This window comes from Elusimicrobiota bacterium, from assembly GCA_041660185.1.
Classification (GTDB): domain Bacteria; phylum Elusimicrobiota; class Elusimicrobia; order 2-01-FULL-59-12; family 2-01-FULL-59-12; genus JBAZWU01.
On sequence record JBAZWU010000002.1, the window covers coordinates 115,344 to 173,014 of the forward strand.

50 protein-coding genes (2 of these 50 cut by a window edge) are annotated in these 57,671 nt (G+C 55.8%); 22 read left to right on the top strand and 28 right to left on the bottom strand.

What is annotated here, in order from left to right; all coding sequences use genetic code 11:
* The 5 genes from WC859_02890 to WC859_02910 all read left to right on the top strand — a co-directional run.
* Positions 1-379: the 3' portion of a prepilin-type N-terminal cleavage/methylation domain-containing protein gene (locus WC859_02890; GenBank protein ID MFA5975092.1), read on the top strand. Its footprint begins 113 nt before the window's first position; 379 of the gene's 492 nt are visible here — the last part of the coding sequence; its start codon lies beyond the left edge, outside the window; its stop codon occupies positions 377-379.
* Positions 379-1,785 (top strand): hypothetical protein, encoded by a 1,407-nt coding sequence (locus tag WC859_02895; protein ID MFA5975093.1) that lies wholly within the window; start codon positions 379-381, stop codon positions 1,783-1,785. The genes WC859_02890 and WC859_02895 overlap by 1 nt, the downstream gene beginning before the upstream one ends.
* Positions 1,786-1,978: 193 nt before the next feature.
* Positions 1,979-4,771 (top strand): hypothetical protein, encoded by a 2,793-nt coding sequence (locus tag WC859_02900; GenBank protein MFA5975094.1) that lies wholly within the window; start codon positions 1,979-1,981, stop codon positions 4,769-4,771.
* Between the two features lie 62 nt (positions 4,772-4,833).
* On the top strand, positions 4,834-5,313 hold the full coding sequence (locus WC859_02905) for a hypothetical protein (protein MFA5975095.1): 480 nt from the start codon (positions 4,834-4,836) through the stop codon (positions 5,311-5,313).
* 2 nt (positions 5,314-5,315) lie between these two features.
* The gene (locus WC859_02910) at positions 5,316-6,572 is read left to right on the top strand and encodes a hypothetical protein (GenBank protein ID MFA5975096.1); all 1,257 of its coding nucleotides are present in this window, start codon (positions 5,316-5,318) and stop codon (positions 6,570-6,572) included.
* Between the two features lie 2 nt (positions 6,573-6,574).
* On the opposite strand, the gene WC859_02915 is transcribed toward WC859_02910, so the two are convergent.
* Positions 6,575-7,603, bottom strand: a complete 1,029-nt coding sequence (locus WC859_02915; protein MFA5975097.1) for a transposase — start codon at positions 7,601-7,603, stop codon at positions 6,575-6,577.
* 166 nt (positions 7,604-7,769) lie between these two features.
* Here WC859_02915 and WC859_02920 point away from each other — a divergent pair, with 166 nt between their 5' ends.
* From WC859_02920 to WC859_02950, 7 genes are all read left to right on the top strand, one after another.
* Positions 7,770-9,899: a glutamine synthetase III gene (locus WC859_02920; protein MFA5975098.1), complete on the top strand. Its 2,130-nt coding sequence runs from the start codon at positions 7,770-7,772 to the stop codon at positions 9,897-9,899.
* A gap of 65 nt (positions 9,900-9,964) precedes the next feature.
* Positions 9,965-11,236 (top strand): TolC family protein, encoded by a 1,272-nt coding sequence (locus tag WC859_02925; protein ID MFA5975099.1) that lies wholly within the window; start codon positions 9,965-9,967, stop codon positions 11,234-11,236.
* Between the two features lie 43 nt (positions 11,237-11,279).
* Positions 11,280-11,582 carry a GIY-YIG nuclease family protein gene (locus WC859_02930; GenBank protein MFA5975100.1) on the top strand — a complete coding sequence of 101 codons (303 nt, stop codon included), beginning with the start codon at positions 11,280-11,282 and terminating at the stop codon, positions 11,580-11,582.
* Between the two features lie 52 nt (positions 11,583-11,634).
* Entirely contained in the window at positions 11,635-12,642 is a 1,008-nt protein-coding gene (locus tag WC859_02935; protein MFA5975101.1) for an efflux RND transporter periplasmic adaptor subunit, read from the top strand.
* Entirely contained in the window at positions 12,642-14,666 is a 2,025-nt protein-coding gene (locus WC859_02940; GenBank protein ID MFA5975102.1) for an ABC transporter permease, read from the top strand. The genes WC859_02935 and WC859_02940 overlap by 1 nt, the downstream gene beginning before the upstream one ends.
* 10 nt (positions 14,667-14,676) lie before the next feature.
* Positions 14,677-15,081 carry a tetratricopeptide repeat protein gene (locus WC859_02945; GenBank protein MFA5975103.1) on the top strand — a complete coding sequence of 135 codons (405 nt, stop codon included), beginning with the start codon at positions 14,677-14,679 and terminating at the stop codon, positions 15,079-15,081.
* Positions 15,078-15,719: a CsgG/HfaB family protein gene (locus WC859_02950; protein ID MFA5975104.1), complete on the top strand. Its 642-nt coding sequence runs from the start codon at positions 15,078-15,080 to the stop codon at positions 15,717-15,719. Before WC859_02945 ends, WC859_02950 begins: the two co-directional genes overlap by 4 nt.
* Before the next feature lie 148 nt (positions 15,720-15,867).
* Here the strand turns inward: WC859_02950 and WC859_02955 are convergent, their stop codons facing one another.
* The 12 genes from WC859_02955 to WC859_03010 form a co-directional block, all read right to left on the bottom strand.
* Positions 15,868-16,344 carry a 23S rRNA (pseudouridine(1915)-N(3))-methyltransferase RlmH gene (locus tag WC859_02955; GenBank protein MFA5975105.1) on the bottom strand — a complete coding sequence of 159 codons (477 nt, stop codon included), beginning with the start codon at positions 16,342-16,344 and terminating at the stop codon, positions 15,868-15,870.
* A 3-nt stretch (positions 16,345-16,347) separates the two neighbouring features.
* Positions 16,348-17,067, bottom strand: a complete 720-nt coding sequence (locus WC859_02960) for an SIMPL domain-containing protein (protein ID MFA5975106.1) — start codon at positions 17,065-17,067, stop codon at positions 16,348-16,350.
* Between the two features lie 336 nt (positions 17,068-17,403).
* Positions 17,404-18,207, bottom strand: a complete 804-nt coding sequence (locus WC859_02965; GenBank protein MFA5975107.1) for an RNA methyltransferase — start codon at positions 18,205-18,207, stop codon at positions 17,404-17,406.
* A gap of 106 nt (positions 18,208-18,313) precedes the next feature.
* Positions 18,314-19,795, bottom strand: coding sequence for a glutamate synthase subunit beta (locus WC859_02970; GenBank protein MFA5975108.1), 1,482 nt, complete (start codon positions 19,793-19,795; stop codon positions 18,314-18,316).
* A 1-nt stretch (position 19,796) separates the two neighbouring features.
* Positions 19,797-24,389, bottom strand: a complete 4,593-nt coding sequence (gltB, locus tag WC859_02975; protein ID MFA5975109.1) for a glutamate synthase large subunit — start codon at positions 24,387-24,389, stop codon at positions 19,797-19,799.
* A 133-nt stretch (positions 24,390-24,522) separates the two neighbouring features.
* Positions 24,523-25,743: a GAF domain-containing protein gene (locus WC859_02980; GenBank protein ID MFA5975110.1), complete on the bottom strand. Its 1,221-nt coding sequence runs from the start codon at positions 25,741-25,743 to the stop codon at positions 24,523-24,525.
* Positions 25,744-25,883: 140 nt separating this feature from the next.
* Entirely contained in the window at positions 25,884-27,281 is a 1,398-nt protein-coding gene (glnA, locus tag WC859_02985; GenBank protein MFA5975111.1) for a type I glutamate--ammonia ligase, read from the bottom strand.
* A gap of 152 nt (positions 27,282-27,433) precedes the next feature.
* The gene (locus WC859_02990) at positions 27,434-27,775 is read right to left on the bottom strand and encodes a P-II family nitrogen regulator (GenBank protein ID MFA5975112.1); all 342 of its coding nucleotides are present in this window, start codon (positions 27,773-27,775) and stop codon (positions 27,434-27,436) included.
* Between the two features lie 11 nt (positions 27,776-27,786).
* The gene (locus tag WC859_02995; GenBank protein ID MFA5975113.1) at positions 27,787-29,037 is read right to left on the bottom strand and encodes an ammonium transporter; all 1,251 of its coding nucleotides are present in this window, start codon (positions 29,035-29,037) and stop codon (positions 27,787-27,789) included.
* Positions 29,038-29,296: 259 nt separating this feature from the next.
* Positions 29,297-29,635, bottom strand: a complete 339-nt coding sequence (locus WC859_03000) for a P-II family nitrogen regulator (GenBank protein MFA5975114.1) — start codon at positions 29,633-29,635, stop codon at positions 29,297-29,299.
* Positions 29,636-29,683: 48 nt separating this feature from the next.
* Positions 29,684-31,579, bottom strand: coding sequence for an amino acid permease (locus tag WC859_03005; GenBank protein MFA5975115.1), 1,896 nt, complete (start codon positions 31,577-31,579; stop codon positions 29,684-29,686).
* 12 nt (positions 31,580-31,591) lie between these two features.
* Entirely contained in the window at positions 31,592-32,749 is a 1,158-nt protein-coding gene (locus WC859_03010) for a DUF3138 family protein (GenBank protein ID MFA5975116.1), read from the bottom strand.
* Positions 32,750-33,037: 288 nt separating this feature from the next.
* On the opposite strand from WC859_03010, the gene WC859_03015 reads away from it, so the two are divergent.
* Entirely contained in the window at positions 33,038-33,370 is a 333-nt protein-coding gene (locus tag WC859_03015) for a hypothetical protein (GenBank protein MFA5975117.1), read from the top strand.
* Here the strand turns inward: WC859_03015 and WC859_03020 are convergent.
* On the bottom strand, positions 33,367-34,581 hold the full coding sequence (locus WC859_03020) for an ATP-binding protein (protein MFA5975118.1): 1,215 nt from the start codon (positions 34,579-34,581) through the stop codon (positions 33,367-33,369). The two genes, WC859_03015 and WC859_03020, sit on opposite strands and share 4 nt — an antisense overlap.
* A 165-nt stretch (positions 34,582-34,746) precedes the next feature.
* Between WC859_03020 and leuB the strand changes: the two genes are divergently transcribed.
* The 4 genes from leuB to WC859_03040 all read left to right on the top strand — a co-directional run bounded on the left by leuB (position 34,747) and on the right by WC859_03040 (position 39,537).
* Positions 34,747-35,832 (top strand): 3-isopropylmalate dehydrogenase, encoded by a 1,086-nt coding sequence (gene leuB, locus WC859_03025; protein MFA5975119.1) that lies wholly within the window; start codon positions 34,747-34,749, stop codon positions 35,830-35,832.
* A 191-nt stretch (positions 35,833-36,023) separates the two neighbouring features.
* Positions 36,024-36,362, top strand: coding sequence for an RNA-binding protein (locus WC859_03030; GenBank protein ID MFA5975120.1), 339 nt, complete (start codon positions 36,024-36,026; stop codon positions 36,360-36,362).
* An 85-nt stretch (positions 36,363-36,447) separates the two neighbouring features.
* Positions 36,448-37,602, top strand: a complete 1,155-nt coding sequence (locus WC859_03035; GenBank protein ID MFA5975121.1) for an RNA-binding protein — start codon at positions 36,448-36,450, stop codon at positions 37,600-37,602.
* Between the two features lie 132 nt (positions 37,603-37,734).
* Positions 37,735-39,537 (top strand): hypothetical protein, encoded by a 1,803-nt coding sequence (locus WC859_03040; protein ID MFA5975122.1) that lies wholly within the window; start codon positions 37,735-37,737, stop codon positions 39,535-39,537.
* Between the two features lies 1 nt (position 39,538).
* Here WC859_03040 and WC859_03045 read toward each other — a convergent pair whose 3' ends face one another.
* Entirely contained in the window at positions 39,539-41,410 is a 1,872-nt protein-coding gene (locus WC859_03045) for a ferrous iron transporter B (GenBank protein MFA5975123.1), read from the bottom strand.
* Positions 41,411-41,417: 7 nt separating this feature from the next.
* Positions 41,418-41,657 (bottom strand): FeoA family protein, encoded by a 240-nt coding sequence (locus WC859_03050; GenBank protein ID MFA5975124.1) that lies wholly within the window; start codon positions 41,655-41,657, stop codon positions 41,418-41,420.
* Between the two features lie 291 nt (positions 41,658-41,948).
* Here WC859_03050 and WC859_03055 point away from each other — a divergent pair, with 291 nt between their 5' ends.
* A complete protein-coding gene (locus WC859_03055) occupies positions 41,949-42,518 on the top strand; it encodes an adenylate kinase (protein MFA5975125.1) in 570 nt (189 codons plus the stop codon).
* Here WC859_03055 and WC859_03060 read toward each other — a convergent pair.
* The 12 genes from WC859_03060 to WC859_03115 all read right to left on the bottom strand — a co-directional run bounded on the left by WC859_03060 (position 42,515) and on the right by WC859_03115 (position 55,082).
* Positions 42,515-42,808, bottom strand: coding sequence for a zf-HC2 domain-containing protein (locus tag WC859_03060; GenBank protein ID MFA5975126.1), 294 nt, complete (start codon positions 42,806-42,808; stop codon positions 42,515-42,517). The two genes, WC859_03055 and WC859_03060, sit on opposite strands and share 4 nt — an antisense overlap.
* Before the next feature lie 111 nt (positions 42,809-42,919).
* Positions 42,920-43,300: a hypothetical protein gene (locus tag WC859_03065; protein ID MFA5975127.1), complete on the bottom strand. Its 381-nt coding sequence runs from the start codon at positions 43,298-43,300 to the stop codon at positions 42,920-42,922.
* Positions 43,301-43,342: 42 nt separating this feature from the next.
* Positions 43,343-44,311, bottom strand: a complete 969-nt coding sequence (locus WC859_03070) for a hypothetical protein (protein MFA5975128.1) — start codon at positions 44,309-44,311, stop codon at positions 43,343-43,345.
* A gap of 148 nt (positions 44,312-44,459) precedes the next feature.
* Positions 44,460-45,077, bottom strand: coding sequence for a hypothetical protein (locus tag WC859_03075; protein ID MFA5975129.1), 618 nt, complete (start codon positions 45,075-45,077; stop codon positions 44,460-44,462).
* Between the two features lie 24 nt (positions 45,078-45,101).
* The gene (locus WC859_03080) at positions 45,102-45,335 is read right to left on the bottom strand and encodes a zf-HC2 domain-containing protein (protein ID MFA5975130.1); all 234 of its coding nucleotides are present in this window, start codon (positions 45,333-45,335) and stop codon (positions 45,102-45,104) included.
* Positions 45,332-45,898: a sigma-70 family RNA polymerase sigma factor gene (locus tag WC859_03085; GenBank protein ID MFA5975131.1), complete on the bottom strand. Its 567-nt coding sequence runs from the start codon at positions 45,896-45,898 to the stop codon at positions 45,332-45,334. The genes WC859_03080 and WC859_03085 overlap by 4 nt, the downstream gene beginning before the upstream one ends.
* 205 nt (positions 45,899-46,103) lie before the next feature.
* Positions 46,104-48,077 carry an autotransporter domain-containing protein gene (locus tag WC859_03090; GenBank protein ID MFA5975132.1) on the bottom strand — a complete coding sequence of 658 codons (1,974 nt, stop codon included), beginning with the start codon at positions 48,075-48,077 and terminating at the stop codon, positions 46,104-46,106.
* Positions 48,078-48,484: 407 nt separating this feature from the next.
* The gene (locus WC859_03095) at positions 48,485-49,510 is read right to left on the bottom strand and encodes a tetratricopeptide repeat protein (GenBank protein MFA5975133.1); all 1,026 of its coding nucleotides are present in this window, start codon (positions 49,508-49,510) and stop codon (positions 48,485-48,487) included.
* Positions 49,511-49,647: 137 nt separating this feature from the next.
* Positions 49,648-50,325: a response regulator transcription factor gene (locus WC859_03100; protein MFA5975134.1), complete on the bottom strand. Its 678-nt coding sequence runs from the start codon at positions 50,323-50,325 to the stop codon at positions 49,648-49,650.
* Positions 50,303-52,372, bottom strand: a complete 2,070-nt coding sequence (locus WC859_03105) for an ATP-binding protein (GenBank protein ID MFA5975135.1) — start codon at positions 52,370-52,372, stop codon at positions 50,303-50,305. The genes WC859_03100 and WC859_03105 overlap by 23 nt, the downstream gene beginning before the upstream one ends.
* A gap of 114 nt (positions 52,373-52,486) precedes the next feature.
* The gene (locus tag WC859_03110; protein ID MFA5975136.1) at positions 52,487-53,941 is read right to left on the bottom strand and encodes an SDR family oxidoreductase; all 1,455 of its coding nucleotides are present in this window, start codon (positions 53,939-53,941) and stop codon (positions 52,487-52,489) included.
* Between the two features lie 16 nt (positions 53,942-53,957).
* Complete coding sequence (locus tag WC859_03115) at positions 53,958-55,082, bottom strand: VIT1/CCC1 family protein (GenBank protein MFA5975137.1); 1,125 nt, start codon at positions 55,080-55,082, stop codon at positions 53,958-53,960.
* Positions 55,083-55,239: 157 nt separating this feature from the next.
* Here WC859_03115 and WC859_03120 point away from each other — a divergent pair, with 157 nt between their 5' ends.
* The 4 genes from WC859_03120 to WC859_03135 form a co-directional block, all read left to right on the top strand.
* Positions 55,240-55,713: a response regulator gene (locus tag WC859_03120; GenBank protein ID MFA5975138.1), complete on the top strand. Its 474-nt coding sequence runs from the start codon at positions 55,240-55,242 to the stop codon at positions 55,711-55,713.
* Positions 55,714-55,781: 68 nt separating this feature from the next.
* Entirely contained in the window at positions 55,782-56,228 is a 447-nt protein-coding gene (locus tag WC859_03125) for a MarR family transcriptional regulator (GenBank protein MFA5975139.1), read from the top strand.
* 45 nt (positions 56,229-56,273) lie between these two features.
* Positions 56,274-57,608: a TolC family protein gene (locus WC859_03130; protein ID MFA5975140.1), complete on the top strand. Its 1,335-nt coding sequence runs from the start codon at positions 56,274-56,276 to the stop codon at positions 57,606-57,608.
* A protein-coding gene (locus tag WC859_03135) for an efflux RND transporter periplasmic adaptor subunit (protein MFA5975141.1) crosses the window boundary here: on the top strand, positions 57,605-57,671 show its beginning. The gene runs 806 nt beyond the window's last position; 67 of the gene's 873 nt are visible here — the first part of the coding sequence; it begins with the start codon at positions 57,605-57,607; the stop codon falls past the right edge of the window. The genes WC859_03130 and WC859_03135 overlap by 4 nt, the downstream gene beginning before the upstream one ends.

The following is a 57,671-nucleotide window of genomic DNA, read 5'->3' on the forward strand; positions in this document are numbered from 1 at the left end:
TATCCTGGGACGCGCCAGACTGGAACTTCAGCGTGAAGCGCGGGGGGCCATGTACATTATCACCCGCGAACTGCGGCAGGCGCAGTCCTCAACGATCACGATCACTCAGAGCAGCGGCCAACCGTATTACTCGCAGATCAGTTTCACTAATGCTCAGGGGAAATCCGTCACCGTGGCGCAAAGCGGGAGCAATCTCACGCTGACCCTGGGGACAACCGTTTCCACCCTGACCAGAAACCTGGCCTATCTGGCCTTTACTTTCCCCAGTTCCGACGATATGACGATTGTGTCGGTATCGATGACTCTGCAGCAACAAATTTACGGAGGCGCCATTAAAGCGTTGCACATGGCCTCGGAAAAGATACGGGTGATGAACTAATGAACCTCACGAATCGCGGACAGGTGCTTCCCATGGTGTTAGGGCTGATGGCGGTGCTGGTCATTGTGGTTTTCAGTCTGGTGAGCTGGCTTCAGACCGACTCGGCACTGACGGTTAAACAACAGAAAAAAACAGATGCCGTTAACCTGGCCGAAGCCGGAATCGATCGGGGCACCTGGAAACTGCAAAGCGCCACCTCGACCTGGGCGGCGGCTGAAAGAGGAACGGTGATCGCCGGATACAATTTCGATGTCACGTATACGGATATCCCTGGCGGAAGCTACCGCATCCGGTTTGCTTCCGGGCCAGCGGATTCGCAAGTCACGATCACGGCGGAGGGACGCGATGTGGTCAACCAACAAACACGGGCGATTCAGTGCGTCCAGCTCAACCAGACCATTTACAGCGCCATGATGTCCGGCGGGAATATCACCTGGTCAAGAGGTCTAGGAGTGTTCTGGGGCCCGCTCATCGCTCAAGGAAATATTCAGCTGATGGACAACTATGTGGCGCTCTGGTACTCCCCCAGAAAATATGCCAAAGGAGCCGTGATCGGTACGGCCACTTATCCCAGAGATACAAACAATATCACCCCACCGAACACAGATAACACAGAATGGTGGTCCAACTATTCCGGAATCCCCAATGTTCCCATTCTGGATTTCGCGGCTCTGCGCTCTTCGGCCGCAGCGACCGGGACATTGAATGTCTACGGATGCCGGTCCACTCAGGGGGGGGCAGGCACCCTGGGGAGTGCCACCCGATGGGATACACGATCTTCATGTTCCTCATCAGGCAGTCACGCGACCCACTTCGGCAACCCGTGGAGCCATCCCAAATCAGCCCGGCTTAACCCGAATACAGATTATGTCTGGTATTGGGATGGCGACGTGACTCTGAGCGGAGGCAGTTCCTCCAACCAAAGCACAGGATTGCGCGGGACCGTCATCGTCCGAGGGAATCTCACCATCGACACGCCTGGAGAATACAACTATACAGCCAGCGTCCCGTCTAAAGCCTGGCAGCAACATCAAAAACTGCTCAAAACCACTTACGACACGTCCTCTTCCGGTGAATACCCGGCAGATACCGGGTATCACCAGAGTGCCAGTACATTCAACTTCGGGACAACCACCTTTTGCGTACCAGGTGCCGGCTGCGGCTGGAGAACTACCGTCGGCATCCGGGGCCTCACCTATGTCGGAGGAAACCTGACCATTCTGAAATACTTGGACTTTCACGGCGCGGTCTGGGTCAATGGATCTGTCACAGCCAGCGGAGGGACCTCTTCAACATTTTGCGGCATTTTCTACAACGACTCCTTGGAAGTTCCAACTTTGAACGTGATACTACTCCGCCAATCCTGGCAGGAAGTGCCTCCCAGCACCACCGCCTGGGTGCCATAAGCATAAAGCATCTTAAAATATAGGCCTTTTTTCACTTGCACAAGGGGACGTTGTTTAGTTTTTCACTTTTCCCGAATTGACGACGTTTTCAACAAACAACTACAAAACTCAACAACGTCCCCTACCTCCCTCTCCCTTTAAATATAGGTCTTTTTTCATCTTGTAATTTAGGGAAAACGGGGTACTATTGAATATGCCTTGTAAAATTGCGAGGGGTGATGGCTTCCTCACCCTGGAGTCGATTCTTGGAATTGTTTTGTTGACGATCGTTGCCATCGCGGCATCCATCAGCGTCATTAAAACCACCCAAGCCATTACCCATACCCGGATGGCCAAAAAGGCCGCCCTGATCAGCGAGATGGTGTTGGAACAATACAAGGCCCGTTCCTCGCAGGTCTTCAATGCATTGAACTTATACGATTATCCTCACGATAGATCGCAACCGCAGACGTTTGAAAATTCAGTCCCGGTTCAGGAATTCTTTGGCACGAATAACCTGAAGGGCGATTTCCGCATTACCTCGTCAGCCAACTACAACGCCACGATGTCCCAATGCACCGTGACGATGAAAATCTGGTGGAAAGACGCCAAGGGGATCAACTCGTCGTCATTCAGCCGGATTTTTGTCGAAACAACCCCATCCCCTCCCGGGGCGACCGTCCACGTGTATGCCAAGATTCCCTGCGACGGGCACACCGATTCCGACTACCTCATCAACCACCCCTGCCCGGGAGTGCCCGGCGTGACCGTGAGCGCGCCGTCACAAGCCAACTCCGCCAACAGCGTGAAAAGTTCCCCCACCAACGACAGCGGGTGGACAGCCTTGAGCGGGGTCTGGACAGGCGACGCCACCACGACTCAAATCCCGTTTACAGCGCAAGCGGCGACGCCGTCAGAATTCCATGTCCGGCGGAGTGACCCGAACTTCAAACAAGGTTATTACAAAGAGACTATCGACTCTTGCGGTTATGCGAGTTATAGCTTGGAAGATGCCGTGTCATCGGAAGTCAGGGAAAATAATTCGCCGATTGTCATGTTCTCCAATTACCGGCCGGCAGGAACCATCTCGGGGTACGTGCGTTACAACGGCTCAGGCTTGACCAACCAACACGTGGGAGTCCGGATCAATTATTCGGGGAGTGATACGGGCCCTGAACCTTGGATGGTATACGGGGACACCTACAGAACAGACTCCTGTGGATTTTTGACCGCATCTAACGTATCGGACGGCTATTATGAATTTAATAATGTTATACCTACGGCTACGAATGGTATTTTTCTCCGGGCTGACACGTATTATCTGCTGGGTTATGAGTCCACATTTCCCGGTACCCTCTTCGAAACCCGTTGGGAATACAACAATCTCCACCCTTCGGACCCGAATTTTGTGCCGGGTTATTTCACAGGGGGGCCGACTACTCCTGCCGCCTGGAACACGTCAGCTCAAATGCCCTCCATTACCCAGAATTTGACGATCCATAAAAAAGGAACGGTCACGATTCGCTTAATTGACAGCGCCAGCGGGAACCTTGTGTCAAATCCGAATATGCAATTGGCGGTTGCCGTGGAAGGATTTCCCTATAGCGATCTCCCGCATGGTGACTATTATCGTCTCTATTCCACCCCTGACACAAACAGCGGCACCATCTATCTGGACAATTATTTGTGGTCAGACAACATCAGCGACAACGATGCCAACAACGGATACATGCAGAACGATAACCTATTTCATAACGATCAGAAATTAGCGATCGCAGCCTGGATCCCTTATGGGGATCCCGTCTATCCAAAGGGTCTTTTTGGAGGAAATACAAACGCGCCATGGAGCTGCAGCACATCCTGGACGACTCCGCCGGTCACGATCGGATGTTTAGATCATGACTATTCCATTGACGTGAACATGGTTCAAAGCACCGAATTGAAAGTCTCTGTAAAAGACAGCGCCGGCTTTGCGGTGAGTGGAGTGAATTTTCACACGTTCAGCAACGGTTTGTCGCAGCTGGGGACCACGGATGCGGCTGGAGAATTAACGGTGGGAATTTGGCCGCCGTCGCCGCCGGGGTCAGTCACACTCGACAGCACTCTCTGGTCTGATGATCCGACTCTGAGCCATATGGTCACGGGGCAGAGAGTAATCAGTTTTGAAGAAAATTCAGCGGCGGTTACACCGTACGATGCGGGTCAAGCGGAGCCGGGCTGGAAAGGTTGGTCAGGAACCGCCCCTGCCGGTGCCCGCATAGCCGGGCAAATGCCTTTTGCCGTCAGGGTTCCGGACTCAACCGTTTACGGAGGCTATCGAGAAGTCGGGTCCTTTAAGACCGGCGACGATGGATCATACACCTTCGCAAGTAATTACAAATTTCCTTTTGTAAACAGGGGAATGTTTCAGGCCACACAGGATACGGTAAACCCCAACCTTTACGAGATGACACCTCCTTGGGATTACAATATGGTGTTATGGCGGTCGGAGACGATGCGGTCGCCGGCTTATGAGGGGTACGGCGATCCGCTTTACTACCCCTTAGGGTGGGGCAATACCGCTTACGTCCCCGGCCGGCTCTATCGATACAGGGTGCAGGGGCATCTCTATTATGACACCAACCGGCTTCAACCAGCTGCGAATGTCCCCATGGGCAATTGGTATACCGCTACCGCGTATGAGGATGGCACCCTCATGCCAAATATTACATCCGCTGCGAGTAACGTGACGGATACGAACGGTTATTACAATGCCTATTTCTACACCTGCGACGGAAACTTTGATGTTCAAGTTCAGCTCAGTGGTTCCTCTGGCTCCACGTATTCCATCGAGACCGTTCTTCCTCAGGCGGACGGCAAAACATGCGTCAACCTGCACGATAACGCGGGCCTGACGGCTACTCTTTCGGGCGGAACGGTTTATTGCTTCTTGACCAATCTCTTGACGCCGGAGACAGGGCTTGAGATGGATCTACAGGTCAAGTTGGGACATGTCGGAGGAATGTGATTAGATTTCGTCACTGGATAAAACGGTCCCGCGGCCTGTCGGTCATTGAACTGACGGTCTTTATGGCAGTGATCGGCATGATGGGGTTATGGGCCGTCGTTTTCCTCAAAACCAACACAAAAATCGGCCGCTTCTATGATCAATCCAACTTAGAGCGTAGCATGGACAAAGCGATGGATGCTCTTGTGAGTGATTTGCGGGAAGCCGACCCGGTCAGTATCGCCAACGACAATGTCTGGCCCATGAACCCTGACCATATCCTATTTACCCAGTCGGTTTACGATAACACGGGCAATTCCACTCAGGCTCGCTTTCAGTATGCCGTCTCTCCCGACACCCCAATGGTATTGGCCCGGTCCACGTGTAATGCCGATTGGTCCGTCTGCAATCCACAAACGTTGTTCACCCCCCCCAACCCATCTGACACGCTGCAGCTTTCTTTTACAAAAGATGTTAATCTTATCGTGGTCACGTTCTCTTGCAAGGCGGTCGGCATGCCACAGCCGTTTCAAAGAATCCGTCACGTAGCCATTCGGGGTTAATTATGATGTCCCATCGAAACAATCATGGAAGTGCGCTGGTCACCTTTATGATCTTGAGTCTTTTCGCGATCAGCGCCATTACGCTTTACAGCTGGTACAGCTGGATCCGCAGCCGCGAGAACGTCCATGGACTTGCCCGACAGCGGACACTGCATGATGCGGATTCGTGCCTGAGCAGCACCCTCCAATGGCTGCGCATTCCGACCGCGTCGTCCGACGTGCCGATGGGCGGCATCAAAACGCTCGACGAAAGCGTGGATCCCATCCTGTTTAACAGATGCCAGGTGACTCTCCGGCGAAACGCCGCTCCCGGCGATTATATCAGCGCGGATGTCAACAGCCTGAGCGAGACACCCGGGGGATCGACCGCCACCATCCATGCCACCATCCGGTTTACAACCGTCACGCAGTATTTTGCCGCGGTGGATGACACCCAACCCATTTCGGCTGGGACCCAGCTCGCCGCAGGAAGCGACCCCGCTAATTACGGGACCGTTTATGCTCCGAATCTGGTTTTTGAGTCCGGGGCTCTGATCACGATTGGTTCCGCCTACTATGCGGACACGGTTTCCCCCAGCGAAACACCGTCGAATGTTCAATTCTTTTTAAGTCCCTACCATGCCCAGAAACTGCCCGCGCGGCTCAATGTGGTTATGTTGGATTCGTCGATCAATCAGCTCTATAAGGGGAAATCCTCTCCTCTGATGGGTCCTCTCTTCATTGACAACAGCAATACCCTCCCTCCGAGCCCGACGCATGTGTATTTTGTGGAAGGGGATGTCACGATCGGGCCGCAGCCGCTCACCGTCACCGGCGTGTATGCCCTTTATGCCACCGGCGATATCCATATCCTGAATAATATCGGGCCGGCCCTCAATGATGCAGACTCCTGGATCGCGCTGCTCAGTGAAAAAACGATCCATCTGGACAAGGATGCGCCGGATGAGCTGACGCTGGTCGGAAATTTTATCGCCAATGCCGGCATGATAGCCGATTCTCCTGATACGCCTCGAGGGACAGCCGGCGGCTGCTCCTTGTCGATTACCGGCGGGGTTGTTGGCGGAAGAAGCTTGATTTTCTCTGAAGTCTGGAGGAATGAGAATGGTTGTAGCCGAACTTATCAATATAAACGCTTCAGCGGTGCTGACGAGGACAAGCTTTACCTGCCGAACGTCAGCACGGTGCTGGATTATCACGTCACCGCCGGCCGCGCCGTCCCCCTCTCCCAGCAGACAACTCCCCTGCCGCTAGACCGTTAGGGTTAGGGGACGCTGTTTAGTTTTGCACTTTTGAGCCATTCCAGGAGTTGGTTCTTTTGAGCCAGACACCGTCCTCGTACTCGGGACTTGGATACGCCAGCAATAGAGAGGTTGAGCCATTGAGCAACAGCTGTTCCCTGCAAGCCCAGCCAATCGATTGCCGCATAGACAACCATAGCCCGAGCCTCTGCGATGGGGCGGTGGCGATCGGTCGATAAGAGCGCATCGGCCTGGACTCCAGCATAGGCCGCGACCGCTTGTCGAAGATCGTCTCTCGAAAAATTCTTCCGGATATCTTGGTTCTGTCGCTCTTCCTTTTCGGCCAGACCTAGAATTTCTTCGACAAAAGTCCCTTCTCCCAGAATTCGCACGTCACCGCACTGCCGTTCGCCTGAGCGTTGAGCCTCCAGAACAGCATCTAGACCACCCAAGCTGCGAATAAGCCCTCCGCCTTCCAACCGGTCCTGATGACCCTGGGTCCATTTGTCTAAAACGAAGCGCTCGTAAGCGGGCTGTGCCTCTCGAACCGTCGGGCCGAACCGTCCCAGCATGGCATCAATGTCTTGCCAGGCCCTTGGAAATCGGCCGAGAAGGGAACTGTGGCTGGTCCAGGGATAAGTCGCCAGCTCGTCGGGCGTCTGGATCATTCCCACCCGAACAGGGTTCAGCGCGATGTAGCGAATCAGTTCAAGAAAGTAAGGATCTTCCTGGCAAATAATGGACTTATAGCGGTTCTGAAAAAGATGGCCGGCGCGGCGGTATTTGAGATTGAATTTGATGGCATATCCCGTAAGAAGCGGGTGCATCAACGAAACAAGTCTTCGGATCCCGCTCAGAATCAGCAGATGGATATGATTAGGCATCAAGGCCCAGGCGAAGCAGTGGCTACCTGATTCCAGGAGACTTTTGCCCAGGCGTGTTAGGAAATCGGCATAATCGTCAGGTGCACGAAAAATCCTTCGCCGCTCGATCCCGCGAACGATGACGTGATAATAGAGCCCAGGTATGTTAAGACGGGGTTGGCGAGGCATCTCTCACCTTAGAGACGCAAAAACCGGTTTTATTCATGGTCGGCGAGAAAAAAGTGCAAAACTAAACAACGTCCCCTATCCACATTTATTAAAATAGCTTTCGGATCGGGAGGATTGCTCCCGTCCGCCAGTCTTCTGGTATTTTGCAAAGAAAAGGAATCCCCTTATGAAATCCTGCTGCGAAAACAGATCTTCCGTGATAGACCTGACCAAACTCTATGGCCGTAACGTTTTTAACAACCGCGAGATGAAGAAGCGGTTATCCAAGGACGTGCTTCAGGCCTTCCGCAACACGATCGAAGAGGGCGCGCCCCTATCGTTGAAGGTTGCCGACGCCATCGCCAAGGCCATGAAAGACTGGGCTGTCGAACGCGGAGCCACCCACTATACCCATTGGTTTCAGCCGCTCACCGGCAAGACTGCTGAAAAGCATGATTCCTTTCTGTCCCCGATGCCGGATGGCAGCGGCATCATGGAATTCTCCGGCAAACAGCTGATCAAGGGTGAACCGGATGCGTCGTCTTTCCCTTCCGGCGGTCTGCGCGCCACCTTTGAGGCCCGAGGCTATACCGGTTGGGACACCACGTCTCCGGCGTTTTTAAAGGAAGACGACGCGGGGAATGTCACGCTCTGCATCCCGACGTCCTTCGCTTCCTACACAGGAGAGGCGCTCGACAAGAAAACACCGCTTCTTCGTTCCATGGAAGCGGTCTCCAAGCAGGCGCTGCGCGTGCTGCGCGCGCTGGGCAATAAAACCTCCAAACGGGTCACCTCGACCGTAGGCCCGGAGCAAGAGTACTTTCTGATTGATAAGGAATACTTTGATCAGCGGCTTGACCTGATCTTGACCGGTCGGACGCTCTTCGGCGCTCCGCCCCCCAAAGGCCAGGAGCTGGAAGACCAGTACTTCGGTGCGATCAAAGACCGTATCTCCAAGTTTATGCGCGATTTGGACATCGAACTCTGGAAAATGGGCATCCCTTCCAAGACGAAACACAACGAAGTGGCACCCGCCCAATACGAGATGGCTCCGATCTTTTCAACCACCAATATCGCGGCTGACCAGAACCAGCTCGTGATGGAGACCATGCAGAAAGTGGCGCTGCGGCATGAGCTGGCCTGCCTCCTGTATGAGAAGCCTTTCGCGGGCGTGAACGGCTCCGGAAAGCACAATAACTGGTCGCTGGCCACCGACGACGGCTTGAACCTGCTCGAACCCGGCCGCACGCCGCACGAAAATGGTCAGTTCCTTGTGATCCTTTCGGCGCTGATCATGGCCGTGAACAAGCATGCGACCAAGCTGCGCGCGGCCGCCAGTAATCCGGGCAATGACCTGCGCCTGGGCGCCAACGAAGCTCCGCCGGCGATTGTTTCGATCTTCATGGGTTCTGAGTTGACAGACATTCTGGAAAATATCGCGGCCGGCCGAAAATCCGAGTCCAAAGACCATGGTTTCCTGAGCGTCGGGGTAGACAGTCTGCCGCCCGTGCCCAAGGATAACACGGACCGCAACAGGACTTCCCCCTTCGCCTTTACCGGAAACAAGTTTGAGTTCCGCATGGTGGCCTCCTCCGCCTCCATCTCCGGTTCAAACACGGTTCTCAACACGATCGTAGCCCAAGCGCTCGATGGTATTGCCACGCGTCTGGAACACACCAAAGACGTGAACAAGGAATCCGCCCAGATCGTCAAGGACGTGATGCGCGAACATGGTCGCGTGATTTTCAACGGCAACAACTATTCAGACGAATGGGTTCAAGAAGCCAAACGCCGCGGCCTGCCGAGCGTGAAATCCTGGATCGAGTCCCTCGCTTCCATGAACACCGCCGAGGCGCATGCGCTCTTCAAAAAATACAAGGTCCTTTCGCCGCGGGAACTGGAATCCCGCTACGAAATTTACCTTGAACAGTACGCCAAACATATCAACATCGAAGCCCGGACCGCCATGACCATGACCCGAACGTTGTATCTCCCGGCGGTCATCTCCTACACCGGCGAACTCGCGCACACCGTGACTCAGCTGAAAGCCTCCGGCGCTTCCGCGGATGTTCAAAGTGAGCTGCTGAATAAGATCTCGCTTCTGCTCCAATCCGCCACGAAAAAACTGACAGCCCTCGAAGAGGCCACGGCCCAGGCGAACAGCATAGACGAAACGAAGAAGAAGGCGATGGCCTTCCGGGACAAGGTCTTCCCGGCCCAGGCAGACCTGCGAGAAGACATTGACCAGCTGGAAATGCTGTTGCCGGATAATCTCTGGCCGGTACCGACCTACGCGGAGATGCTGTTCAACCTCTAAATAAAGGTCCCTTTAAGGGAACAAAAAGGCTTGGACTGACGTCTAATTCGGGATGGAGGTTATTCGTGCCGCCTAACCGAATCGCTGTTCTTCTTCTGGGGCTTTTGATCACGCCGGTCTTTGCCGAATCGCCCGCCGTTTTGACCTGGCCCGATTGCGTGCGGTTAGCCGCGGAGCGCAATCTGGATCTTCAGTCCAACCGGCGGGCCCAGCAGTCGAGCCGCGCCGCCTACCTGGGCAGTTATAACGGTATTCTCCCCCAGTTATCCCTGCAGAACAGTTACACTAAAGGGAAAGCCTCCACAGACAACTCCGCAAGTGAATCCTGGCGGGCTCAAGGGACGGCCAGCCTCAACCTGATCAATTTCAACCAGTGGGCAACCATCCGCTCCACGAAAGCGTCCTGGCAGCAGAGCCAGGCGAATTTCGGCACGTCTTCCACCAACGTCCTGTTCAACCTCTATAAGGCTTTCGCCGGAACGCTCTACGCCCAGCAGCAAATCTCGGTGGCCAAGAAAATCCAGGCGATCTGGCAGACGGACGCGGAGCTGATTCGGCTCCGCTACGCATCCGGACGGGAATCCAAAGGGAATCAGATGCGAACCGATGCGGAACTGCTTCAGGCCCAGGTGGATCTCCTGCAAGCCGGACGGGATCTTCGCGTGGCGCAGCAGACCCTGAGCCAGGTTCTCGGGGAGGAACAATACAAGGCATGGATTGTGACCGGCACCTGGACTTCTGGATCGCTGCCTCCATCACCACCCAATCTGGACCTTCTGCTCGACCATGAACCCCGACTCCTGGCGCAGCAGGCGCTGATCGACCAGGCCCGGGCCGCTGTGGCCAGTGCACACAGTTCCTTCTGGCCAAATGTTTCCGTGTCGTATAACCGCGGTTTCCAAGATTCAACTGAATTTCCAACCGCCAATCCCTACTGGACCTTTACCGGACTTCTGAACTATCCCCTCTTTGGCGGCGGCCCGACCGCGACGTATTTTGCTTCAGCTTCGGCCCAGCGGAGCCTGGAAAAGGCTCAATTAGACCTGCGCGCCCTGCGCAATCAGATTCGCTCGGATCTGGAAAGCGCCTGGTCGGGTTATGTTCAAGCCGTTGACCAGGTCCGGACACAACGCGCCTTCCTGGAAGCCGCCCGGCAACGACGGGAGGAATCAGACATCCGTTACCAGAGCGGGCTGATGTCCTTCGAGGAATGGCAGTTGGTGGTGGCGGACCTGGTCAATTTCGAAAAAAGTTATTTGAAGTCGCAGCAAAATCTATTGTTGGCGGAAGCCCAGTGGCGCTTCGCCGCCGGCGAACAACTTGGAGACCGTTTATGAACCCCTTGCTCCGTCATCCCCCGCGGGTTCTGGCGGGGGATCTATGGTTTTAAGGGAAATCAAACAACCTTGTGTCTATTTGCTAGCCAGTTGTCGCAATGGAACACTGTACGTCGGCGTGACCTCCAATCTTGTTAAACGCGTATGGGAGCATAAGCAAAATCTAGCAGACGGGTTCACTGAACAATATGGCGTCCATTTATTGGTCTGGTATGAAATGCATCCTACGATGGAATCCGCTATCAGTCGCGAAAAAGCTTTAAAGGACTGGAATCGTACCTGGAAAATCAGACTGATCAAGAAAGATAATCCTGAATGGCAGGATTTATGCGATACCTTAACCTGAGTGGGTCCCCCGCCAGTGACTGCGGGGGACGACAGAAAAGCAGGAGACATCCATGAGCAAAAAATGGTGGAGTTTGTTAGCCGTTATTCTGATCACCGGCAGCGCGTACTTTTTCTGGATGAGGGGACGGGACAAATCTAAAAGCACTGAGCTGACGACCCAGACGGTGACCGCCACACAGGGGTCGATCGAAGACCGCGTCGAGGCCACAGGAACGGTGCAGCCGCTGAACCGCGTGGAGATCAAACCTCCGATCGCCGGCCGCGTTGAAAAACTGATATTGGGCGAAGGGGACCGCGTCAAAGCCGGTGACATCCTGGCCTGGATGAGCTCGAGCGATCGCGCGGCCATTCTGGATGCCGCCCGCGCCCAGGGCCTGGAAGAAGTCAAGAAATGGGAAGATGCCTACAAACCCACCCCGATCGTGGCTCCGCTTTCTGGAGTCATTATTCTGAAGAATGTCGTGGTGGGGCAGACGGTGGATGCCTCGACCGTGCTCTACGCCATGTCCGATAAACTGATCGTCGTGGCGGACGTTGACGAAGCCGATATCGGGCGCGTACGAATGGATATGCCGGCCGTCATCACGCTCGACTCTTATCCGGATGCTCCTATCCAGGGGAAGGTTTTCCAGATTCTGTATGAAGGCAAGAATGTTTCTAATGTCATCACCTACGGCGTAAAAATTGAGCCCGCGAATATTCCTCCGTTTTTCCGTTCCCAGATGACGGCCAACATCAATCTCATTTCAAACAAGAAGGAAAATGTTGTCCTCTTGCCCGCGGCGGCGATCTATCCCACAACCTCGGGAGAGCGGCAGGTGTATGTCCCGGGGCCCGATGGGAAACGTGTCCCCCGCACCGTGCAGGTGGGACTGGAAAACGGCGACCAGGCGGAGATCACGGAAGGGATTGCGGCCGGCGAGCAGGTCCTGGTCACGCGCAAGCGCTACACGCCCCAACAGGCGGCTTCTTCGAGTCCTTTGATTATGGGTGGTCCGAAACAGAGCCAGCAGCAAAGTGGCCAGAGCACCCGGCGCAGCAGCAGCGGAACACATTAATGATTCACCTCGAACACCTGAGCAAGGTCTATCAGATGGGCGACACCCGCCTGGAGGTGCTGAAGGATATCAATCTCAGCATCACCGAAGGCGAATTTGTCGCCATCGTCGGTCCTTCCGGATCCGGCAAGTCCACGCTCATGCAGATTCTTGGCCTTCTCGACCGGCCCACGAGCGGCACCTACCGGCTGATGGGGCATGATGTGTCCGAGTTGACCGATGACCAGGGTGCCGCGCTTCGCTCAAAGACCATCGGCTTTATCTTCCAGATGTTTAACCTGCTGGCCCGCACCACCACGATGGATAACGTTCTGCTGCCGATGATCTATTCGGGAGCGCCCAACCGTGACGAACGGGCCCGGGAACTTCTGTCCGAGGTGGGCCTGTCCGACCGTATGGACCACAAGCCCAACCAGCTCTCCGGCGGGCAGCAGCAGCGCGTGGCCATCGCCCGCGCGCTCGTGAACCGGCCCAAGATCCTTTTTGCCGACGAACCCACAGGGAACCTGGCGTCCGACCAGGCGGACGATATTCTTCGTCAACTGGATGTGCTCAATCACGGCGGGATCACCGTCATCCTGGTGACGCACGACCCGGATATCGCGGCCCGCGCCCGGCGGATCATCCACCTCAAAGACGGCACGATCGTGGCCGACGAATGTAAAACAACTGCACCCTCATCCGGCTTTCAGCCACCTTCTCCCTCCACAGGGAGAAGGGACGACTCCCTCCCCCTGATGAGGGGGAGGGTTGGGGTGAGGGACGAAAACCAAGGAGCCGAGCTACTGGAACACCCCCAATTCAGTTTCGCCGAATTTAAAGAATTTTCCGCTTCCGCGCTGTGCGCCATCGCGGCCAATAAAGTCCGCAGCAGTCTCTCGATCCTCGGCATTCTGATCGGCGTGGCCGCGGTCATCGCCATGCTGGCCATCGGGAAAGGCGCACAGAAGGCTGTTGAAGAGCGGCTGTCCGGTCTAGGATCCAACCTGGTCATGCTGATGCCCGGATCCCCCAGCCTGCACGGCGTGCACGGGGAGAGAGGCAGCGCCAGCCGGCTGACTCTGGAAGATGTCAAGGTGATCGCCCGAAGCAACCCGAACATCGTCCGGGTGGATGGGAACGTCAGCGGCAGCGCCCAGGCTGTCTACGGCGACAAGAATACCAACACACAGATCACCGGCGCCCTGCCGGTTTACGCGGAGATGCGCAATGCCCGCCCCTACTATGGCCGTTTTTACACGGAAACCGAAAACCTGGAGCAGGCGCGCGTCGCGGTTTTAGGTCAGACGGTCGTCAACAATCTCTTCGGCAAGGAAAATCCCGTCGACAAAACAATTAAGATCAACCGAATCAGCTTTCAAGTCATCGGGGTTCTCCCGATCAAAGGCGGCGGAGGATTTCGCGACCAGGACGATGTCATCATGCTGCCGCTCAACACATCCATGAGCCGCGTTCTTGGGAAAAAATACCTGAATAATATTTTTATCGAATGCGCCTCCCCTGACACGATTTCCGAAGTCATACAGGATGTCTCCGCGCTGATGCGCAAACGGCATCGTCTGCCGGCCTACAAGGAAAATGATTTCGACTTGCGCAACATGGCGGATATTCAAGCGGCCCTTCAGGGCACGACGCAAACGTTCACGCTGCTCCTGGGAATCGTCGCCGCCATTTCGCTTTTAGTCGGCGGCATCGGCATCATGAATATCATGCTGGTGTCGGTGAGCGAGCGAACGCGGGAGATCGGCCTGCGCAAAGCGGTGGGCGCGGCCCGCCGGGCCATTCTGGTGCAGTTTCTCCTGGAAGCCGCGATTCTGTCCACCCTGGGAGGACTCATTGGAATTGGAATCGGGTTGAGCGTTTCCGTCGTCATGTCAAAACTGGCGGGATGGGCCGCGGATGTCAGTCTCCAATCCGTTCTGCTGGCTTTTGTTTTTTCCGCCGGCACCGGCATTGTTTTCGGCTTCTGGCCCGCGCGCAAAGCATCGCTGTTATCTCCGATTGAAGCGCTACGTTATGAATAGGGAGGCTTCTGTGAACGACCTGCGACCGACACGCTCCGCCCTCTGGGGAACCTTTTTTCTACTGGCCACCGGTCTTGGAACCTTTTCCGTTTTTTCCGCTCCGGAACAGAAAGAACGCGCTGTTTCAGCTCTGGAACAGGCGGTTCAGACGGATTCGGCCAATGATGAGCTATGGCTGCATCTGGGGTTTGCCTACCGTAAAGTCGGACAGATGGACCAGGCTCAAAAAGCGTTCGAGAAAGCGGCCGCATTGAACCCGCGCTCCCAGGATGCTTCCTACATGCTCGGGCTCATCTACGAAAGCAAGCACCAGGACCAGGACGCGCTTCGCGCCTGGCAACAGCTGCTGTCGTCGACGAACGATCCCGCCAAGCGCGAGACCGCCACTAATCATATTCATCATCTAAGCCAATGAACCGGACGGCTTTTTATCCGCTGGCAGCCGTACTCTCCCTGATCGTTTCCGGGTGCGTCTCACCGCAGATCGCGGTGAACGCGCATGCCGACTTCAGCCGCATCCACCGTGTGGCGGTCGCGGCGTTTGGCGGAACGGGCGGCGATGTGGCTGCTGACCTGCTGATTCAGGATCTCCTGGGGCGTGGAGCGGATGTCGTAGAACGCCGCCAGCTCGATTCGGTTCTGCACGAGCAGCATTTGGCGGCGGAAGGACTTTTGGACCCCTTAACGGTGAAAAAGATCGGTAAGATTCTGGGGGTGGACGCGATTTTTGTCGGTACCGTTGCCTCTAACACCCCCAGTCAGAGCTACCTGGTCACATCGCCCCGCCACAGCCTCACCGTGGACACCGTCACCCCCGTGGGAAGCGCCAATCTTTATCCCGAAGGATCGGTGATCGGCATACCGGATTCGCAGGTGGTGACCTCCGCGGCTTCCGCCTCCCTGATCGCCCGGATGGTCGACGTCGAGACAGGGTCCATCCTCTGGTCCGGCCGGATGAGCTATGAAGGCTTGGACAGCCAGAATGCCATGGCTGGAATTACCTCTTCTCTGGCCAAATCGCTCATCCCCCTCTGGCCGGCGCTGCACCCGTAAGCCAAATTCGCCAACGTCGTCATCCCCTGCGCTCACTGGCAGGGGATCCACCCTGTTTCTATGCCTAGATTCCCCGCCAGCACCCGCGGGGAATGACGACATTAGGGAGGTCCATTCTTGCAGACAAGAACGCATCTATCGAAAAACTCTATTTGTGGTATTTTTCTCCGGCGAGAATCGTAAACGAACGGTAAAGCTGTTCGAGCCAGATCACCCGGGCCAGCTCATGCGGGAAGGTTAACGGCGAAAGCGAGAGAGACGTTGGACAGGCCTTGAGCACAGCAGAGGAAAGACCGACCGGGCCACCTATGAAAAACGCCAGGGATCCAAAGGTCTCGATTTGTTTTTCCAGGAATTGGGCCAGCCCGGGGGTGGTGAAGGATTTCCCGGCGGGAGTGAGCGCGATGCGGTTCCGGGCAGAAGCGCTCACCTGCAACAACGCTTCGCCTTCCTTTTCCGCGGCGCGCGCGTCCGGCAGCCCCTGGCCGACCCAATCCTTCACTTCAACAACGTCCAGCGTCGTGTAACGGGTGAGCCGTTCGACGTAAATGTCCTGCGCCGACCGCCAATGCGCCTGACGCAGCTTTCCCACCACCGCTATCCGAAGAAGCCCCCGGACCGCCATACGCTACTGAAGGTCGAACGTGACCTGAATGGTTGACGTAAAACCCTGTTCTCCTGCCGCAATAGGTTCAGCGGCACCCGCGACTTCCATCGCTCGGGAAGCCATAAAATGCCGCCCGGGCCAGGCGATCGGACCGGACTGGTTAACGGTCCGGACCGCTCCCAGGCGAGCCCCGGCCGCCTGCACGAGAACGTCGGCTTTGGCTCGCGCATCTTCCATGGCCAAGGCCAGCGCCTTTCGCTCCAGCAGCTGCGGATTATCGAAATCAAAATCCGGCCCGGTCACACCGGTGGCGCCGCTCTGCACCGCGGCGGTCAGGACTTTCCCCACTTTTTTGAGATCGCGCACTTTGGCCGTGAGCCGGTTGAGAACGATATACCCATTGGGGCGGGTGTTTCCCTGCCGGTCATGCTCATAACGCGGCTGGACCTGGTAAGCCGCCGTCTGAAGATCTTTGTCCGCGAGACCCTGCCCTTTCAAAACGTCCAGGACATGGGACATCCCCTGGCGAACCTGAGCGGAGATGTCGTCCAGAGAGGCCCCTTCCTTCCGGACTTCCACCGTAAGATTGGCGATGTCCGGAACCGCCGTCAACCGGCCCTGCCCCTGAACTGAAATGGTCCTAAGGTTCTCCCGTCCATCCCCCGGCTCGGCTTGAGCCAGCGTCCCCAACGCGACGCACCCGCTGATCAGAACAACGTGCCACACCCTTACACGATTCATAGTTCGCTCCTTCTAAAAGAAATAGTCTCTCCTTGGATTATAGTAAAGCCCGGCGGGTCGTCTGGCAGACCGAACACCGCCGGGCAAAAAGGTTGACTGGACTCATCTGTAGTAGGTCCAGAACAACCCTCCGGCAAGGAACGGATCGGCAAACTTTCTGTAACAAACGCGTAAAAGAAATGTAACGGGTTAGCCCGATACCCTCACCCCGGCCTGCCTATCGGCAGGGACCCTCTCTCCCTCAGCAGGGAGAGGGGGTTGATACTCTCGGAAAATCTGACACTCCCTCCCCCTGTGAAGGGGGAGGGCTGGGGTGAGGGCACCAACTATTACTGGTTAGCTGTGAATGAAACGCTGGCGGAACGACTCGTACAAGAGAATGGCGGCGGAGGAGGCCACATTCAGAGATTCCACCGGAGGCTGCATCGGAATATAAATTGTTTTCTGAATCAAGGGCGTCCACGACGGTGAAATACCGCCGGCTTCCTGTCCCAGAATGATCGCGAGGGGACCGGTCCAGTCGATTTGCAGGTAAGATACCGAGTCCGCATTTTTCGAAGAGGCCATGGCCGCGACAAAGGAAAACCCAAGCTTCCCTGCCTGGGCAACGATTTCTTCCACCGGCCGGTGTTCGAGAATCGGCAGACGCAGGGAAGAACCCATCGCGCCGCGAAGGGCTTTGGGCGAATACAAACGGGCTGTCCCGGGGGTCGTCACAAGGCCGGACACGCCGGCCGCTTCCGCGGTACGCACAATGGAGGCGGCGTTCCCGGGGTCCTGCAATCCATCCAGGATGACGAGCGGCAGTGGCGCGCGCCGGGCCACATCATTCCACTGCCACGATGGTTTCTGAGCGATCACCAGTAATCCTTGCGGGGAATCCACGGATGAAACAACTTTGAAGACGGAATCCGACACGTGATAAACCTGTTTGCTTTTTGCGCGCAGGGTCTCGAGCAGGGGGTTCTCTTGGAAAGACTCGCTGGCCACGAGCTTTTCGATAGGGCATCCGGCGGCCAGAGCTTCCTGGACCAACCGGGGACCTTCTAAAAAGAGAAAGGGAGCATCGGGGTCATCACGAACAGCCTGAAGTTCTTTAAGAAGCGGGTTCCGGCGGGATGAAATGACGGTACTATCCATTGTTCCTCCGACCGTCATTCCCCGCAGCCACTGGCGGGGAATCTATCGACGGTAAATGGTAGCATAGATCCCCCGCCAGAACCCGCGGGGGATGACGACAAACTGATCAAGGAAGATTTGTGGTGCCCATGAGAAAGCGATCGACTTCGCGGGCGGCGTCGCGGCCTTCGTTGATCGCCCAAACCACCAGGCTCTGACCGCGCCGGGCGTCTCCGGCCGCAAAAACACCTTTGATGTTCGTGGCAAAACGGCCAGGCTCGGCTTTGGCATTCGAACGTGAATCTTTTTCCACACCGAGGGCGTTTAAGAGCCTCTCTTCCGGCCCCAGGAACCCCATGGCCAGAAGAACCAGCTGCGCGGACCACACTTTTTCCGATCCTGGGATTTCCTTCATCTTAAACAAACCGCCGTCCTTCACCCACTCGACAGCGACGGTGTGGATCGCTTTGACGCAGCCGCTGGCATCTCCTTCAAAACGTTTGGTGGTAATCGAATAGATGCGCGGGTCCTGGCCGAACAGCTTCTCGGCTTCCTGCTGGCCATAATCCTTTGAATAAATCTTGGCCCACTGCGGCCAGGGGTTGTCCGCCGCGCGCGCCGACGGCGGCTTGGGAAGAATTTCAAACTGAACAAGACTCTTGCAGCCGTGACGAATGGAGGTCCCGACGCAGTCGGTTCCGGTATCCCCTCCGCCGATGACGATCACGTCTTTCCCTTGAGCCGAGATGAAATGGCCGTCTTTGTGCGACGAATCCAGGAGGCTTTTCGTGTTGGCGGAGAGAAACTCCATCGCGAAATGGACTCCTTTGAGTTCCCGGCCAGGCACCGGCAGATCGCGAGGTTTGGTGGCCCCGGTGCACAAAACCACCGCGTCGAATTCCTTCAGGAGCTTTTCGGCAGGAACGTTCTTGCCAACCTCCGTATTCACCACAAAGGTGATCCCTTCTTGTTCCATCAACCGGACACGCCGTCCCACAACACTTTTATCCAGTTTCATGTTCGGGATGCCGTACATCAGAAGCCCGCCGATGCGGTCCGCGCGCTCAAAAACCGTGACGGAGTGGCCCACCTTGTTCAACTGCGCGGCGCAGGACAATCCTGACGGGCCGGAACCGATGACCGCGACTTTCTTATGGGTTCGTTTGGCGGGAGGCTGCGGGATAACCCAACCCTGATCCCACGCCTTTTCAATAATGGAATACTCGATATTCTTGATTGTGACGGGTGGATCGGAAATACCCAGAACGCAGGCGGTTTCACACGGGGCCGGGCACACGCGCCCGGTAAATTCGGGGAAATTGTTGGTCTTATGAAGACGCTCAATCGCTTCGTGCCAGAGATTCCTGTAAACGAGATCGTTCCACTCCGGAATCAGGTTATTGATGGGGCAGCCGGACGCCATGCCGTTGATCAGCGTCCCGGTATGGCAGAACGGAACCCCGCAATCCATGCAGCGGGAGCCCTGTGTCCGGAGCGTCTCTTCCGGCATGGGGCCGTGGAATTCCTTCCAGTTTTTCATTCGCTCTTCCGGAGGGCGGTCCACCGGGAGTTCGCGCTTAAATTCTAAAAAACCTGTTGGTTTTCCCATGTTAATTTCCGCCGATGCGGGCGAGGTCCTTGATGTTTTCCTGGAAGGCGGCCATGACCGCTTCCTCTCCGGATAAACCCTTGGCCCGAACGCGTTTTTCACACTCGATAACGCGCTTGTAGTCCTTCGGCAACACTTTGACGAACTGATAAACCATCGAATCCCAGTTTTTGAGGATTTTCCCGGCGACCGTACTTCCGGTATAAGATTGGTGCCGCTCGATCATTTTCTTGACCTCAAGAATCTCCTCAAGGTCCTGCAGTTTCTCCAACTCCACCATCTGCTGGTTGCATCGAATCGGGAAAGTTCCTTCCTCATCCAGCACGTAAGCCACCCCGCCTGACATGCCGGCGGCAAAATTGCGGCCCGTGGCTCCCAGCACGACCACCCGTCCCCCGGTCATGTACTCGCAGCCATGGTCGCCAATTGCCTCCACAACCGCCTGGACCCCCGAGTTTCGGACACAAAAACGCTCGCCGGTCACCCCGCGAATATAGGCTTCGCCGGCGGTCGCGCCGTAGAAGGCGACATTGCCGATGAGAATGTTTTCTTCAGGAACAAACGTCGAACCCTTGGGAGGATAGACAATCACTTTGCCGCCGGAAAGGCCCTTGCCAATATAATCGTTGGCATCGCCTTCCAGGATCAGCGTCATGCCCTTAGGCACAAAAGCGCCAAAGCTTTGTCCGGCGGAACCCTGAAAATGAAGCTGGATCGTGTCTTCCGGCAGCCCTTCCGGACCATAGCGACGCGTGACCGCACTCCCCACCATGGTTCCGACCACGCGATTCACGTTGCGAATCGGAAGTTTCTGGCGCACCTTGTCCCCGCGCTCGATGGCCGGCCTGCAGAGCTCCAACAACGTGGTTCGGTCCAGGGATCGGTCGAGCCCGTGATTCTGAGAGACTTTACAATAGCGCCCGACTTCCGGCCCGACCTTCGGCTCATAGAGAATCTTCGAGAAATCAAGGCCCTTGGCTTTCCAGTGACCAATGGCCTGTTTCATCTGAAGCTTATCCACGCGACCGACCATTTCGTTGATCGTACGAAAACCCAGTTGCGCCATAATTTCCCGCAGTTCCTGCGCTACAAACCGCATGAAATGGACCACATGCGCCGGATCCCCGGTAAAACGCTTGCGAAGCTCCGGGTTCTGCGTCGCGATTCCGACGGGACAGGTGTCGAGGTGGCAGACACGCATCATTATGCATCCCAACACAACCAGGGGCGCTGTCGCAAAACCAAACTCTTCCGCGCCCAGAAGCGCGGCAATCGCCACATCACGGCCTGTTTTGAGCTGCCCATCCGTTTCAACAACGATCCGGTCCCGGAGCTTATTAAGCACGAGCGTTTGATGGGTCTCGGCCAGGCCGAGTTCCCACGGCAAGCCCGCATACTTCAGCGACGTCAAGGGTGAAGCCCCCGTCCCGCCGTCAGCACCGGAAATGAGCACAACATCCGCATGGCCCTTGGCCACACCAGCCGCGATCGTCCCCACACCGATTTCCGAGACGAGTTTGACGTTGATCCGCGCCTCCGAATTGGCGTTCTTCAAGTCATGGATAAGCTCCGCTAGGTCTTCAATGGAGTAAATATCGTGGTGAGGAGGGGGTGAAATCAGGCCAACCCCCGGAGTGGAATGCCGGACTCTGGCAATCCAGGGATAGACTTTGCGGCCGGGCAACTGTCCGCCTTCACCGGGTTTAGCGCCCTGGGCCATCTTAATCTGCAACTCCCGGGCATGAACCAGATAATCGCTCGTCACCCCGAAGCGGCCGGAAGCGACCTGTTTGATGGCGCTGTTTTTCGAGTCCCCATTCGGCAGGAGCTTGAACCGTTCAGGGTCTTCGCCCCCTTCACCGGTATTGCTGCGCCCGCCGATACGGTTCATGGCGATGGCGAGTGATTCATGGGCTTCCTGACTGATCGACCCATACGACATCGCGCCGGTCTTGAAACGCTTCAGGATCGCCTCGACCGGCTCGACCTCGGAGAGTGGAATGGGGCTGGCATTTTTAAACTCCATGAGGCCGCGCAAGGTCGCCAGGCGTTTTGACTGATCATTGATCAAACCGCTGTACTTCTTAAAAAGCTCAGGGTTATTGGTCCGGCAGGCGGTTTGCAGGAAATGAATGGACTCGGGATTAAAAAGATGATGCTCTCCCGACTGACGCCACTGATACTTCCCGCCGGTATCCAGCGTATGGTCATTCGGGCTGCCGTATTCCGGGAAAGCGCGCCGGTGCCGGGCTTCGATTTCCTCGGCCAGGGTATCGAGACCAACTCCATTGATCGGTGAAGGGGTCCAGCAAAAATACTTGTTCACAACCTTCTCATCCAACCCGATGGCCTCAAAAATCTGAGCGCCCGCATAGCTCTGAACGGTGGAAATCCCCATTTTGGAGATCACTTTTAATACGCCCTTGGTGGCGGCTTTGACGTAATTCTTGACCGCGGTCTCGTGATCGACTTTCAGGAGTCCTTCCCGGTGCATATCATCCAAAGACTCCAGCGCCAGATAGGGATTGATCGCGCTGACGCCATAGCTGATCAGCAGAGAAAAGTGATGGGTTTCTCGCGGCTCCCCGGATTCAAGGACAATTCCCGCTTTCGTCCGGACCCCTTGACGGATCATGTAATGATGTAGGCCGGCGACCGCCAGCAGGGCCGGGATGGCCGCACGGTCTTTATCGACGTTCCGGTCGGACAGGATAATGATGTTGATCCCCTCTTGAATGGCGCTGCCGACGTCCTTGAAAAGTTTTTCCATGGCTTTATCAAGACCTTGACCGCCGCTGCGAACGGGATAAAGGATCGGGAAAACGCGGGATCGGAACCAGGGATGGTTCACATGCACGAGTTTATAGAACTCTTCATCCGTCAGAATCGGCGACTTGAGCTCAATCTGCCGCGCGCTCTCGGGGCGGGGATCGAGCAGGTTGCCTTCCGGGCCAATGGTGGTCTGGCTGCCCGTGACGATTTCTTCCCGGATGCCGTCGATCGGAGGGTTAGTGACCTGGGCAAAAAGCTGTTTGAAATAGTCGTAGATCAGCCGCGGTTTATCGGAAAGGACCGCCAGCGGGGTGTCGTCTCCCATGGATCCGACAGGTTCGATGGCGTTTTCCGCCATCGGAGCCAGAATAACGCGGAGGTCCTCCCAGGTGTAACCGAAGGCCTGCTGGCGCAGGAGCATGGTCTCGTGGTCCGGTTCCGGCACCGACGGGGGATCAGCCAAAGTCTCCAGTTTGATGAGGTTTTCATTTAGCCAGAGCCGGTATGGTTTTTCCGCGCAAACCGCGTGTTTGATCTCCTCATCCGTAACGATCCGTTTTTTGACGGTATCGATCAAGAACAGGCGGCCCGGCTCTAAACGTCCTTTATGGAGAACTTTCTCCGGGGGGATATCCAGCACACCCACTTCAGAAGCCATCACGACTCGATCATCCTGGGTCATGTAGTAGCGGGAAGGCCGCAGACCGTTGCGATCAAGAACGGCCCCGACCTGCTGCCCGTCAGTAAAAGCAATCGAGGCAGGGCCATCCCACGGTTCCATGAGACAGCTGTGGTATTCATAGAACGCTTTTTTCTCGTCGCTCATGCTTTCGTGCTTCTGCCACGGCTCCGGGATCATCATCATCATGGCGTGCGCCAGCGACCAGCCGGAAAGCACCAGAAATTCAAGGGTGTTGTCAAAGATCGCGGAGTCGCTGCCGTCCATCCGGACGATCGGCAGCACTTTCTTGAGATCATCCCCAAACAGATCGGATTGAAAAAGCGCCTGGCGGGTAAACATCCAGTTCACGTTGCCGCGAATCGTGTTAATTTCACCATTGTGGGCCACATACCGGTAAGGATGGGCCCGGTCCCAGCTGGGAAAGGTATTGGTGCTGAAGCGCGAATGGACCAGCGCCAGCGCGCTTTCCATCGTCGGGTCTTTCAGGTCAGGCAGGAAAGACGGCACCTGGTCTGAGATCAGCATGCCCTTATACACAATTGTTCGATGGGAAAGACTGCAGATGTAAAAAGAGTAGCCGCCCGTCCAACCGGAGTACCGGGTGGCGGCTTCAATGCGCTTCCGGATCACATACAACTTGCGCTCGAAGGCCATATCGTCCTGAAGCTTGGCGCTTCGGCCGATAAAAAACTGTTCAACAGCCGGTTCCGCGGCTCTCGCACCTTCGCCGAGGCGGGAATCATCCGTTGGAACCCTGCGCCACCCCAGGAACGCCTGCCCTTCCTCCTGAACAACCGCCTGCACCCGCTTTTCACATTCGCGGCGATCCGCCTCATTCGCCGGCATAAAAGCCATGCCGACGCCATACTCCCCATAGGAAGGAAGCTGGAAACCCGCCTCTTTGGCGGCTTTCTTCAGAAAAGCATGGGGCACCTGCATGAGAATCCCGGCCCCATCCCCGGTATTTTCTTCACAGCCACACGCTCCCCGATGGCGCAAATTATCAAGAACCGTCAGGGCATCCTGGATGATCTTGTGGGATTTGCGTCCCTGGATATCCACCACGAAACCGACGCCGCAGGCGTCTTTTTCATAATAAGGGTCGTAAAGACCTTGTTTGGGCGGCACTAAGTTATTCATGGTGATTGCTTTTGGGGGATCCTTATCCCCCCGAGAGGGAAGGCTTACCCTTTTTCAAAATGAATTATACAAAACCCGGAATAACGAATCTTTGCCGGGGGGAGAGGGGTCTCCCGATTTCCCAGCGGGGTTCTCAAAGTTCTTCAACCAACAGGATGGCTTCGGCAATCTCTTTCATGCTCTTGCGGCAATCCATGCTGCGTTTCTGGATTTCCCGAAAAGCGACACTTTCTGAAAGCCCGCGTTTTTTCATCAACGCGCCTTTGGCGCGTTCAACCAGTTTTCGCGTTTCCAGGGCCTCCTGGGCCGCCAGTTTGTCCGCGAGCAGCTGGGTATACACAACCGCCGAAGCGCACTCGTTGGCGACGGTTTGGATGAGCGAAATCTCCTCGTGGGTGAATTGATGTTCCTCGGCGGTGTAGGTGTTGATGACGCCGATCACTTTGTCCTTAAACAACATCGGCACCGACAAAAGTGACGTCAATCCTTCCGCCACGGCGATGTCGGGGAAACCGAACCGTTTATCCTTGCGCACATCCGGAACCATGACGGGCTTTTTGTCCAGGACCGCACGGCCCGAAATGCTGTGGGTCACCTTGACGGGCGGCTTGTTGCGGTAGGCGTCGGAGAGGGATTGCGTCGCGGTGATCTTCAGCTCTTTCCCGGATTCATCCAGCAGCATCACGGAACAGATTTTGGAACCCACCAACTGGGCGGCCATGTCGACAATCAGCTGCAGTGTTTCCTCAGGGTAACGGTTCGACACCACCGTCCCGGATACAGCTGAAAGAGTCTTTAAGACGTCGGCTCGCCGCTTGGTTTCCTCAAAGAGCCGGGTGTTGTCAATCGCGCCGCCCACCTGCTGGGAAATGGTGGTGAGAAGCTTCAGGATTCGGCCCGTGTATTCATGAGGTTTCTTGTGCTGGACGTTGATGACCCCGATGACTTTGTCCCGGATCAGGAGAGGGACCGACAGAAACGCTTCGTAGGTGTCCTCCGGGAGATTATGAAAGCACTTAAAACGAGGGTCGTTGTGAGCGTGTTCGGAAATGGCCAGGGGTTTTCGGTGTTGGGCCACCCAACCCGTAAGACCCTCGCCTATTTTCAAGGTCAACGTGCCGACTTCTACCGGATGGGGCGTCTTGGAAGCCGACAAGACCAAGGAGGATTGTGCGGCGTCGTGCAGGTAGATGAAACAAGCGTCCGCTTTCGTCAAATCACTGACCAGGGAAACGATCTCGTGCAGGATGGCCTTCAGCTCCATAGGGGAGCTGATGATCCGGGTTGTTTTGTGCAGAAGTTCCAACTCTTCAGATGGGGCGAAAAACGATGATGCTTTCTTGGGGCGGCTCATGGTTAACTCCCTTTCTTTATAGCACAAAACACCCCTCTATGAAGCTTGAATGCAGACGCCTCATGTGGGAAAGCTCCGGGGATGCTAGTTGTTACGCTAGCATCCCCGGAAAAGGATCCTCAAATACTACGCGTTACGGCTCAGCAATCGTAGTAGAGTACGAACTCCGCCGGGTGCGGCCGGAGACGTACGTAGTCGTTCTCTTTTTGGAGTTTGTAGGCGATCCACGTATCGATGAATTCCTTGGAAAACACGCCCCCTTCCAACAGGAAGGCATGGTCCTTCTCAAGGGCTGAAAGAGCCTTCTCGAGAGATCCCGGTACCTGGGGGATGTCCTTGGCTTCGTCTTTGTGGAGCTCGAAAATATCCACTTCGAAGGGCTTGCCTGGATCGATTTGGTTTTTGATGCCGTCCAGCCCTGCCATCAGGAGCGCGGCAAAGGCCAGGTAGGGGTTGGAGGCGGCGTCGGGCGGACGGTATTCCACGCGTTTTTGTTTAGGATCGTTGGAATACATGGGAATCCGCACAGCCGCTGACCGGTTCCGGGCCGAGTAGGCGAGGTTCGTCGGCGCTTCATACCCCGGTACCAAACGCCGGTAGCTGTTGGTGGTGGAGTTGCAGATGGCGCAGAGGGCCGGCGCGTGCTTCAAGAGTCCGCCGATGTACCACATGGCCATCTGGGAAAGAGAGGCGTAGCCCTTTTCTTCAAAGAAGAGGGGTTTACCTTCTTTCCACAGGGATTGGTGCACGTGCATGCCAGTGCCGTTGTCGCCGAAGAGGGGCTTGGGCATGAATGTCACCGTTTTGCCGTGCTCGTGGCCCACGTTTTTCAGGATGTACTTATAGAGGGCCATCTGGTCGGCGGCACTGGTCAAGGTGCGCACACCCACGCCAATTTCGCCCTGGCCGGCGGTGGCCACTTCGTGGTGGTGCAAGTCGATGTCGAGGCCTGCGCCAATCATTTTCAAGATGGCTTCCGAGCGGAAGTCCTGGAGCGTGTCCATGGGAGGCGTGGGGAAGTATCCTTCCTTGTTGCGGATTTTGTGCCCCAGGTTGGCTTCCTCTTCCCCGTGCTTGCCGGAGTTCCAGATGCCCTCGCATGAATCAATCTCATAGAACGACGTTCTCTGTCCCGCGTCGAATCGCGCGTGATCAAACACGAAGAACTCTGCTTCCGGCCCCCACCAGCTCTCTGTGGCCACACCGGATTTCCTCAGGTATTCCTCGGCAGCTTGGGCGATGCTGCGGGGGTCTTTCTTGTATCCCTTTCCCGTCACCGGGTCCTTGATGTTGCACAGAAACGAGAGGGTGGGGATTTTGAGAGCAGGGTCAATAAAGGCTGTGGTCGGATCCGGCATGAGCAACATGTCGGATTCGTTGATGGCCTGAAAACCCCGGATGCTGGAGCCATCGAAGCCGATGCCCTTTTCGAACACGCTCTCCTTCAGTTTCTCCGCCGCATAGGAGATGTGCTGAAGCGTTCCGATCAAGTCCGTGAACTTGTAGTCCACGATCTTGACCCCCGACTTTTTGGCCATCTCAACGGCCTCTTTCGCGTTCTTGGGTTTGGGCCATCGGCCGTTTCCCACTTCAGCACAAACACCGACCGTTTTTTCAGCAATGGATTCCATAACACACTCCTTTTTGTGGGGGATTCAATCCGCCCGTTTTATATTTACTTTCACTTCTATCATCCGATGGCAACACCGTCGGTTTCACCGGTGCGGATGCGAACACATTCGTTCAGGTCAAGGACAAAGATTTTTCCATCCCCGATGTTGCCGGTGCGGGCGCCTTTGGTGATGGCCTCGATGACAGGCTTCATAAACGGATCGTTCACGGCAATTTCCAACTTTGCTTTTTTCAAAAGACTCCCGGCTTCTTTATGACTGCGGTACACCGTGGAAATGCCCTTTTGCCGGCCCCGCCCCATGACGCTAGAAACGGTTACCAAATGGATTTCTTTCTCCTCAAGAAGCTGAAGAACGTTGTCCAAACGGTCGGGTTGAATAATCGCGACGATATATTTCATGGTGGTCTCCTTTAATCAATGAGCGTATAGGCGGCTTCACGGTGTTCCGCGAGATCCAGCCCGATCCGCTCGTTTTCCTGCGACACGCGAAGCCCCACGAGGGCGTTCACGACCTTCAGCAACACAAAGGTGACCCCAAAGGAATACACCACAGTGACCGCCACGGCTTTGAGTTGCACCACGAACTGCATAGGGTTCCCGTAAAAAAGGCCGTCAGCGCCGGCCGCGTTGACGCTCTTTGTGGCCCATAAACCCGTGGCGAGCGCTCCCCAGATCCCCCCCACACCGTGCACGCCGAAAGCATCCAAGGCATCGTCGTAGCCGAATTTCGACTTGACGAACACCACCGACAGATAGCAGATCACCGAAACGCCAACGCCAATCCCGATGGCCCCCATGACGTTGACGAACCCTGCCGCCGGCGTGATCGCCACTAAACCTGCCACAGCCCCTGTGATCATGCCCAGCATCGTAGGGTGTTTCTGAAGGATCCAGTCCAACAACGCCCACGTCAGCCCTGCTACAGCAGCCGCCACATGCGTGACAACGAACGCATTGACGGCCAAACCTCCAGCCGTTAAAGCGCTTCCAGCGTTGAACCCAAACCATCCAAACCACAAGAGGCCAGCCCCAAGAACGGCAAACGGCAAATTATGCGGAGGAGACGTCCGGTCCGGAAATCCCTGCCGTTTACCAAGAACCAAAGCCGCTGCCAAGGCCGCCACACCGGCGTTGATGTGTACCACCGTGCCTCCGGCGAAATCCAACGCTCCTGCACTCCTTAAGAAACCGCCTACGCCCCATACCCAGTGGCACACGGGGTCATAGACAAACGTGGCCCAAAGAAGAGAAAACAAGCAGAAGGCCGAAAACTTCATCCGTTCGGCGAAAGCGCCCAGGATCAGTCCCGGCGTGATGATGGCGAACATGGCCTGGAAGATCATGAAGGCCTGATGGGGGATGGTGGCGGCGTAATCGGGATTAGGGTCCAATCCCACGCCATTCAGGAACATCCATTTCAGGCTCCCGATCCAACCGTGAAGGCTCGGACCAAAGGAGAGCGAATAGCCGAAAATCACCCACTGGAGGGTAATGACCGCCATCAACATGAAACATTGCATGAGAATCGACAGCATGTTCTTCTTGCGCACCAACCCCCCATAGAAAAAGGCCAGGGCCGGTGTCATCAAGAGAACGAGCGCCGCCGACATAAGGATCCAGGCGGTATCTCCCGTATTATTGGTAAGGACTGAGGTATTCATTGTGTTCCTCCTCGAGAACAATGGTTTGGCTGTTGTTGACTCTTGGAAGAACGAGAGGCGGGTTTACTTATAAAAAAAGCGCCTCGACTCTTCAAAGAATCGAGACGCCCTTGTCTCAAGGCAACGGAATCATCCTAAAATAAAAAATCCTCCCGTCAACGATGGCTTCGGGAGGACTTCGATGTCCTGACTGCTCACGAGCACTTCTTTATGCTCATATTAATTGTATACCTGGATCTCCCGAATGTCAAAAGATTTTTTAAAGGGCTTGGGTTCCTCTTTCACCGGTTCGAATGCGCACGACGTCCCGAACGTCGGAGATGAAGATTTTCCCGTCGCCGGGTTCGCCGGTCAACGCCGCCTTTGAAATCGCTTCAATAAGCCGCTCCGCATCCGCTTCCGCCACCACGACTTCCATGCGGAGCTTGGGGACCAGATCCATGCGATAGGACCCTCCCGCCTTGTCCTGAACAAGCCCCTTCTGGCTGCCGTGGCCCTCCGCCTGGGAGATGGTGACGCCGGTATACCCCGAAGCCGACATCGCCTTCTTGACGGCATCGAGTTTCCCAGGCCGGATAATCACTTCTAATTTCTTCAAGGTTGAAACTTTCGTCAGAATATCAGACATAATAGACCTCCTTTAAAATTACAGCGCATAAACGCCTTTTTCGCCGGTGCGCACACGCATCGCGCTGGCGGCTTCGAACACAAAGATCTTCCCGTCTCCAATCGACCCGGTGCGCAGGGAATCCGCAATGACATCCATCGTCCGCTGGACATCCCAATTCCGCACCAGAACCTCCAGCTTCAGCTTGGGGAGGAACCGGATGGTTTCATCCGGCGGCTCGTTTCCATTTTCTTCTTCAGCCGTGTCCCCTCGCTGACGACCGAACCCGCGCACGTCCATGATGGTCATGCCCATCACGAGGTTTTCCCGCTTCAGGGCAGATGTGACCTCGCCCAGTTGCTCCGGACGAATCACGCAGGTGACCATCCGGATGCTATAGGTCTTTTGCACGGTCGTCAGGGCCACGTAGAGCAGGCTCACGGCAGCCCACCCGCCGGCAATCCAGAAGCAGATTTTGGCCTCCGCAACGGCATCGGCATTCCCGATAACGTACAGGTAGAGGATGGCCCCCACCATCACCACGTTGGCCGCGACGCCCAACCCCGGGATAATCCCGTGCTTAAACAAGCTGTAATCCTTCCGATCTTTAAAGGCAATCACGGTCCAGACGCAGGTGAGACCGTAGAGAATAAACGTTCCCAGGTTGGAAGCCAGGGTGATTCCCGTCAGTCCCACCACCGAACGAACCCCGATGGCCGCAATTACAGAAGACACCGCCACCAAAACCCACATGGCCATGTGCGGCGTGCTGAATTTGCCGTTCATAAAACCGAGCATCTCGGGCAATTCCCGGTCTTCGGCCATGCCGCAGGTGACGCGGACAGCCGTATTCATACAGCTGAGGGTGGTACCGATGATGGCGATCGCCACCGTCACAGCCATCGTGATCATCAGACCAAACCCGACACCCGGGAGGATGTGATCCCCCAACAGTTTGGCCAGATCGCCGATGGGAGCGCTGGAAGAAGCGGCAGCCGCCAATCCGGTTACGGTCTGGCCGCCGGCGGCCCCCACCAGTGTTTCGCTGATCATTAGGCCGGTCGCAAAGTACTGCAGAAGATAAGCGAATATCCCCTGAATCACCAGCGACAGGATGATGGCTTTAGGAATCGTCGTTTCCGGATTTTTTGTCTCAGCGGCCAAGGCTGTGCAGCTCTCAAAGCCCACCAGAATCAGGATGGCGATGGTGGATTGAATGAGTATCCCCTGTATGGAATGGAACTTGATGACATCCCACCCCCCGCTGAAGGCCCATTGCGTAGCGCCTTGGGGATTGCTCCAGCGATAATACATGGCGAATCCGCTGAAGATCACCAGGGTCGTAAGCTGGATGATATTAATCCACAGTGACATCGTCGTTGATCCGGTCACCCCGCGGTAAGCGATATACCCTGTGGCCAATGCAAAGAGGCCTCCAATAACCGTCAGTTCCGTAGTGGAGAAGGTTTTGCCTGTAAACGCGTTATAGATATACCCGATTAATATCGCCATAAAGGCCACCATGATCCCCGGATAGACCCAGTAGAACAGATGGGCAGCCCAGCCAGTCGTCAGCTTGGCCAGGCGGGCCAAAGAAGCCGGGCCATACTGCTTTTCCTCCCGGCTGTCGATAAAGGCCTTTTCCGCGAAGTAGGCGCAGCTGGCAAAGCCGGCTTCCGGATAGATCTTGGCCAATTCGGCGTAAGAAAAAGCCGTTAGAAAGGCCACCAGGAGGGCCACAACAATTCCTCCCCAGATATCGCTGGCCACGGAAGCACCACTGGGAGCCGTCGCAGCCGTCTGTAACTGATACGTAATCCACAAAAACGCCCCCGGGGCAATCAGCGCCATGGCGTTCACCGTGGCCCCGAGAAGCCCGAGTGTGGGCGTTATTTTTGGTTTCAGCATTGATTCAATCTTCGGTTTGTTAGACATTTCAGCCTCCTTTTAGAAAGTTACGACCCAATCGGCGCTGACGGTGTTCTGGTTGCACACCAGACTCCCATCGTTGCGCGTAAATACCGCCGCATTGGACCAGTCATGCCTATATTCCAACCGCACGAATGTCGACTTGGTGAGGTTCACCTTATTCACCAATGTCAAATTCTTGGCGGTCTGGTTGACACCCGCGGTCAGACGGCCCGCGCCGTTCTGATCACGGAACACCTCGAAACGCACACCGGGATTGATGTAATCGCTCACGTTGTAAGCGGCCCAGAGACCTACGCCGGACCACGGCGTTGTTCCTGAATCCGCGGTGCCTCCCACGTTCGTATCCTGGCCCCACAGATACTCAGCGTTCAGACTGAGCTTAGTGATCCCGGTGTAGCCGAGAACAAGATCGACATGAGACCGCTTGGAGATGTTGGGGTTGCCGGAAGGAAGCGCGGTTGTCGAGGAACCGGTGTTAAACAGTTCCGGCCCATATGAACCCATTAAGCTGGCCGAAAACCCCGTCAGCGGCGTGGCGGCGACTTGGAGGATGATCGTTTTACCGGAGTTCCCGTCCGTGACCTGATCCCAACCGTTGACAAGCCCGGCGGAGAGACTGAGTTTGTCATTAACCGTATAACCGAACTTGCCGCCCGTATGGGTGAAAGGCATCCCATAAAAGAAGAGGTAGCCCGGCTCGATCATCAGGTTCGCCGGAGAGTCAATGACTTCCACCCCGCAGGATGTCACGAATTTACCACCCGTAAAGGTCAGATTTTGAACCTTCGGAACTTTGAAGGTCAGGTTGGCCTCTTCGAGGTCAAAGGAACTCGACTCTGTACCCAGTCCGGCAGAATGAATGAACCCCGCATCATGCCCGGCCAGCAACTTCACGCTGAATCCGGCTCCGGCTTCATCCACGGGCTTCGACAGCCGCAGTTGCGCCTGATTCAGGTTGAATCCATTATTGGCGTCATAGACACGCAACTGATTGGTTTGCGGAGTATCCTTAGATAGGTTCCCTACATAAGACCCCTGAACATACCCACCGATCACTGTGGACTCATGCCACTTTGGCGCAGCGGTATCTGCGAAAACGATCTCCGCGGTACTCCCTAGAACGGCCCAGACGCCTAACGTGACGGCACATCTACTCCATTTGCGATTTTTCATTGTTTCCTCCGTAGTTTTGACATAAAAAAAGACGTTCCCACTCATCTCTCTGAGCTGGGAACGCCTGCGTTCCTTGCGGGACACCACCTAGTACCCCATTTTATGGAAATAAAAAAAACCCCGGCGCGTTCACCGAGGCCTCATTGCCAAAACGTCTGATCCCTCATCGGATCGCGTTGAGTATAACAGGCATGACCGTTCTTGTCAAATTAAATCTGTGTTAATTTTTCGGTAATGCTCATTAGGACCCCGGCAGGAAAGACATGAACTGCTAGAATGATGCGGAAAATGAAGAAGAATTTAATTACGATCGATGGAACTCTGGAGCCGTTGCTTCAGCTTCAGATCGCCATTCTCGAAAAAGGCCGCCGCGCGGATCCGGTCGAAATACGGATCTCACGCATCGACGCGGTCCGGGAATACATCGACTGCCATAGCCCGCTCTGCGAGGCTGGAGGGTTTTCGCTGGGGGATCTGTTGCGTGAACTGATCCGTAACCGGCAGACGGAGTTTATCGGCACCAGCTTCTGTATCGGGGAAGAACAGGTCCATCCGGAAGTTCCCGAGACACGGGCCTGCCGCACCCGCTTTGACGTGCGGGCTTCTCTTCGTTTCCGCTAAACGCTCTCCTCGGTTGCCGGAACCTCTTTCAACGGCAAAGAAACAATAAAGGTTGTTCCCTGGTGAACGGCACTCTGAATTTTGATGGAACCGTGATGCCGGTTTACGATATCGTGAACAAGGCTCAGCCCGAGACCGGTTCCCTTTCCCGCCTCTTTCGTGGTGAAAAATGGATCAAATATCTTCTCGCGAATCTCGGGAGAAATCCCGGTCCCGGTATCTATGATCCGGATCTGTAAATGGGAAGCGTTTTTCGATAACGCAACCGTTAACTCGCCGCCCTCCGGCATCGCGTCGATCGCGTTGCTGCACAAATTGATAACAACCTGCTGAATCGGGGTCCGTTCCATTGGCACACGCGGCAGCTCTTTCTCAAAATGCCGTTCAACTTTAACGGAATGGACCTTGGCTTGCGTTCTGACCAACGTCAGCGCATTCTCAATTACGTCCACCGGATCTTCCAAAATCATGCCGAGATTACCTTCCCGAGAGAAACCCAGAAGATTATGGATCAACTTCCGGCAACGGTCCGCTTCCCGTTCGATCGACGCCAGCGGTAAATACATAGGGTCCGTCGGCGACAACTGCGGCAACGCGCCTTGCGCAAACCCGAGGATAATTGTTAACGGATTATTGAGTTCATGGGCGATGCCGCTGGCCAGCTGTCCCAGAGTCGACATTTTATCGGCCTGGCGGGTGCGCCCCTCGGCCCGCTGCCGACCCGCCGTAACCCCCAGAAGGTTGGTCACCGACTTCGCAAACCAGACCTCCCGAGAATCAAAAGTACGCGATTCTTTGCTTTGCACCTCGAGGACTCCAAAAGGAAAATTCTTTCCATGGATCGGAAGGCAAAAACCGCTGACGGATCCTTGATCGATATCCGGAAGAGTAAAACGCGTTTCGGCCCCGTAATTCTCAACAAAAATGGGCGCTTTGGACAACAGGGCACGACCCGCAGGAGATTCCGGACTGGCCGGGATCTTCGCATGGGACAGAAACCCGGGATCCCAGCCCGTGCCGGCCGCCAGCAGAAAATAGGGTCGATCGGTTTTCCATTCCAAAATCCGGCATCGTTCCGTCCGCAGCACGTTCGCCACCGTTGTCACAGCTTCCTGCATCAACCAGCGCAAATCAACCTCGGAAAGGGCCCGCATCGTGAGATCATGGATGGCTTCCTGCTGGCGTATATCCTCATCTTTACATGTGGGCACGATAAGACCTCTTCGGCACAGGGTTTGGATAGAAAGAGTTTACAAATAATGAACGTGGTTTCATTACAATTAACTATTAAATATTAAAGTTGCCCCCGATTCAACACAACCCGGTCAAACCAGGATTTCATCCTGTCCGGCAGCACAAGGTATAATAGCGCCTCTATGGAACTGAACATCCTCATTTTGCCGGGCGATGGCATCGGAGTCGAGGTAACACGTGAAGCTGTTCGTGTACTCGAACGGATTGCATCGAAATTCAGGCACAAATTGAAACACCAGGAGGGGCTCCTGGGAGGCATCGCCATCCACAAAACCGGCTCCCCCTTTCCCCCGGAAACCGAAAAACTGGCACTGGAAGCGGACGCCACTCTCATGGGAGCCGTTGGACTCCCCGAATTTGATAACGCGCCTCCGGAGAAACGCCCGGAAAAGGGACTCCTGGGCATCCGGAAAACGCTGAAAGTTTACGCTAACCTGCGCCCGGTCCATGCTTATCCGGCGCTGATCAACTCGTCCCCGTTAAAAAACCATCTGGTCGAAGGGACTGACATGATCATCGTACGGGAGTTGACGGGTGGCCTTTATTACGGGACTCCCCGGGGCATCTCCGGCCAGGGAGCCCAGAAACGCGCCGTCAACACCATGGTTTACACGCACGCGGAGATCGAGCGAGTCGCCCGAATGGCCTTTCATCTTGCCCGAAAACGCCGCAAAAAGCTGACCAGCGTGGACAAATCCAACGTTTTGGAAACCTCGCAACTTTGGCGGGAGGTCGTCTCGGAAATGGCGAAGGATTTTCCGGATGTGACACTGGATCATCTTCTGGTCGACAACTGCGCGATGCAACTCGTTCTAAACCCCAAACGGTTTGATGTGGTCCTGATGGAGAACATGTTCGGCGACATCCTGAGCGATGAAGGGGCGGTCCTGGCCGGTTCCATCGGGATGCTTCCCTCGGCCTCAATCGGCGATCAAAAGCCGAACGGCGTCTGGGTCGGCTTGTACGAACCGGTTCATGGCTCCGCACCGGACATCGCCGGGCAGAACAAAGCGAACCCCCTGGGCGCGATCGGGTCTGTCGCCGCCATGCTGGAATACAGCTTTGGCCTGACAAAAGAAGCGGCGGTTATTAATGCCTCGATCGAGAAGGTCCTGAATAGCGGCCACGTCACTGCAGACCTCAAACCCGCAGGAAAACCCGCCACAACCGACCAGGTCGGCCAGGCGGTCTGCGACGCGATCGAATAATAGTCATTGCTTTATCACCAGGGGAACTGCCATACTATCCCTGACACTGCAGAGCTTGTTGCACTAGCCCGCCGCGTCGATGTTCCCTTTCGAAGGCTTGTTTCCCTGATCGACGTTTCCCAGCGGATCCCGCACTTTGATCGGTATTAAGCCATGGTAATCCCATGGCACTTCTAGGAGAGTACTTAAGTATGGAAAAGAGACTATATGTCGGCAATTTGCCGTTCGAAACCACGGAGGATGAACTCCACAGCATGTTTATGGCCCATGGCTCGGTTGTCAGCGCCAAGCTGATTACCGACATGGCAACGGGACGTTCTCGCGGATTCGGTTTCGTGGAAATGGCTTCCGAAACAGAAGCCCAGACCGCGATCACCCAAATGAACAAGGCAAAAGTCGGCGATCGCGAACTGACCGTAAACGAAGCACGCCCACGTCCCGAGCGCTCGGAGCGCGGCGGTGGCGGTGGCGGACGCAGCGGCGGCGGTTTCGGCGGTGGACGCAGCAACGGGGGCGGACGGCGCTGGTAATCAGCCTGTTGACCCACGCATTTTGCATAACAAAGAACCCTCGCGTATTTGCGGGGGTTCTTTGTTATCATCCTAAGGAGTTTGTATGAGAAACACACTACGATCCAAGACATTGACCGCCAGCCTGCCGCACGATGTGCAGGCGCTTTTTGCGAAGATTGCCGATCCGGACAGCCTGCCCCAATGGCACCCGAACGCCTGCCGGTCCATTCGACGCGAAAACGGCCAGATCCTGGCGGAATCACCGCGTGGTCCCATGGGAATCCGATTGATCCGGGATGATCGGGCCCTGCTGGTGGACCTGATTATGTGCCTGTCTGAAGGCATTGAATTCACCACCTCCATCCGCCTGCTCCAGAACGGCAGTGGATCCGAAATTATCATGACGATGATCCAGCCGCAGGGTCTTTCGGATTCCACCTTTAACGAGCAGGTCCACTGGGCTGAAAACGCCCTGCGTGGACTGCGGAAAACAGCACTCCCCCACGCAGCGCTGGAGCCCATCCTTCCCCTTCGTCAAGCGACCGAGGCCCCGTCTTCTCCTGCACCGGCGGCTCCGGCGGCAGATAATCCTAAAATTCCATTTTCGAGCCGGAAAATATTTGTCGGCAACCTGCCTTTTGATTGGGCTGAGGAGCCGCTCCGCGCCCTTTTTGCCGATTCCGGGCAGGTGACAGCGGTGGCCATTGCCCGGTTCAGGGGACGGGGACGTTCCCGCGGATTCGGATTCATCGAGATGTCTACGGAAGCGGAAGCTCAAGCCGCCATTGAAAAACTGCATGGCAGCCTGGCGGGAAACCGCAAGATAGTGGTACGGCTGTCGCGAATGAAGGAGAATTCGACGGTGGAAACGCCAGTCGCGCGGGCATCGGATTTGACCTCCTCTCCTTCAGAATCAACACCCTCCTCTGAACCTGGAAATACGCTGGTCCCTGAGCCGTCAAGTGCTTCTCAGCCAAAACCGCACCGGCCGACTCATCCTCAGAGGGTCCATCGTCCTCAAAACAGCCGGCGCAGCCGCATCCCGCGGCCGGGACGATCTCGCCCGGAAATAGGGATCGTTAACAGCGGCGGCTATGAAATCTTCCCCCGCCGGGCAAAAGGTTCAACTGAACTTCCGCCCGCCGAATCTTCCAGGACTTACTCCTCTCAATCCTCTATCGAACCGAGCCCTTATTTCGAAGATACCGGGGACATTGAAAACAAAGGAAATCGGCCCCCGCGCCGTAGGCATCGCTAGACGCGAGATGCCTTTCGGAGCCTCCAAAATGGTACGATTATATTAGCTGATAATAGATGGAAGACATGCCGGAGTGAGGCCAGTTTTAAGATTCCTCTCTTCGGCATGGATTTTAAACGGCAGGGAAGCTAAATGAACGATCTTGCGCATTTCTTTCATATCCCCGTGATGGGTACGGGTTTTACGATCGACTCGCCGTTGAAAGTCGCTCGTTACGGCATTTCCTCGGTCATTTCCCTGGTTGATGATGTCCTCATCGAACAGATGCGCCGTTTCCTCGCCGAAAAGGCCGGAGAACCCTATACGGAGATCAGTGAACAGGAAGAGGACCATCGCGCGCACCGGATTACGGCCTATCTGAATCTTCTCAACCATCTCATTGAAAAACAGGTCCAAACCTTGCGTTCCGCACCGTTTAAACCGGGCAGCGACCTTGTTCTTTACTTTGAAATGCTGCCCGAAGGCCCGCGCAAGCATCTCTACCGCCGGATGCTAAAAACCTCCGATTCCGCCGAAAAGACCCGGCTCCAGGACGAACTTCGCCGTCTGGCAACCCCCGGCTCTATTGACGTGAATATCATGACCAAGCTGGACAGGGCCGTCTACCGCGACGGCCAGCCGCTGGGGCCGGAACACAGCGACGCCATGTCCGCCCTTCGGGGTTTTGCGCTCAGCGTTGTTAAATCGTCCATCGTTTTTTCGGCCGGTTTAAATACCCATCTTTACAGCTACGCCTCCAAATTCCCGGACTTCCTGCCGGACGCGCGGGGGTTCCTCAAGAAAAAGATTATCCTGAAAGTCAGCGACTTTCGTTCTGCCGCCATTCAGGGCAAATTTCTGGCCAAACGGGGCCTCTGGATCTCTGAATTTCGCATTGAATCCGGCTTGAACTGCGGCGGACATGCGTTCGCCACGCCGGGATATCTGCTGGGACCGATTCTGGAGGAATTCCGCACCCAACGGAAGGCCTTATCCGCCGAGCTGTTGGCCACATGCAACACCGCGCTGGCCACACAAGGACATCCGACGTTCCCGGACATGCCGTCCGTGCGAATGACCGTCCAGGGCGGCATCGGTACCGCCCAGGAACAGGAGCTGTTGCGGACGTATTATGAAGTCGATGGGACCGGCTGGGGAACGCCCTTTTTGCTTGTCCCGGAAGTCACCAATGTGGATGATGAACACCTGCAGAAACTCATGGACGCCACCGAGAAAGACGTCCTTCTCAGCAACCATTCTCCTCTCGGCGTTCCCTTCTGGATCTTAAACAACGCCGCCAGCGAAGAAAGCCGGCGAAAACGCATTCAGGAAGGCCAGCCGGGGAGCGCCTGTCCGAAGGGCTACCTGGCCTTTAATTCCGAGTACACCAAGGTCCCTATCTGTACAGCTTCCCGGGCCTATCAGCGATTGAAGTTAAAGGATCTGGAAGAGGCCTCGGGCATGACGGAGTCGGACCGGGCTGAGGCGATCGAAAAAGTGATGAACAAAACCTGCATCTGCCACGACCTGGGCGGCGGAGCCACGATCAAAAACGGCATCGATTTGAAGGCGACCACCTCGATCTGTTGTGGCCCCAACATCGCCTATTTCAACAAAATAGCGACCCTGAAACAGATGGTGGACCATATTTACGGCCGGATCTCCCTGCTGGCGCCAGGGGAGCGCCCGCATATGTTCATTAAAGAGCTCAAGATTTACGTCGACCATCTTAAAGAAGAAAGCCGGAATCTGTCCCACGCCTGGACCGCACGGGCCGAGGAACACCTGACCCAATTTAAAGCGAATCTCCAGGAAGGAATCGCCCACTACCGCCAGTTCGCTGAACACCTGACGGATGAAAAAGAACGCTTTCTGGAAGACCTCCGGAATCTGCAGCTGCTGATTGATTCCATCACGATCACTCCCGTTCCCACCGTTATCCCGCACCCCATCTGATCTAAAACAGAAGTTTGCCGATATGGTAGACCGCATAGGATGCCGCGTAGGCAAAAGCATTCATATAGACGAACATCGCCAGCGGTATTTTCCAGTGACCGGTTTCACGGCGCACGACCGCCAGGGTGGACGTGCATTGCATGGCAAAGGCGAAAAAGACCAGAAGCGAGATTCCTGACAGAGGTGTCATATCCTTCCGTAACGCGCTTTGAAGGCCCTCCCGATGGCTGTCCCTTCCCTCCACGCGATAAATGGTCGCCAGTGAGCTGATCATCACCTCGCGCGCGACCTGCGCGGAGAGCAGCCCGACTCCGATTTTCCAATCGAAACCGATCGGATGCAGGACCGGCTCCATGAACGTTCCGATGCGCCCCGCATACGATTGACGGACGGCGCTGACGCCGTCTTTTTTCGGGAAGGTGATCAGCAGCCACAGCAGGAGATTCACCGCCAGGATCACCGTGCCGGCCTGCTGCAGGAACACTTTAGACCGGTCCCACATGAGAAGAAAAATATTTCGGATTGACGGGAACCGGTACGGAGGAATTTCCAGGAAGAAAGGCGTCCCCGTGGATTTAAGAATCGTGCTTTTCAAGACCCAGGCCGTCCCTAAAGCCGCCCCGAAGCCGATGGCATACAAACCCAACAGCGTCACCGCGCGAAGCCGGAAGAAATTCCCCAAGACCGGCTTGTCCGGAATGAACGCGCTGATAAAAAGAGCGTAAACCGGAAGACGCGCGCTGCAGGTCATAAACGGCGCGACAAAGATCGTGGCCAACCGGTCCCGCTTATTTTCGATGGTGCGGGTCGCCAGGATGCCGGGCACGGCGCAGGCGTACGAACTGATCAGCGGCAGGAAGGATTTCCCTTGCAGCCCAACCACGCTCAGCAAACGGTCCATCACCAGGGCCGCGCGCGGTAAATAACCGATGTTTTCCAGAAAAGCGACAAAGAAAAATACGATCAGGATCTGCGGCAGGAACACCACCACCGAACCCACCCCGTCAATGATCCCGTCCGCCAGCAGGCTGCTCCAGAACCCGGACGGCACCACGTGACGGGTCCATTCGCCCAGAGCCGTAAAACCGAAATCAATCGCATTCATCGGAGGCTTGGCCCAGGAGAAAATGGCCTGGAAGACCAGCATGACCACCGCCGCAAAAAGCAGGGGCCCCCACACGCGATGCATGGCGATGGCGTCGAATTTATCCGCGGGATGGCGTTGCAAAGGCTTCACCATGACGGCATCCATAATTTCCCGCGCTTTTTGACGGCGTTCCACCACCTCGGCCAGGGTCGGGACGACGGGCAAGAGGCCGCCGGCGTAACGCTCCGGATCCATCGGCCACTGATCAATCCGCTTTTGCAACTCGTCCAGATGAAGCCCCTCGGACGCTGAAACAGCCAGGACCGGCGCGTGGATCAGACGGGAGAGCTTGTCGGTGTCGATGACCGCTCCACGAAGCTCCAGCTCATCGGCCATATTGAGAACCACGAGTGTGGGGATCCTTGTCTCCACCATCTGCAGCACCAGATAAAGGCTCTTTTCCAGGCAGGTGCTGTCCACCACGCAGAGCACACCGGACGGGCGGGGAACTTCTTTGTTGAGACCCAGAAGGACCTCCGCCGCCACCCGTTCCTCTTCGGATTTCGGCGTCAGCCCATAGGTGCCGGGCAAATCGATCAGTTGAATATCTCGATTTGGGGTGGAAAAGAAGCCGATCTTCTTTTCCACCGTCACGCCGGCATAATTCCCCACCTTGTGGCGCAGGCCGGTTAACCGGTTAAACAGCGTGGTTTTGCCGGAATTGGGATTCCCGCCGATCGCCAAAATGAGCAGCCGTTGTTGTGCCGTTGGAGAGTCCAGGGTCATTCGAGCCTCACGTATTGGGACCGCATTCGACGAAAATTCTGTCCCCATCTTCTTTACGGATACAGAGGCGGTAGCCCATCAGTTCGATTTCAATGGGCCCGCCTAACGGCGCCTGCCGCAGGAAAACTACCGGTTCTCCCGGGAACAGGCCCAACTCCATGAATTTCAGGCTGGCCTCCTCGGAGGTTTCTAGGCGATCAATGACCCCTTTTTCCCCCGAAGCCAGAGCGGACAGCACTTTCTTCATTATTCCCCTTCGTCATCCCCCGCGGCCACGCCATCGTCACCCCCGAATGTCCCTGTCGGGGGTCCATCATGATGTGAATGACTCTTTGGATCCCCCGCCAGCACCCGCGGGGGATGACGACGAATAAAAAATAGCATTTTGTCGGCAGCCCCTGCGCTTGTTACACTACTGTCTCGAACCAACCCGTCATCCCCGGCGGTCGCTGGCCGGGGATCTATACATAACGTTAATGATGGTTTCCCCGCCAGAAGTTGCGGGAAATGAAGAAAGCATAAGGAGATTTATATGTCCATGCAGAAAAACGTTGTCCTCTTCGGCCCTCCGGGCGCCGGCAAGGGAACGCAGGCCGTCCGCTTGGGAACGTTCCTGAAAGTCCCGCACATTTCTACCGGGAACATGTTCCGTCACCACATTAAAAACCAGACCCCGCTCGGGAAGAAGGTCAAGGAATACTCGGAGAAGGGACTTCTGGTCCCGGATGACGTCACCATCGCCATGGTGAAAGAACGGCTGGGACAGCCGGATGTCCGGAACGGATTTTTGCTCGACGGTTTTCCTCGCAGCATCCCCCAGGCGGAGGAACTCGACCGGATTCTCGCGGGTTCAGGTCTGCCGCTCCATCACGTGATTAATATCCAAGTTTCGGATGCGGAAATCCGGGGGCGCCTGGCCAAACGCGCGACCCTCGAAGGCCGCCAAGACGATGCGGATCCCACCGTGATCCAGAAGCGGATCGACACCTACAAAAACCAGAGCGAACCTTGCCTGAGCACCTACCGGCCCAAGGGGATTGTTCGCGACATCAACGGCCTCGGCAGCATCGAAGACGTCTTCGGCCGCATTCAGAAGGTATTTGCCTAACGTTTAACAGCGCGGACGATGCCGCGGAAGGATTTCTGCAATCGTTGATAAAGGCGGCGCCACCAGCTTTGCCGGGCCAGGGTGTGCCTTTCAATCTCGGCAACCAGTTCCGCCGGCATCGCAGGGTTGTTCACGCCCTGGATTGCCTGTTGAATCGCTTTAAGCGAACTCAATTCCTGCTGGCACGCGTGGCAGCTTTGGAGATGACTCTCAACCTGGCCCGCCTCTTCCGGTCCCAGCTCGCCATCCAAGTAGGCGGACAACAGCGATGGATCTTGTTGCGGATGCATGAGATATGCATCCATAGCTTAGTATATGCAACTCTAAACGGCAAAAAGACCCCCTTCCCCGGCTAGTAGCGGGAAAGGGGGTTGTGGCAAGGGGGAGATAGACCCTTACCTTTAATTTTCAGGAGCTGCGCCTAATGCGACCTCTTGGGAATTAGAGAGCTTTCGGGAAACCATGCGCGGCCACCCCAGCAACACCCGGTTCTTTTCCTCCAACCCAAAATCCCGCAGGCATCCACTTTCGAAAGTCATCAACCCACGGTCCTTTGAGTCAAACCGATATCCCTGACTTTCCAACCAATGCCAATCCTTATGCGTCGCTCCCAGCCCATGCAGAATTTCGTGCATCAACACCATTTTCTGCAGGCGGCGCGCCGGAACATAGATCAAACCATCGCCCATATAAAACGCCGTGTCGCCCGCTTCCGCTCGATAATCCACCATCACCACCAAGGCTTTTCCCTGAAGGGCATAAAACGGAAGGATGGAATGCATTAAAACTCGTGAAGTCAGTGAACGGCATTCGGGGGATAGTGACTATACGTCTCTGTCTCCCGGTTGGATGGGGAGATAAAGACTGTTCAGACCTTGAAACGAAAGCGAAAACAACCCGCCGCTCAGGTCGCGAAATCCCTGATTCATATCCGTAACCATCGCGCCGAAAACATCGGGCCGCTCATACTTCACGCGTAAAGCCGATTTCCCAATGTCCCCGGCATCTTTGTAATGCGGAATCAACCTAAAAAACACGATGGGTATGTCGCGTTTGGAACTCCACCGTTTCATGCTGTCGGGAACGAAGGATATAAAAAAGGGGTTCCCTTTGGGACCATGGTCCCGTTCCAGATTACGCAAATTATGGGCCAAGAGTTGGATGCTTTGCACATCCTTCTCAAAATTATCGCATTGGACAGCATCGGCTGAATATTCCCGGAGCCATTTCTCTACCTCCCGCCTTGCCGTTCCATATTCCCCTTGCGCCAGAAAGGCCTGAATCCGATATTCCAAGAGTTCTACACGCCGCGAAAAATCGTAGGAATGGAAGGAGGAAAGCGACGTGTTGCGCAACACTTCCCCAAAGCGACCCGTTTTCAACAAACAATCCATCAGCCCAAGGTCAACGCCTCCACCGGAGTGGCGGGCTGTTTTTCCACGATAAATCTGCAAAGCATCTTCCGGGCGGTGGCTTTCTTTCAACAAGACGATCAAATGTTCCCGGACGAGTGTGCTTTTGGGATCTTCTGGAAAGAATTGAAGCCAGTCGCGCAGGAGATTTATTTTCCCCGATACAGAGGTTTGTTGCTTGGCCAAAGCCAATAGATGCTCAGGGGTTTCGCGCTGAGCCATGGAGTGCATCCCCGAGGGGAGCGCCACCAGAAGGAGCAGCGCCAAAACAACTCCGCCGGAGAATCTTCGATAGAAAACACTGTCCATGGAGATTTGAGGGCCTTTACAGACGCTCAAAAGGAGGAATTCGTTCCCGAAAATCGGAGACTTTTTGTTCATACCGCAGTCTATCAGGACGGGCCCAACGGACATGTCACCGGCTGGTAACAAAGCTGCCTGGATTTGTAATTGTTTTGCACTACAATGGAGGGAACACACACGAGCATCATTCGGCTCGTTTTTGAGATGCGAATTTACTTAGGTGGACCTATTTTTCGTAACGAATTTCATCCAGATAAATGACGAATCCGTCCAGATTGTCGTCCCGGCTGGCCGCCCAACAAAAACCGCCGATGATGTGGGACATGTTCTTGCCAACGACATCAATCGTGTATTTCTTCCACTCCTTCGACAAGGTGATCGGACCGATGCTGGCGGAGTCGGAGTCGCCATGATCCCCGGTAATGCCGCCCATCTTGAACTCCGCAATCATTTCCCCGCCCTTTTCGCCGCGCGCCCAGAAGGTCAGACGCGTCATGCCGGTGAGATCGAACCCGCCCGGTTTGGTGCCCCAGTTATTGGCAGGATGCTGCCAAAACATCCCCACCCAACCGGCCCCTTGAGCGCCCTTGCCGCTATAAAGAATTTTAACGCACGACTTTCCGTCTGCGGGATCGGTCAGATTGTTATCAATCAGTTTTATGTCTCCAAAATCCCCCATCCATCCGGACGGGGTAAAATGGTTTACGCTCGACGATTTATCCTGATAGACATAAAAGGTGTTACTTACTGATGCGCCTGATTTCCCGGTATTTTTCCGACCGGCCGCCGCTGTCGCCACCACTCCCATGACAAGGCCGATAGCAATCCATTTCTGTTGGTGCATGATTTTTCTCCTTGGATTAGCCGGTTAATCCGGCAATTTTCCTTCAATTGTGCGCTCCACAATGTGGACGGCAAGTACCACCGGCATGGGAGGACCTTCGATATGCTCAATGGTTTGCTTAATTTCCTTCAGGTTGCGAAGCTCCACCCGGCAGGAGGCACAGTCCTGAAGATGACTTTGGATCCAGTCAGCCCCAGGGGGATTGATTTCTCCGTCCAAATAGGCCGACAACAGTGATTGAACGTGCGAACAGTTCATAACTTCACTCCCAACATGTGATCTTTCAGCAATCTCCGCAATTGGACCCGTCCGCGATAGATCCGGGAACGGACCGTACCCACCGGGCAGGACAGGATATCGGCGATTTCGTCATAGGAGAGATCAGCCATGTCGCACAGGACCACGGGCAGTCGAAACTCGGGCGGAATCATCAGAAGCGCCTGCGACACCGCGCGCTGAAGTTCCATCTTCTCCATGTTTTCATCCAGCGGACGACCAATCCCTTTTAGGGTCTGTCCGAGGGGTGTTGGCGAATCCAAGGGAGCGTCCAAGGAAAGGGTGGGGCGGCGGTATTTCCGGCGCATGGCATCGTTGAAAAGATTGCGCATGATGCGGTAAATCCAGCCTTTGAGGGCTCGGGGACGCTGGAGGTCCCATTGCTTCCAAACTTTGAGGAATGTCTCCTGGACCAGATCCCGCGCATCGGGTTCTTGCCCACCGGTGATCTGAAGCGCCATCCGGTAGGTGAGGTCTCCATAGTTCTGGAGCAACTCGCCAAATTCCCAGGTCTTCCCGGTTTTGAGTTCTTCGAGCACGGTCATTACAGACGCTCCAAGGGTGAAAATCGTTCCATTAAAAATAGATGCTTTTGAGTCATGCCGCAGTTTATCAGGAGGGGGCTGACCGATATGCCACAGGTTGGCAATAAAACTGCCTCGAATTGTCACGGTTTTACACCAAGCAGAGGGAACGACAGGAAAGGCTATCCTTAACGGAAGGGGAGAGGCAGGGAGGGGGCGCTAAGAGTCACCATTTCACCTTTATGCCACCCTGGATGGCTTGGTTGGTCTGGGCGGAACCGATGGTGGCGGTGTAATCGGCGTAGGCTTGCAAGTCTTTGTAGAGGTCTGCGCTTCCGTTGACACCTATCGTGGCGGCGTTGCGGGTCCTGGGGGTGCCCTGTACCGTGAAAGAACCACTGCCCGGCGCATCTACAAACTGCGCTGAGACACGGTTTTCTGTATTCCCGAACTCATGCAGCCAGGCCGTGCTCATCCCCAGCGTTACGGGATGGGCTGACTGCTGGAGCAAGGACCGGTTCAAACGTATGCCCAAGGCTGAAACCAGGGAATCCAGTGTTACTTCCCCCACATTCAAATCCAATCCAGCCGCGCCGGACTCGGTAAATCCCTCTTGCCTGAGATGACTCTGCCGCAGTGACACGGAGGGCTCAACGCTCAAGCTTTTTCGGAATTTGAACTCGGAACCGCCTTCGAGGTAGGTAGTTACGACATGGCTTTGAAAACTGGCGGTGGTTTGCCCGTTTATTCCAGTGAAAGCGATATTCCGGGTACTGTTGTTAGAGACCCCGCCGTAGGCCACGGAACTCTTCAAAAACCAAGACCCCGGCGTATAACGGCCGTAGATCCCTGATTGAATCAACGTGCTCTGGCCGGACATCGCTCGATCGTCGACTGTTAGACTCGTCCGGGCATACCCTCCGGAGAATCCGACTAACAGAGCGTCGGCTAACGGGTAGTCGTAACCCGCTTGAAAACCACCGGTGGCCGAATGAGCGGCCGGCGATCCGATACCGGGATCCCCGTCAATCGAGTCAAAGAATCCCACCCCGCGCGACCAGAGGCCCGCCGCAGTTGTGGAACTCGCCCAAAGGGCGGCACGCTCATGCATCTGGTCCGTAAAAAGGGCGGTGCCGCGAAGTCCAAACCCCGGGAAGTACGCCAGGCTGTCCCCGCTCATTTGATCCAGGGCCGATCGGGCCTGGACAGGAGGGAGGTCGGAAATGGCGTTATAAACTCTCACTAAACTCGCGCCGGCATAAATTTCGGAAGCATCGAGCGCAGCGCCGACGCTCCGCTGGTTGATAGTTTCCCCAAGCATCCGGAAATAAGCTGTCAAGAGAATGTGAACCCATACGTCCGTAGGGGTGTATTCGGCGTAGACCGAAAGATAGGCCGGGAACGAAGACGTGTCAATGGCCAAGAAAACTCCGGTGACTGATCCGGCCGTTAACACGTCGTATAGGCCGATAACGGGGTCCAACGCAACGAGGTCCAAGGTACTGCCGGTGAGGTTGGCGTTTCCGGACACCCTCAAAACCGTTGCGGAGGAGCCGTTGATGTTGATTCGGAGCATTCCCGATCCGGAATAGCTGGCGGCGCTGAGAGCGCCAACACCATTAACCCCCGGGGTCACAATGCCGTTGTTGATCAAACCACCCAGACTGCCGGAACCGGACAAAATGCCGCCGGATTGGACGATGGCATCCCCGACAAGCGAGCCGGTCAGGTTCAGCGTGCCTGCCTGTACCGTCGTCAGCCCGGTATAGGCATTCGCACCCGACAACGTGAATGTTCCATCGCCCACCTTTACCAGGGATCCTCCGCTGCCGCTGATGACACCGGAGACCTCGGTGCTCGAATTATTGCTGCCAACCGTTAGGTTCTGAGAACCCAGTTGAAATGAGCCAGACCCGGCCATCGAACCGGCGGTCAAAGTAAAAGTCGTGGATCGCAGGCTGAAATCGACAACCCCGCCATTATTAATCAGGGTGGCGTTGCCTGAGGTCGAAGAATCTAGAAACATGACATAACTGGTGTTGTCGTTGGCAATAATCGTTGCATTCCCGCCTGTTGATTGCGCACGAAATTCTGTATAGCCGTTATTTGTGACAATCGTGGCGTTAGCAGCAGTTGATTGGTCATAGAACTCAATTAAGTCTTGATTTATTATCGTCGCGTTGCCTGCAGTAGCGTTCATAAGAAAGTTGAGATTGCTTTGGTTGTATATGGTCGCATCCCCGGCACCGGCAGAATAACTAAAAGACATATATTCTCTATTTTGAAAGGTTTGCGTCATCGGCGAGTTATTGATAATTCCTGGACCATTGAACATTACGTCCGAATCATTTAAAAAAGTATAGGCGGAGGCTCCTGCATTAAAGGTCATCCCGTTCAATTGAGAGCCGCCGGCCTTAAGTGGAATAGATATTGCATACGGAACAGCGGTGTTAAAGACGGCGATATCATCAGGAACAATTCCTCCGTCCCAATTCGCGGCATCGATAAAGCTGCTGCCAGGACCCACCCACTCGATGGGCGCTGCCCAAACAGGAGTCATCTGCAATAGACAGATGCCGGTCAGTAACAGGACTATCCCGAAGCGCTTCATATCTTTGGCCTCAGCACAACATGCGACCAACCGATCTTGATCTGAAGCTGGGCCGTAAAAGTCCACAGGCCTGACGGAAAATCAAACGCCGCTCGGCGGGACAGTTCGGGGATGGCCACTGACTGGGGATAAGGATTGGCCGCATAACGGCTCTGCAACACAACCGACACCAGCCGATCCGGGTAAAGATGCAACCCAGCGCTGAAAAGAGGGCTCCAGGTCTTTTGGATAATCTCGCCTGAGGCTTGTGTGGAACCTGTCGGAACACATATGTATTGGATCTTTGACGACGTCAGCGCAACCCCTCCGCCAATCTCCGGCACCAGCATTCGTTGTTTGCCGTGAGGCAGCTCTCCCATGAGCGCTAGCGTGGTCTGATATCGAAATACCAAAGACGCTTTCGTGGTTGAATCGTTGGAGGCTGGCAACGCCTCTTGCGCCTTTTCCCCTTCCAGAGACGGCAGAACCCCGCCTTCCAGATACAAGAAAGGGGCAATCCGGTATCGAATGGCTACAGATAATTTGAATGACGAATTCGTTTGGGGAAGCATCGTTGCAGGGCCTAATTGCAGTGTGGCCTTTGTTCCCCGGAACTGGCGCACCATGACCATCTGTTTTTTGGCGGCGACTTCCAACTGCGCCTTCTGGTACTCGGCCTGGATGCGGCGAAGATTGACTTGGGCTTCGTGGGCGATTTCAGTCGGAGCAGCGGGTTTACTGGCCAGGATCTGCGAATAGAGCTGCTCGGCTTCTTTGGTTTTTCCCAGCCGTTCATAACAACCGGCCATGCGCAACCGGGCTTTCGAAACCAACCTGGGACCGGCGCCAGGAGCCTCAATCACCTGCTGATAAAACTGGACGGCGGCTTCCAAATCCCGTTCGCCGGATTCCTTTACGAGCGCCTTCTGCAGTACCTCTTCGGCGCGCTCAGCACCCCACACGACGCAGGGCTGGAAACCCAACGCCAAAAAAATGACCGCCAGGATCGCGCAGGTTGTTCTAGGTTGTTTTATCGGAGACACGATCATAGTCCTTAAGACCTATTTTATCGGGTGAGTGTTACACCCGTATTTTTCTTATGTAACATTTTGATTACAGCGGAGGAAGGCGTTTTTGATCTATAAAATAAGGTGATTTGAGAGGTGCCGTAGCGGAATCTTCAGGCGATAAATTTGTAGCCGACCCCGTGGATGCTGACGATATACGCTTCCGCGTTTTTGGGGGACAGCTTCTGGCGTAGTATCGCGACGCGGTTATCAACGGTTCGAGTGGTTGGCATTTCCTCATAACCCCAGATTTCCTCCAGGAACTGCCGCCGGCTGACCACCTGTCCGCGGTAACGGATGAGAAGCTCCAAAATTTGAAACTCCTTCGCGGTCAGGGCGATGGGCTGGCCGTTCCGGATCGCTTCCATACGCTTGAAATTAACCGTTACATCGGCAAAGGTGACCTGCTCCACTTTGCTGAGCTCGCGCTTGTGACGCCGGAGCAGCGCTTTCACCCGGGCGATCAATTCCATGGAACCGTAGGGTTTGGTCACATAATCATCCGCTCCCTGCTCGAAACCGACCACTTTCTCCACCTCCTGGCTCCGTGCCGTCAGCATCAGGATGGGAATGTCCGAGCCGTCCTTGCGCAGCGACCGGCAAACGTCATAGCCGCTCATTTTGGGCAGCATCAGATCCAGGATGATGAGATCGGGCTGCAGTTTCTTCGCCTGTTCCAGACCGTCGACGCCGTCCTTTGCCGTGGCCACCGAATAGCCTTCCAGCTCCAGATCGCTGGACAACAACTTGAGGATTGTCGAGTCATCCTCAATCACGAGAATGCGAATCATCTTCTCCTCCTTGCACCAGCGGAAATTCCAGACAAAAGACGCTGCCCTGGCCTGGCGCGCTTTCGACCCAAATGTTCCCTTGGTGTCCTTCGACGATATGCTTCACCATGGCCAGTCCCAGTCCGACTCCTCCGATAGATGTGTCGCCCGCAGCCTGCTCTCCACGATAGAACTTTTCGAAGATCTTTGGCTTTTCTTTTTCCGGAATACCGATGCCGTAATCTTGAACAGCGACCCGGCCGCGATCCTGCGTCCGCGTCACCCGGACATCGATCTGACGGGATTCCCCCGAATATTTCATGGCGTTGTCCATTAGGTTCAGGAGAGCCTGCAAGAGAGACCTCCGGTCCCCACGGATGGAAATGGTCTCTGGCGCCAGATCCAAGCGCACCGCAAAACCATGGGCCTCTGCTTTGGCTTCAAAATGATCAGAAGCCTCTTGGACGAGTGCTCCCAGATCCAGCCGTTCCAACCGGTAGATTTTCTTTCCAGCCAGCATTTTGGAGAAATCGAGGACGTCTTCGATCAGCAGGCGTAACCGGCTGGTTTCCTTCCCCAATAAACCGTAAAACTCATTTCTCTCCTCCTCCGAACGGTAGCGTCCCAGGCTGAGGCGTTCGCCGATGTGGGAGATGGCTGTCAGGGGCGTCCGCAGCTCATGGGAGACATTGGCTACAAAGTCCGCCTTTAAATTCGCCGCCTCTGTCTCGCGCCGCGCGGCCCGTCCTATCACGATGATGCCGGTCACGATGACCACAAAAGAAAACCCGACCATGCCGCCAAAAATCCAGCGGCGCCGGCGTGCGAGCTGGTCGCGCTCCGAAGAATTCGAATCCAAGAGCCGGAAATACAGCGGTGGGTCGACGGGGTTCACCGGGTGCTGAAAACCGGGCTTCGCGGGTCCGCCCCCCTCATCGATTTCCGCCTTAAGGCCGAGGGGACCGGCCAGTTCAGTCATGGAATGTTCCACCATTGGCCATACGGAGCGTCCCGGCACCAGCGCAACAAGCCACCCTTGCCGACGATGGCTCTCCGGGGACAGGATCGGCGCGACCACGGCGAGGTGTTCCCGCGATCCGGACAATTGAAGAACGCCCCCTTGTTCCGACCATCCGCGCTTGCGCAAACGCTCCGAAAGACCCGGCCAATCCTGTTTGGCGAAAGCCTGGCCGATGGGCTGGAGTTTCTCCAGCCGGCGCTCGAGCGCCAGAATCCGGTCCCACGGGCCGCGATGACCAGTGCCTTGGCGCACTTCCTGAAGCAGCGTTTCCTGCTGGGAGAGCGGGATCTTCCACCGTCCGAGAACCAAACCTTCATAGAGATCCTGCCGGAGTTCCTGAGCGCGCTCCCAGGACCCTTTCCTGTCATACAACTGAATCAAGAGCTTTCTGGCCAGGATCCCCATCGGATAACCGGACGGATCTGCGAGTTGGTCATATTCGTGAATCAATTTGAGATACTCCCGTTCCGCCAGGGAGTCCTGATGCAGTTTTCGGTAAACGACGGCGATATTCTTGAGCAGCGCGGCCCTCAAAGGGGTTTTGGACATCTGGGAATAAAGCGCCTGATAGCCTTGAAGGGCGTGCTCCAGATCCTTCTCTACGAATTCCAGATGTTCCAGACGGTCAATTTCCTCACGGAACGAACCCCATTCCAGATCAACAGGAAGGCTGTTTCCCGGAGCGGAAGCGGCCGTGCGCGGCGGGGGAACCAGCAGCTGGTTCTGATCGTCAAAAGCGAAAATATTTTCCACGGGGATTTCGTCCAGCCGCGAGGCTCCCAGAAGAAGCGGGGTCATCTTCGAGATGTCCAGTCGCACCACGCGAGGATCGCGGGCCAGAGCCTGCAGGGAACCCACCAGATCCGAAAGCTTTTCTGCGACTTTCTTTTCGATGAGAATCACGTCCGCCGCATAACGTTCTTCCGTCTGGCGCTGCAACAGCAGGTTCTCCATCTGGAGCGAACGCAACCCCAAATAGCTCAAGAACACCCCGGGCAATATGAGCCCTGCGGTTAATAGGACAATGAGCCTGACCGGATTTCGCATTTTAGACGGCATAAGAACAGTTTGTATTTAACGTCGGAAAAGCACTCTGTCAAGGGAAGAGCATACAAAGAAGAAACCATCCCTCATCCGGACAGGTAGGCACCCAAGATTCGTTCAGAAGGTGTTTGGCTGACGGTGAACGGCACGGGCGATGCCGTGGATCATTCCAACGAAAACGATTTTATGAAAAGGGTAGAGCAGGTACCAGGTCGCCAGCCCCCACAAACCGACGGGATCGAAGACGGCGGTCTGCCGGATGAGCGATCCTTGCCCGTCCGGTTCCACTTCGAACTGCAGCCAGGCGCGACCCGGCAATTTGAGTTCGGCAAAAAGCCGGAGCAGCCGGTCCGCTGCATATTTTTCAACCCGGTAGAAATCGACGGTGTCTCCGACGCGCAGCCACTCCGGATGCCGGCGGCCCCGGCGCATGCCGACTCCTCCCACGAGCAGATCCAAAAACCCGCGGAACCGCCACAGCCAGTCGCCGAAATACCAGCCGGTATCTCCTCCGATCCGACGGATCACCCGGAAGGCTTCCCGGGGACTTCGGTGGACGTGCGCCACCCGTGAATCCAGGATGCGCGTCCCAAAACGGACCCCGGCCCAGGAACGCTTCAGGCCGGCGGACGAAAGGGCATCCGACCAATGGGTCTGCGCAAAATCACTGTCTTCTTTAATGAGCGCCCGGCGGATCGCGTCATGGACGCCGCGCGGCCGGATAGGAAACACCTGCAGGGCCGAGGCATCGCGCACCACCGTGGCATGACGGAGACTGGTCACCAGCTGTCTCCCGACCCGGGCATAGATCGGTGTCACCAGCCCGAGCCAGAGACTGGAAAGCCTGGGCGTCAGAAAGGGAACGGAAATCAGCAACCGGTGCAACCCCCGCTGGCGCGCATACTCCCGCATGAGACCGGCGTAAGAAACAACATCGGCCCCGCCGATTTCATAAATCCGGTTATCCGGAACGGATGGATCGGCCGCGGCCAGCAGATAAGCGATCACGTCTTCAATCGCAATGGGCTGGGCAAGTGTAACCACCCACCGGGGCGTCACCATGATCGGCAGGCGCTCCACGAGCGCTCGGACCATCTCAAAGGAAAGGCTCCCTGAACCAATGATGATCGAGGCGCGGAACTCAATGACGGGAATGCCGGAGGCCCGGAAGATATCCCCGACTTCCTGGCGGCTCCGCAGATGGGATGAAAGGGACTCGCGGCTGTCGCCGAGGCCGCCCAGATAAATGATTCGGCGGATTTTAGCCCGGACCGCTGCTTCAGCAAAGTTGTGGGCGGCTTGCCGGTCGATGGTCTCAAAACCGGAACCGGCGGCCATGGAATGAACCAGGTAGTAGACGGTATGCACGCCTTCCAGCGCTTTTTCCAGCGAAGGGAGGTCCAGCGCATCTCCCTGAACAATATCCGTGTCCGGGATGGTCCGGACCTTCAGGCGTTCCGTCTGCCGGCAGAGGCAGCGCAGCCGACAACCGTGCCGCTCCATCGCCGCCAGAAGCCGTCCTCCGACGTAGCCGGAGGCGCCCGTTAATAAGATCAAAGGAGAAGAGGCCATCGAAGGATGGCTTGGATTATCCGAGATGGGTCCCAATCAAGTGACCAATGCCGAAAGTGATGCCAGCCGCGATCAGACCGATGCCCAATTGACGAAATCCCGAAATCCAGACGGATCGCCCGGTGATCAACGTGATCACCGCTCCAATCCCGAACAGCCCCAGCGCGCTGACCGCCAGGGTGACCGGGACGGCTGTCGTTCCCTGCAGGAACAGAAAGGGCGCCACGGGGATCATGGCGCCGGCGGCAAAAAGGAAAAAGGACATGAGCGCCGCTTCCCACGCGGATCCTCCCAGTTCATCCGGATCAATGCCCAGTTCCTCACGGGCCAGGGTATCCAGGGCTTTAGCTGGATCGCTGATCAAACGCTTGGCCAGATCGCGAGCCTGATCGGAAGGAAGGCCTTTGGCTTCATAAATCAGGGCGAGCTCTTCTTCTTCCTCTTCCGGAGCCACGGCCAGCTCATCGGCTTCCACCGCAATCTGAAATTGATTCAATTCACGGGAACTCTGAACAGAAATCCATTCCCCGATCGCCATTGAAAAAGCCCCGGCCAGAAGTCCCGCGATCCCGGTTACAAGAACCGACCGGCTGGACAGATTAGCCCCGGCCACCCCCATGACCAGGCTGAAATTGGACAGGAGTCCGTCATTGGCTCCCAGGACAGCGGCCCGGAGCGCATTCCCGCCGATCGCCCGGTGGCGGCCTTCCATCCGGGCCAGGGCATTCCCTTCCATGCCACGGGGTGTTTCTTGCGTCATCACCTGCAGAAGTCGCGCGTGAGACCGCTCATCCCCCGGCATCCCGGTCTGGCTCGATTCAGGCTGTGTGTCATACATCCCCTGGTCCGTCCGTTCGGCGGCCGCAATCATCGGAAGGACAGACCCCGGTCCAACGAACCGCGCCAGCCATACTTTGATCCGCGCACGAAGCGTGGGAGTCCAGGACACCGAAACACCTGCTTCGCGCATCTTTTCTTCCCAGAAATGGGCATGCTTCTCTTCCACCTTGGCCAGGCGGCGGTACACCTCCGCCAGCTTGGGGTGGGATTCGGCTTTCGCCATCGCCAGGTAAAGCGTCAGGCTGTCGATCTCCCCCTGAAAGTTGGCCCGGTATCGCGATAGGTCTTTCGAAGTACTCATGATGCGTTTTCGGTTTACAACTCCTGTATAGGACCGTCCGTGTGAATTTTACTCAAATTCGCAAGCAATTTACGAACTCCCTTTTTCTTGTTTGCTTTTTGTTTCCTTGTGAATGGATCGTATTGGTTTTATTGAAAGAATGGAAGAAAAAACACCCATGACAACCGAAAAAATCCACAAACACAACCCGGCGGAAGCGACGGGAAACAACCCCGAGGTCCCGACCAAACCTTTAATGGTTCTGGTCGTAGACGACGAACCCGGTTTCTGCCAGATGTTGAAGTGGGAGCTTACCAATCAAGGCATGCACGTCGAAACGGCAGTGGACGGGACCGAAGGCGTCCAACTGGTCAGCCAGAAAAAATTTGATGTTGTGATTACCGACATCACCATGCCCCGGATGGACGGCCTCAAACTCCTTCAGGAGATTAAAAGCATCTCTCCAGAAACGGAAGTCATTGTGGCCACCGGTTTCGCCGCCGTGGAAACCGCTGTTTTTGCGATGCAAAAAGGCGCCTTTGATTTTGTCTTAAAACCCTACAATCTGGAGCATCTGATTTCACGCGTCAAAAAAGCAGTTGAACGACTCTCCCGTTGCAAGACCTGCGGAAAATTTACCCATAACGAATAATCCATTGACAAAACAAACAGCATGCTGTAGGCTCTAAATGCTTCGGTTTTCGAACTATCTGAGGGATGATGGACTTAGAGCAAAAATCAATCGAACTGACCCGTTACATCGGCGCCGTTGTGGAGCGCTTCGCCATCAGCAGCCAGGAAACGCCGGACGTTTTTGACCTGCTCTCCAACCAGGAAGTCAACCTGATATTGGTTGCCGGGCGGAACGAGCCGGGCCCCATGAGCAACCTGGCGCAAAAACTGAATCTGTCCCTGAGCAGCGTTACGGGTATCGTCGATAGATTGGTAGATAAACACCTGGTTTGCCGGGAACGCTCAGAGGAGGACCGGCGGGTCGTTCGCGTGGGCTTAACCGAGGGCGGGCAGAAGATGTACGACCAGATTTTTCAGGCCCATTTGAAGATTTCCCGCGGGATGATGGCCATGCTCAATGAATCCGAACAGGACGCTCTTTTGGGGCTCATCCGGCGCGTCGCATCCGCTATTGATGAAAAAAAGGAGAAGTAATAAACCATTTTTTGGGTTTTATACTTCATGATTCGAATAGTTCATATGATGAAACAAAGAAGCATTTTATTCTTCGTTCTTCTGACCGGCACAGCGTTCGCGCCCTGCATTTCTGCGGCTGAGACCCCGCTGATGCTTACTCTGGAACAGGCGCTGCAGCTGGCTAAAGAGAAAAGCGTTGATCTGACACTGGCGCACCTGACCCTGGACGACTTTCACAGCCGCTACCGTCAGGCGATCGGCGGCGCTCTCCCGGAAATCGGATTGACCGCCACGTATTCGCGCAATATTCAGAAACCAGTGGCCTTTTTCAGCGGCGGGAAAATGGAGGCGGGGCGGGATAATGGGTTTGATGCCGCCATCACCGCTGAGCAACCGCTCTACTCAGGCGGGAAAGTTTTGACCACAATTCGGGGGGCACGCCATGGGCTTCACGGTCAAGAGAAACTGCTTGAAAGCACGCAAGACGACGTAGCGTTGGCGGTCAAGAGTCTTTTCTACGGCGCCCTGCTCTCCAGTGCCACTGTGGCCATTGAACGGGATAATTTGTCTTCCGCGCAGGAACATCTCGACACGATCCGCGCGCGTTTCCGCCAGGGGCTGGACAGCGATCTCACACTCCGGCGCCAGGACGTGGAAGTGGCCAACACCTCCGCGAATTTAATACGGGCGAAAAATTTACACGAAATGGCTCTGATCAACCTTCAGGAACTGCTCACCCTGGACGTCGATCGCCCGCTTCAGGTCCTGGGAGTACTCGCTCCGCCGAATAAACCGGCGCCTCCTTATGAGACGGTCTCGAAAATGGCGCTGCAGCGGCATCCGGGACTTCAGGCCGCCCGTGAGCAGACCCAAGTATCAGACCATCTGATCTCCATCGCCCTGGCCAATATGAAGCCGAAGCTGTCGCTTTTTGGAAGCCTGGAGTGGGTCGCTCAAGCCAATGATCTGTCCCCAACGGCAGACGAGCGCGCGACCGTCCTGATCGGCGGCCTGAAACTGTCTTATCCCCTTTTTGCCGGCGGCAGCCAGTGGGAAAGCGTTCGCCAGGCGAGAGTCGCCTACCAGCGGGATAAGGAACAGGAAGATCGTCTCGAGCGAGCGGTTCGGGTGGACGTGCGCCGGCAGTGGTTGGCGATCACCGAAGCGCTTGAACGGGCGAAGTCTCAGGAAGAAGCGGTGGAAGAGGCCCGCTTGGCGCTCAAAGCCACCGAAATCCGCTACCGGGCAGGCCAGGCGAACCAGCTGGAACTCAACGATGCGACGTTTGCCCTCAACCGGGTCCGAACACTTTATATTCAAGCCGCGCATGATTATCAGGTCAGTCTGGCTTCCCTCGAAAGGGCCGCCGGCGGATCGCTTCAAGGAGTCCAGCCATGAACCGAAAACATATTCCTTTCATTTCCATTCTGGCCGTATCGCTGCTCGCGTGCCACCGGAAGG

What these genes read in the sequence shown, in the direction of transcription:
- WC859_02895 (MFA5975093.1), top strand. Translation starts at nt 379, where the DNA reads ATGAACCTCACGAATCGCGGACAGGTGCTTCCCATGGTGTTAGGGCTG.
- WC859_02900 (MFA5975094.1), top strand. Translation starts at nt 1,979, where the DNA reads ATGCCTTGTAAAATTGCGAGGGGTGATGGCTTCCTCACCCTGGAGTCG.
- WC859_02905 (MFA5975095.1), top strand. Translation starts at nt 4,834, where the DNA reads ATGGCAGTGATCGGCATGATGGGGTTATGGGCCGTCGTTTTCCTCAAA.
- WC859_02910 (MFA5975096.1), top strand. Translation starts at nt 5,316, where the DNA reads ATGATGTCCCATCGAAACAATCATGGAAGTGCGCTGGTCACCTTTATG.
- WC859_02915 (MFA5975097.1), bottom strand. Translation starts at nt 7,603, where the DNA reads ATGCCTCGCCAACCCCGTCTTAACATACCTGGGCTCTATTATCACGTC.
- WC859_02920 (MFA5975098.1), top strand. Translation starts at nt 7,770, where the DNA reads ATGAAATCCTGCTGCGAAAACAGATCTTCCGTGATAGACCTGACCAAA.
- WC859_02930 (MFA5975100.1), top strand. Translation starts at nt 11,280, where the DNA reads ATGGTTTTAAGGGAAATCAAACAACCTTGTGTCTATTTGCTAGCCAGT.
- WC859_02935 (MFA5975101.1), top strand. Translation starts at nt 11,635, where the DNA reads ATGAGCAAAAAATGGTGGAGTTTGTTAGCCGTTATTCTGATCACCGGC.
- WC859_02940 (MFA5975102.1), top strand. Translation starts at nt 12,642, where the DNA reads ATGATTCACCTCGAACACCTGAGCAAGGTCTATCAGATGGGCGACACC.
- WC859_02950 (MFA5975104.1), top strand. Translation starts at nt 15,078, where the DNA reads ATGAACCGGACGGCTTTTTATCCGCTGGCAGCCGTACTCTCCCTGATC.
- WC859_02955 (MFA5975105.1), bottom strand. Translation starts at nt 16,344, where the DNA reads ATGGCGGTCCGGGGGCTTCTTCGGATAGCGGTGGTGGGAAAGCTGCGT.
- WC859_02960 (MFA5975106.1), bottom strand. Translation starts at nt 17,067, where the DNA reads ATGAATCGTGTAAGGGTGTGGCACGTTGTTCTGATCAGCGGGTGCGTC.
- WC859_02965 (MFA5975107.1), bottom strand. Translation starts at nt 18,207, where the DNA reads ATGGATAGTACCGTCATTTCATCCCGCCGGAACCCGCTTCTTAAAGAA.
- WC859_02970 (MFA5975108.1), bottom strand. Translation starts at nt 19,795, where the DNA reads ATGGGAAAACCAACAGGTTTTTTAGAATTTAAGCGCGAACTCCCGGTG.
- gltB (MFA5975109.1), bottom strand. Translation starts at nt 24,389, where the DNA reads ATGAATAACTTAGTGCCGCCCAAACAAGGTCTTTACGACCCTTATTAT.
- WC859_02980 (MFA5975110.1), bottom strand. Translation starts at nt 25,743, where the DNA reads ATGAGCCGCCCCAAGAAAGCATCATCGTTTTTCGCCCCATCTGAAGAG.
- glnA (MFA5975111.1), bottom strand. Translation starts at nt 27,281, where the DNA reads ATGGCCAAAAAGTCGGGGGTCAAGATCGTGGACTACAAGTTCACGGAC.
- WC859_02990 (MFA5975112.1), bottom strand. Translation starts at nt 27,775, where the DNA reads ATGAAATATATCGTCGCGATTATTCAACCCGACCGTTTGGACAACGTT.
- WC859_02995 (MFA5975113.1), bottom strand. Translation starts at nt 29,037, where the DNA reads ATGAATACCTCAGTCCTTACCAATAATACGGGAGATACCGCCTGGATC.
- WC859_03005 (MFA5975115.1), bottom strand. Translation starts at nt 31,579, where the DNA reads ATGTCTAACAAACCGAAGATTGAATCAATGCTGAAACCAAAAATAACG.
- WC859_03010 (MFA5975116.1), bottom strand. Translation starts at nt 32,749, where the DNA reads ATGAAAAATCGCAAATGGAGTAGATGTGCCGTCACGTTAGGCGTCTGG.
- WC859_03015 (MFA5975117.1), top strand. Translation starts at nt 33,038, where the DNA reads ATGAAGAAGAATTTAATTACGATCGATGGAACTCTGGAGCCGTTGCTT.
- leuB (MFA5975119.1), top strand. Translation starts at nt 34,747, where the DNA reads ATGGAACTGAACATCCTCATTTTGCCGGGCGATGGCATCGGAGTCGAG.
- WC859_03030 (MFA5975120.1), top strand. Translation starts at nt 36,024, where the DNA reads ATGGAAAAGAGACTATATGTCGGCAATTTGCCGTTCGAAACCACGGAG.
- WC859_03035 (MFA5975121.1), top strand. Translation starts at nt 36,448, where the DNA reads ATGAGAAACACACTACGATCCAAGACATTGACCGCCAGCCTGCCGCAC.
- WC859_03040 (MFA5975122.1), top strand. Translation starts at nt 37,735, where the DNA reads ATGAACGATCTTGCGCATTTCTTTCATATCCCCGTGATGGGTACGGGT.
- WC859_03045 (MFA5975123.1), bottom strand. Translation starts at nt 41,410, where the DNA reads ATGACCCTGGACTCTCCAACGGCACAACAACGGCTGCTCATTTTGGCG.
- WC859_03050 (MFA5975124.1), bottom strand. Translation starts at nt 41,657, where the DNA reads ATGAAGAAAGTGCTGTCCGCTCTGGCTTCGGGGGAAAAAGGGGTCATT.
- WC859_03055 (MFA5975125.1), top strand. Translation starts at nt 41,949, where the DNA reads ATGCAGAAAAACGTTGTCCTCTTCGGCCCTCCGGGCGCCGGCAAGGGA.
- WC859_03060 (MFA5975126.1), bottom strand. Translation starts at nt 42,808, where the DNA reads ATGCATCCGCAACAAGATCCATCGCTGTTGTCCGCCTACTTGGATGGC.
- WC859_03065 (MFA5975127.1), bottom strand. Translation starts at nt 43,300, where the DNA reads ATGCATTCCATCCTTCCGTTTTATGCCCTTCAGGGAAAAGCCTTGGTG.
- WC859_03070 (MFA5975128.1), bottom strand. Translation starts at nt 44,311, where the DNA reads ATGAACAAAAAGTCTCCGATTTTCGGGAACGAATTCCTCCTTTTGAGC.
- WC859_03075 (MFA5975129.1), bottom strand. Translation starts at nt 45,077, where the DNA reads ATGCACCAACAGAAATGGATTGCTATCGGCCTTGTCATGGGAGTGGTG.
- WC859_03080 (MFA5975130.1), bottom strand. Translation starts at nt 45,335, where the DNA reads ATGAACTGTTCGCACGTTCAATCACTGTTGTCGGCCTATTTGGACGGA.
- WC859_03085 (MFA5975131.1), bottom strand. Translation starts at nt 45,898, where the DNA reads ATGACCGTGCTCGAAGAACTCAAAACCGGGAAGACCTGGGAATTTGGC.
- WC859_03090 (MFA5975132.1), bottom strand. Translation starts at nt 48,077, where the DNA reads ATGAACGCTACTGCAGGCAACGCGACGATAATAAATCAAGACTTAATT.
- WC859_03100 (MFA5975134.1), bottom strand. Translation starts at nt 50,325, where the DNA reads ATGATTCGCATTCTCGTGATTGAGGATGACTCGACAATCCTCAAGTTG.
- WC859_03105 (MFA5975135.1), bottom strand. Translation starts at nt 52,372, where the DNA reads ATGCGAAATCCGGTCAGGCTCATTGTCCTATTAACCGCAGGGCTCATA.
- WC859_03110 (MFA5975136.1), bottom strand. Translation starts at nt 53,941, where the DNA reads ATGGCCTCTTCTCCTTTGATCTTATTAACGGGCGCCTCCGGCTACGTC.
- WC859_03115 (MFA5975137.1), bottom strand. Translation starts at nt 55,082, where the DNA reads ATGAGTACTTCGAAAGACCTATCGCGATACCGGGCCAACTTTCAGGGG.
- WC859_03120 (MFA5975138.1), top strand. Translation starts at nt 55,240, where the DNA reads ATGACAACCGAAAAAATCCACAAACACAACCCGGCGGAAGCGACGGGA.
- WC859_03125 (MFA5975139.1), top strand. Translation starts at nt 55,782, where the DNA reads ATGGACTTAGAGCAAAAATCAATCGAACTGACCCGTTACATCGGCGCC.
- WC859_03130 (MFA5975140.1), top strand. Translation starts at nt 56,274, where the DNA reads ATGATGAAACAAAGAAGCATTTTATTCTTCGTTCTTCTGACCGGCACA.